Below are 57,671 nucleotides of genomic sequence, written 5' to 3' on the forward strand. Positions count from 1 at the left end.
CCGCTGCCGGACAAGTGGCATGGCCTGGCCGACGTGGAGCAGCGCTACCGCCAGCGCTACGTCGATCTGATTGTGACCCCGGAGTCGCGCGAGGTGTTCATCAAGCGCTCGCGGATCATCCGCGCCATGCGCGCCTGGCTGGACAACCGCGACTTCCTGGAAGTCGAAACGCCGATGATGCATTACATCCCCGGCGGCGCCACGGCCAAGCCGTTCACCACCCACCACAACGCGTTGGACCTGGACCTGTACCTGCGCGTGGCCCCGGAGCTGTACCTCAAGCGCCTGGTCGTGGGTGGGCTGGAGCGCGTGTACGAGATCAACCGCAACTTCCGCAATGAAGGCGTCAGCACCCGCCACAACCCGGAATTCACCATGATGGAGCTGTACGAGGCCTACGCCACGTACACCGAAGTGATGGACCTGACCGAAGGCGTCATCCGTGACGTGGCCAGCAAGGTGCTGGGCACCACCACGGTGGAATGGGACGGCGCCACGATCGATCTGGCCCCGGCCTTCCGCCGTTGGCGCATGGACGAGGCGGTGCGTCACCACAACCCGGAGATCAGTGCGGCCGACTGCACCGATCGCGATGCGCTGGTGGCCCATTGCGAGCGCCTGAAGATCCGCATCAAGCCGTCCTATGGCTGGGGCAAGCTGCTGCTGGAGATCTTTGAAGCCACGGTCGAACACACCTTGATCCAGCCGACCTTCATTACCGACCACCCGGTGGAAGTCTCGCCGCTGGCCCGTGCCAATGATGACCAGCCGGGCTATACCGACCGCTTCGAGCTGTTCATCAACGGCAAGGAGCTGGCCAACGGCTTCTCCGAGCTGAATGATCCGGAAGACCAGGCGGCCCGTTTCCAGGCCCAGGTCACGGCGAAGGAGGGCGGTGATGACGAGGCCATGCATTACGACGCCGATTACATCCGCGCGCTGGAGTACGGCATGGCGCCGACCGGCGGCCTGGGCATCGGTATCGACCGGCTGGTGATGCTGCTCACCGGCAGCAGCTCGATCCGTGACGTGTTGCTGTTCCCGTATATGCGTCCCGAAAACTGAGACGTACGTCCGGGCGTGCTTGGGGCACGTCCGGATGGGGGTTCCGCTCCCGTGGCCGCGCGAGTATGGTTTCTGCGTGGCCTTAGCCAGGTGCTATGGCGTGATGGCCACGGACCATGACGGGTTGCAGGAGGTGCCTACACTGGCATCACACTGTGACGACGATCATGAACTGGGGTGTTCATGACGGGAGGCGGACCCATGCAAGGTGCCAGTGTCCAGAGCGGCGGAGTATCCTCTCCGCAGCATGTTCCAGTGTGGTCAAGGAAGAAGGCAGAAGCAGCCTTGAATATTGTCATCGTTGACGATCAGACGTCCGCGCGTACCATGCTGCGCCATGTCATTGAGGACATTGCGCCGGAATTGTCCGTGCACGACTTCGGCGATCCACTGACGGCGCTCGCCTGGTGCGAGTCGCATGCCGTGGATCTGCTGTTGCTCGATTACCGCATGCCGGAGATGGATGGGCTGGAGTTTGCCCGCCGTTTCCGTCGCCTGCCCAAGCACCGTGACATCCCGGTGATCCTGATTACCGTGGTCGGCGACGAGCCGATCCGCCAAGCCGCGCTGGAAGCCGGCGTGATCGACTTCCTGGTCAAGCCGATCCGCCCGCGCGAACTGCGTGCGCGCTGCTACAACCTGTTGCAGCTGCGCCAGCAGTCGGAGAACGTCAAGCAACGCGCGCTGTCGCTGGAGCAGCGCCTGCTGGCCAGCATGCACGAGGTGGAAGAGCGCGAGCGCGAAACGCTCTCGCGGCTGGCGCGTGCGATCGAGTTCCGTGATGCCGGCACCAGCGCCTACCTGGAGCGCATGGCGCACGTGGCCGGCCTGATCGCCGAGCAGCTCGGGCTGCCGGAGGAAGAGGTCAAGCTGATCGAGATGGCCGCGCCGCTGCACGACATGGGCAAGATCGCCATTCCCGACGCCGTGCTGCTCAAGCAGGGCAAGTTGAACGATGAGGAGCAGGCGATCATGCGCCGGCACCCGCGCATCGGCTACGAACTGTTGAGTGGCAGCCAGAATCGTTTCATCCAGGTGGGCGCGCTGATCGCGCTGCGTCACCACGAGCGGTACGACGGCAGCGGTTACCCGGATGGGCTGGTCGGTGACGCCATTCCGCTGGAAGCGCGCATCGTGGCCGTGGCCGATGTCTTCGATGCACTTATCTCACCGCGTCCGTACAAGGAAGCATGGACCATGGAAGCCACGCTGGCCTATCTGTACGCCCAGCGTGGACGGTTGTTCGATCCGCGCTGCGTCGATGCCCTGATGCGCGGCCGTCTCCAGCTCGAGGACATCTGCGCACAGCACTCCACCGCGTCATCCCGCCCGGGGATGTGATATGCGCCGTCTGTACCCGCGCCTGAAGCAACGTCTGGCGCAACGCCCGGATTCCGAGCATGGCCAGGCGATCGTCCGGATCGCGCTGATCACGGTGATCCTGCTGTATGTCCTCATGCCCGGCCCGCGCCATGACCTGCCGTCGGCGCAGTACCACGGCGTGCTGGCGATCGTATTGACCGGGCTGACCCTGTCGCTGGGCCTGTTTGGTTGGCTGCTCTGGCGGCCGGGGCGCTCGGACCCACGGCGCGTGGCCGGCATGCTGGCTGATTACGGCCTGATCGCGGCAGGCATGGTGCAGATGGGCGAGCCGCTGGCCTGGGTCTACATCGTGGTGATGTGGGTGACCGTCGGCAACGGCATGCGGTTCGGCAACAACTATCTTTACGTGGCCGTGGCGATGGCCATGGTGAGTTTCGGCTGTACCGCGCTGCTGACGCCGTACTGGGGGCAGAACGCACGCCTGGCGTTCGGTCTGTGGCTGGGCCTGGCCGCGGTGCCACTGTATTTCTCCACGCTGCTGCGCCAGCTGACCCGGACCATGGCCGAGGCACGCCGTGCCAACGAGGCCAAGAGCCGCTTCCTGGCCAACATGAGCCACGAGTTCCGCACGCCGCTCAACGGCCTGTCCGGCATGACCGAAGTGTTGGCCACCACCAAGCTGGATGAAGAGCAGCGCGAGTGCGTCAACACCATCCAGGCCTCCTCACGCAGCCTGTTGGCGCTGGTGGAGGAGGTGCTGGACATCTCGGCCATCGAAGCCGGCAAGCTGCGCGTCAACGCCGAGGATTTCGCGCTGGCCGATGTGATCCAGGCCATCGGCCTGATCCTGCTGCCACAGGCGAAGGGCAAGCGGCTGGACTACCGGGTCAAGGTGGCCGAGACCGTGCCGCCGCTGCTGCGCGGTGACGTCGGGCACCTGCGCCAGGTCCTGCTCAACCTGGCCGGCAACGCGGTCAAGTTCACCGACCATGGTCGGGTCGAAATCCGGGTGAGCGTGCTCAACGCCGAATCCAACGGCGGCGTGCGGCTGCGCTTCGATATCCTGGATACCGGCATCGGCGTCGCCGCTGAAATGCGCCCGCGTCTGTTCGAAGCGTTCGAGCAGGCCGATGTCAGCATGGCCCGTCGCCACGAAGGCACCGGCCTGGGCACGACCATCGCCAAGGGCCTGGTCGAGGCCATGGGCGGAGAGATCGGCTACGAGGACCATCCACCGCAGGGCAGCCACTTCTGGTTCGAGGTGCCGTTCGCGCCGCCCCGCGTGCCGCTGGGCACGGTCACCCCCGCCCTGGTCGGCGATGGGCTGCCGGACAGCAGCGGTAATGTGATCGCGTTTGCCGACCCGTTCCTGCGCCATCGTGCCCGCGTGCGCAGCATGCAGATCCTCGTCGCTGATGATCACGAGGCCAACCGCATGGTGCTGCAGCGGCTGCTGCAGAAGGCCGGCCACAAGGTGTTGTGCGTCAATGGCGGCGAAGCGGTGCTCGATGCGATGGCCGAGAGCGACTTCGATGCGGCCATTGTGGACCTGCACATGCCCGGCATGAGCGGCCTGGACATGCTCAAGGAACTGCGGGTGATGCAGGCTGGCGGTGGGCCACGCACGCCGGTGCTGGTCCTCAGCGCCGACGTGACACCCGAAGCGATCCAGCGCTGCACCCAGGCCGGTGCGCACACCTTCCTGGCCAAGCCGGTGGTCGCGGTGCGGCTGCTGGACGTGCTGGCCGACATCGCCTCCAACGGCCAGCTCAAGGCCAGCGCACCGATCGTGCGCACCGCCACCGCCCTGGATGGCGTGCTCGATCCGGGCGTGCTGGACGAGCTTGCCTCGCTGGGCATGGGCGATGGCTTCGAGCGCGAGTTCATCCGCCAATGCCTGGCCGACGCCGAACAGTGCATCGGTGTGGCGCTGGCCGATGGCGAGCGCGGCGACTGGGTGCACTTCCGCGAGCAGGCGCATGCGATCAAGGGCGTGGCCAGCAACCTGGGCCTGGTCCGCGTGGCGAACCGTGCGGGCGATCTGATGCGCATGGCTGACTGGCAGCTCAAGAGCGAGTGGCGCCAGCGCATGACCCTGCTCCAGACAGGCATCAAGGAAGGTCGCCAGGCACTGGATGCACGCGCCCAGCGCAAGGCGCAGGGGCAGGCCGACGACGGCGGCGACATGCGCTGAAAAAAAGCCCGGCGGCAGCCGGGCTTGAACAACACAGGGGAGGGGAGGACTCAGGCGACGTCGAGGGTGGCGCGGCGGGTCTGGGCCTTGATCAGGCGGTCCATGGTGCGCAGCGATTTGTCGCCCAGGGCGAGTGCGGAATCGACCCACACCTTGGTGATCTCCAGCAGTTCATCATAGCGCACGGCCTGGGCCAGATTGCGCGCGGCATTCATCGCCAGGTACGAGTGCGGAATGCGCTGATGCTGACGGATCAGATCCTCGACCGCCTTGACGCCGTGGCCCTTGGGCACCAGCACGTCGACCACGCCCATCGCGTACATCTCTTCTGAGGAATACACGCGGCCGTCCAGGATGATCTTCTCGGCCAGCTGCGGGGCCACGCGCTTGCACAGGAACGAGTAGGCGCCCATGCCCGGGAACAGGCCGAACAGCACTTCCGGCAGGCCCATGCCGCAGCCTTCTTCGGCCACGATGGTGTGGCAGGCCAGCGCCATCTCCAAGCCGCCGCCGAGCGCGTCGCCCTGGATCAGCGCGATCGAGCGCACGTCGCCACCGAAGCCGGTGTGCAGGTGGTGCACGCCTTCCACGCAGCGCTGCGCGTAGGTCAGCAGGCGGTCGCGGTTGCCCTCGCGGATCAGCCGGGTGAACAGATCCAGATCGCCGCCCAGGTTGTAGGCGTTCGCATCGGAGGCCAGCACGAAGTGGCGCAGCTTGCCGCTGTTGCGTTCGGCGGGGGTGCGGGTGATCGCGCTCATGAAATTCCACATCTCATCGAGCATGTCCTTCCGGCAGCACGGGCGGATGCCGCTGGAGGCATCGGCATGCATGTACAGCCAATGGGCATCGTCGTTGCCGGTGGTCGCGGTGCGGATGGTGGCGTAGCGATGATTGACGGGCAGCTTTTCAATGGTGCTCATGGCGATTTCCTCGGAGGCTGGCCCGCTGGGAGGACGGTGGGCGGCGGGCCTGACGGGTCCACACGCCGCGATCCTACACCCCCGGCATCTCATGCAATGCAAAAGGCCCCCGCCGTTGCCGGCAGGGGCCCTGTGAAGATGCAGCCGTTGGGGAACCGTTACGGCGCGGGCGTATCGCGCAGTTCGCGGCGCAGGATCTTGCCCACGTTGGTCTTCGGCAGTTCCTTGCGGAACTCCACGATGCGCGGGTGCTTGTAGCCGGTCAGGTTGGCACGCGCGTGTTCCTTGACCATCTCGGCGGTGAGGTTGGGGTCCTTCTTGACGATGACCACCTTGACCACTTCGCCGGACTTCTCGTCGGGCACGCCGACTGCGGCGACTTCGAGCACACCGGGCATCATCGCGATGACGTCTTCAACCTCGTTGGGATACACATTGAAGCCGGACACCAGGATCATGTCCTTCTTGCGATCCACGATGTAGAAGAAGCCCTGTTCGTCCATCCGCGCCATGTCGCCGGTGTGCAGCCAGCCCTCGGCATCGACCGCCTGTGCAGTGTCCTCCGGGCGCTGCCAGTAACCCTTCATCACCTGCGGGCCCTTGATGCACAGCTCGCCGACTTCACCGGCCGCCAGGGTCTGACCGTTGTCATCCTTGACGCAGGCGTCGGTGGACGGAATCGGCAGACCGATCGCGCCGTTGTACTCGGCCAGGCTGAGCGGATTGATGCAGGCGGCCGGCGAGGTCTCGGTCAGGCCATAAGCCTCGACCAGGGTCACGCCGGTGACCTTCTTCCAGCGCTCGGCGACGGCGCGCTGCACCGCCATGCCGCCACCCAGGGTGACCTTCAGCGAGGAGAAGTCGATCTCGTCGAAGCCGGGGGTGTTGAGCAGGCCGTTGAACAGCGTGTTGACGCCGGTGATCGCGGTGAAGCGGGTCGCCTTGAGCTCCTTGACGAAGCCCTTCATGTCGCGCGGATTGGTGATCAGGTAGTTGCAGCCACCGAACTTCATGAAGACCAGGCCGTTCGCCGTCAACGCGAAGATGTGGTACAGCGGCAGGGCGGTGATGATCACCTCCTTGCCCATCTCGATCCCCGAGGCGGAAATCCACGCCGAGGCCTGCTGCATGTTGGCGACCAGGTTGCGGTTGGTCAGCATCGCGCCCTTGGCCACGCCGGTGGTGCCGCCGGTGTACTGCAGGAAGGCGACATCGTCGTGGTCGATCTCGACCTTGGGGAGGGTGTGGCGGCTGCCGAGCTTGAGTGCCTGGTTGAAGCGGATCGCGCCGCGCAGGCTGTAGTTGGGCACCATCTTCTTGATGTACTTCAGCACGAAGTTCACCACGATGCCCTTGGCGCCGAGCATGTCGCCCAGGCCGGTGGTCACCACCTGCTTGATCGGGGTATCGGCGATGACCTGCTGCACGGTGTCGCAGAAGTTGTCGACCACCACCAGCACGGCCGCGCCGGAATCCACCAGCTGATGCTTGAGCTCGCGGGCGGTGTACAGCGGGTTGACGTTGACCACGGTCAGGCCGGCACGCAGCACGCCGAAGGTCGCGATCGGGTACTGCAGGCAGTTGGGCATCATCAGGGCAACGCGGTCGCCCTTCTTGAGCTGCAGCTCACCGAGCAGGTAGGCGGCGAACTGTTCGACCAGTGCGTCCGTTTCCCCGTAGGTCAGAACCTTGCCGAAACTGGAGTAGGCGGGGCGGTCGCGGAACTTGGCCACCGAGGTGTCGAAGACGGCCGAGACCGAATGGAACTCGTTGACGTCGATCTCGGCGGGTACGCCTTTGGGATAACTCTGCAGCCAGGGTCGTTCCAGACTCATATTCCCCCTCCAGGAAACGTGGATGATGTAACGCGATGACGGAGAGTATCCGTCGTTTCATGCCTCGGCAGCATACCGTCCCGAATGGGAAACGCGAAGGGCCTGTGAAGAAAGGCCGCAGAGGGTCACCAGGACGCGTTGTTTGCGACATGCCCGGTCGATGCCCACGACCAACGGTCGTGGGCTACCGTGTGGACCACGACCGGTGGGCGTGACCCGACGCCACAGCAACGCGGCGGCTGGCTTACTTCTTCCCCGCCAGCTGGCGCAGCACGTACTGCAACAGGCCGCCGTGCTTGAAGTACTCCACCTCCTTCGGGGTCAGCAGCATCACATGCGCCTCGAACGTCTTCTTCGTGCCATCGCCCTTGGTGGCGGTGAGGGTGGCCGACTTGCTGGCGCCATCCTCCAGGCCGGTGATGTCCACCACTTCCGAGCCGTCCAGGCCCAGGCTCTGTGCGTTCTCGCCATTCTTGAACTGCAGCGGCAGCACGCCCATGCCGACCAGGTTGGAGCGGTGGATGCGCTCGAAGCTCTCGGCGATCACCGCCTTGACGCCCAGCAGGTTGGTGCCCTTGGCCGCCCAGTCGCGGGAGGAGCCGGTGCCGTATTCCTTGCCGGCGAACACCACCAGCGGGACGCCCTCGGCCTTGTACTTGACGGCCGCATCATAGATCGCCAGTTTCTGCGGCTCGCCGCCGTCCTTCGGGAAGTACAGCGTGTTGCCGCCTTCTTCGCCGCCGAACATCAGGTTCTTGATCCGGATGTTGGCGAAGGTGCCGCGCACCATGACGTCATCATTGCCGCGGCGGCTGCCGTAGCTGTTGAAGTCGGCCGGCTGCACGCCACGCTCCTGCAGGAAGCGGCCTGCAGGGGAATCCTTCTTGATGTTGCCGGCCGGGGAGATGTGATCGGTGGTGATCGAGTCGCCGAACAGGCCCATCACGCGCGCGCCGTGCACGTCATCGATGTGGCCGACGTCCATTGTCATGCCCTCGAAGTAGGGCGGGTTCTTGATGTAGGTCGAGCTGCCGTCCCACTCGTACAGATCGCCATCGGGCGACTTGATGGTGTTCCAGCGGGTGTCGCCCTTGAACACGTCGGCATAGTTCTTCTTGAACATCTCCGGCCCGATGGTCGCGGCGATCACGTCGCCGATTTCCTTGTTGCTCGGCCAGATATCGCGCAGGTACACCGGCTGGCCATCGCTGCCCGTGCCCAGCGGCTCGGTGGTCAGGTCGATATCGGTGGTGCCGGCGATGGCGTAGGCGACGACCAGCGGCGGGCTGGCCAGGTAATTCATCTTCACTTCCGGGTGCACGCGGCCTTCGAAGTTGCGGTTGCCCGACAACACCGAGGCCACCACCAGGTCACCGGCGGCGATGCCGGCACTGACTTCGGTGGGCAGGGGGCCGGAGTTGCCGATACAGGTGGTGCAGCCATAGCCGACCACATAGAACCCGACCTTCTCCAGCTCGGTGAGCACACCGGCTTTTTCCAGGTAATCGGTGACCACGCGCGAGCCTGGGCCGAGCGAGGTCTTGACCCACGGCTTGCGGTCCAGGCCCTTGGCTGCGGCGTTACGCGCGAGCAGTCCGGCACCGATCATCACCGCCGGATTGGAGGTGTTGGTGCACGAGGTAATCGCGGCGATCACCACCGCGCCATCCTTCAGACGGAATTTCTGGCCATCCAGCTCGACATCGCTGTAGCCCTTGGCCAGCTGTTCGTTGCCGACCGCCGCGCCGCCACCTTCGTTGACGAACGTGGAGACGTCATCGTTGCGCTTGTCGCGGTTGGTGGTCAGGCCGACCAGATTCTCGCGGTAGTTCTGCTTGACGTCTTCCAGCAGCACGCGGTCCTGCGGGCGCTTGGGACCCGCCAGCGACGGCTTGACCTCGCCCATGTCCAGTTCCAGCGTGGCGCTGTAGCTGGCGTGCGCGGTGTTGGCGTCGTGCCACAGGCCCTGGGCCTTGGCATAGGCCTCCACCAGCGCGATCTGTTCCTCGCTGCGGCCGGACAGGCGCAGGTAGGTCAGCGATTCCTCATCGATCGGGAAGATGCCGCAGGTCGCGCCGTACTCCGGCGCCATGTTGCCGATCGTGGCACGGTCGGCCAGCGGCAGATGCTGCAGACCTTCGCCGAAGAACTCCACGAACTTGCCGACCACGCCGTGCTTGCGCAGCATCTGGGTGACGGTCAGCACCAGATCGGTGGCGGTGGCGCCTTCGGGCATGCGGCCGGTCAGCTTGAAGCCGACCACCTGCGGGATCAGCATCGACGACGGCTGGCCGAGCATGGCGGCCTCGGCTTCGATACCGCCTACGCCCCAGCCGAGCACGCCGATGCCATTGATCATGGTGGTGTGGCTGTCGGTCCCGAACACGGTGTCCGGGTACGCCACCGCCTTGCCATCCTTGTCCGCAGTCATGACGACGCGGGCCAGGTTTTCCAGATTCACCTGGTGGACGATGCCGGTGTTCGGCGGCACTACCTTGAAGTTGTCGAAGGCCTTCTGGCCCCAGCGCAGGAAGCCGTAGCGTTCCTGATTACGCTGGAATTCGATCTTGCCGTTGAGGTCCAGCGCATCGGGCGTACCGAACACATCAACCTGCACCGAGTGATCGATCACCAGCTCGGAGGGGATCTGCGGATTGATCTGCTCCGGGCGTCCGCCGAGCTTGACCACCGCATCGCGCATCGCGGCCAGATCGACCACGCACGGCACGCCGGTGAAATCCTGCAGCACCACGCGGGCGGGCATGAAGGCAATCTCGATGTCGGGCTCGGCCTTGGGGTCCCACTGGGCTACGGCCTGGATGTGGTCCTTGCCGACGGTCACGCCGCCATCCTCGTGCCGGAGCAGATTCTCCAGCAGGATCTTCATCGAATAGGGCAGGTGGGAAATGTCGAACGTCTGTCCGAGCTTGGGCAGGCTGAAGTAGTCGTAGGTGGTGCCGCCGACGTCCAGCTGGCTGCGGGTGGAGAACGAATCGCTCATTGCAGAAACTCCTCTTGCGGATGGCTTGCAAGGGCTGCGCCGGAACGCGCCTGCTTGCGGCTGCCGTCGGGCTCGCTGCGCCCGCCGATGCGTCGCAGTATGCGACAGCGGCAGGGGCGTGCCAGCCCTTGGGCTCAGGACGGAAGGTTACACAGGCATGTGTAGTGCCGATGTCATCGCCCGGGGCCCGAATGCAGACGGGGCGCCATGAGCGCCCCGTCGGGAAGTAGCTGGTGGGCGGCCGCTTACTTGCCGTTGGCGGCATCGATCAGCGGATTGCCGGTCTTGCCCACGGCATTGGTCTTGGACTTGGCCGACAGCACGCCGGTCTTGCCGAACTCGAACACCGTGGCTTCCTGGACGTTCTTGCCGAACGACTTGATCTTGACGAAGTCGTAGTACCAGACCTGCGTGTCGCCAAGCTGTTCGCGGCGGCTGGGGGCACCGAAGGCGCCGCGGACATCCTCCTGGGTGGTCTTGCCCACTTCGGCGGCATCCAGCTGCTGCTGGGTGATCTCGGTGCCGGTGGTGTAGGCGCCAAACGGGTTGGCATGCGCCGGCGGGGCCGCGAGGGCCAGCGGGGCAGCAATCAGCAGGGCAAAGGCGAGGGTGGTGGCGCGCATCGTGGGATGTCCTTGTCTATCGATGGGTGTGCGGGTCGCCAGGGTGACGGGAAGTGTCCGCGTCCGGGCGGCAGCGGTGGCTGCCCGACCAGTCTAGCCTTCTTGCGCGGCCCACGGCGCCCGCAAGGCAGGCGGCGCCTGGATTTGCCCCTGAACGATAAAGTACGTACAATTCATACATACTTTTTGAGGCGTACCCCATGGAAGCCACCGTTGCAGAGCGCGGACAGATCACCCTGCCCAAGGCCGTGCGTGATGCGTTGGGGCTGACCAAGGGCACCCAGCTCACCGTCGAGCTGGAAGGCGGCCGCATCATCCTGCGCAAGAGCGTGGACGATGCGATCTCACGCGCCCGCGGCAAATTCGCGCTGGACGGCTTCGAGTCGTCCGAGGCTGCGGTGAAGGCCGTCCGTGACGAAGACTGAGCCTGCGATGATCGCCGTCGATTCGCCGGTGCTGATCGAACTGCTCAGCAACGGCCCGCAGGCTGACGCCGTGGAGGCCTGTCTGCGCCAGAACCTGGTCGGCGGCCGCGTGGTGGTCTGCGGGGCGACCCTGGCCGAACTGTGCGCCTCGCTGCGCGGCGGTGCCGAAGTGCTCGAGGCGCTGGAGGAAATGGGCGTCCATTTCAACGCGCTGGAAGCCAAATCGGCCCTGCGTGCAGGCGAGATGCAGCGCCGTCACCGGCAGCGCGGCGAAGGCCGCCGCAGCCTGGACGACTTCATGGTGGGTTCGCACGCACTGCTGCAGTGCGACGGCCTGATCACCTGGAACGACAAATTTTACCGCGACTACTTCAAGGGCCTGAAGCTGATCGTGCCGCACGCCTGAGCCCATACTTTTAAACCGCATTCTTTCAAAGAATCACCCGGGAGTTGTCATGTTGGAAGCCTACCGCCACCACGTAGCCGAGCGCGCCGCGCTTGGCATCCCGCCGCTGCCGCTGAGCGCCCAGCAGACGGCCGACGTCATCGAACTGCTGAAGAACCCGCCCGCTGGCGAAGCCGAGTTCCTGCTGGAACTGCTGACCCACCGCGTGCCGGCCGGCGTCGATGACGCTGCCAAGGTCAAGGCCTCGTACCTGGCCGCGATCGCCCTGGGCAGCGAAGTCAATCCGCTGATCACGCGCGAGCGCGCCACCGAACTGCTGGGCACCATGCTCGGCGGTTACAACGTCGCGCCGCTGGTCCAGCTGCTGGACGACAGCGCCGTGGGTGCCATCGCCGCCAATGCGCTGAAGAACACCCTGCTGGTGTTCGATGCCTTCCACGACGTGCAGGAAAAGGCCAAGGCCGGCAACGCGAACGCCCAGGGCGTGCTGCAGAGCTGGGCCGATGCCGAATGGTTCACCAGCCGTCCGCAGGTGCCGGAAAGCCTGACCATCACCGTGCTCAAGGTGACCGGCGAAACCAACACCGACGACCTGTCGCCGGCCCCGGATGCCACCACCCGCCCGGACATCCCGCTGCACGCCCTGGCGATGCTGAAGAACAAGCGTGATGGCATCGAGCCGGAAGAAGATGGCAAGCGCGGCCCGGTCAAGTTCCTGGAATCGCTGAAGGACAAGGGCCACCTGGTTGCCTATGTGGGCGACGTGGTCGGTACCGGTTCCAGCCGCAAGTCGGCCACCAACTCGGTGCTGTGGTTCACCGGCGAAGATATTCCCTTCATCCCGAACAAGCGCTTCGGCGGCGTGTGCCTGGGTTCGAAGATCGCCCCGATCTTCTACAACACGATGGAAGACGCCGGCGCGCTGCCGATCGAACTCGACGTGTCGCAGATGAACATGGGCGATGTGATCGAGCTGCGCCCGTACGACGGCAAGGCCCTGAAGGACGGCGCCGTCATCGCCGAGTTCAAGGTCAAGTCCGACGTGCTGTTCGACGAAGTGCGCGCCGGTGGCCGCATTCCGCTGATCATCGGCCGCGGGCTGACCGCCAAGGCGCGTGAAGCGCTGGGCCTGGCCCCGACCGATCTGTTCCGCCTGCCGATGGACCCGCCGGATACCGGCAAGGGCTTCTCGCTGGCGCAGAAGATGGTCGGCCGCGCCTGTGGCCTGCCGGAAGGCCAGGGCATGCGCCCGGGCACCTACTGCGAACCGAAGATGACCTCGGTGGGCTCGCAGGACACCACCGGCCCGATGACCCGTGACGAGCTGAAGGATCTGGCCTGCCTGGGCTTCTCGGCCGACCTGGTGATGCAGTCGTTCTGCCACACCGCGGCGTACCCGAAGCCGGTGGACGTCAAGACCCACCACACGCTGCCGGAGTTCATCTCCACCCGTGGCGGCATCTCGCTGCGCCCGGGCGACGGCGTCATCCACAGCTGGCTCAACCGCATGCTGCTGCCCGACACCGTCGGCACCGGTGGCGACTCGCACACCCGTTTCCCGGTGGGCATTTCGTTCCCGGCCGGCTCGGGCCTGGTCGCCTTCGCCGCTGCCACCGGCGTGATGCCGCTGGACATGCCCGAATCGGTGCTGGTCCGCTTCAAGGGCAAGATGCAGCCGGGCGTGACCCTGCGTGACCTGGTCAACGCGATCCCGCTGTACGCGATCAAGTCCGGTCTGCTGACCGTGGCCAAGGCGGGCAAGAAGAACATCTTCTCCGGCCGCATCCTGGAAATCGAAGGTCTGCCGGAGCTGAAGGTCGAGCAGGCGTTCGAACTGTCCGATGCCTCGGCCGAACGTTCGGCCGCCGGTTGCTCGGTGCACCTGAACAAGGAGCCGATCATTGAGTACCTCACCAGCAACATCACGCTGCTGAAGTGGATGATTGCCGAGGGTTACCAGGACGCCCGTTCGCTGGCGCGCCGCATCGAGAAGATGGAAGCCTGGCTGGCCAACCCGGAGCTGCTGGCCCCGGATGCCGACGCCGAATATGCCGCCGTCATCGAGATCGACCTGGCCGACATCCACGAGCCGATCGTGGCCTGCCCGAACGATCCGGACGACGTCAAGACGCTGTCCGACGTGGCCGGTGCGGCGATCGACGAAGTGTTCATCGGTTCGTGCATGACCAACATCGGTCACTTCCGTGCGGCGGCCAAGCTGCTGGAAGGCAAGCGCGACATCCCGACCAAGCTGTGGGTGGCCCCGCCGACCAAGATGGATGCTTCGGAGCTGACCAAGGAAGGCCATTACGGCACCTTCGGCACCGCCGGCGCCCGCATGGAAATGCCGGGCTGCTCGCTGTGCATGGGCAACCAGGCGCAGGTGCGTGAGGGCGCGACGGTGTTCTCGACCTCGACCCGCAACTTCCCGAACCGTCTGGGCCGCAACTCCAACGTGTACCTGGGGTCGGCCGAACTGGCCGCGATCTGTTCGCGTCTGGGTCGCATCCCGACCAAGGAAGAGTACATGGCCGACATCGGCGTGCTGGATGCAAGCAGCAAGGACATCTACCGCTACATGAACTTCGACCAGATCGAGGACTACCAGGACGTGGCGAAGACGGTCGCTGCCTGATGCGGTAGTGCCGGCCGCTGGCCGGCACCCCGTTGAAATGAAAACCCCCGGTGAGAATCGGGGGTTTTCGTTTGGTGGTCCTGGTCGAATTGTGACCTGGTTTAGGAGCTTCCTTTGGCCGAAAATTACGGAAATGACTTTGGTGGCAATGGTCGCGCTGCCTGGATGCTGGCAATTGGATCCATGGTCGCACTCATTCTGGTGCTGGCGCCTATTGCATTCTATTTTTACAATTTCTCTACAGCGCAGATATCCAAGGATCCCGCGGACTGGTCCAGTTTTGGTTCCTACGTGGCGGGGACTGTTGGAACAGTGTTGGCGATCGCGAGTGTCACCGCCCTGATCGTCACATTGCGCAGCACTTCATCTCAACATTCAAGGATGTACGCGCTAACGCTGAGAGCCTTGGAGAAGAGCGAGCGGCAGCTGCAATTGATGGAGAGACAGCATGGGGTTGAAGTGTTCCAAGGCTTTCTCGACGAGCTGAGGACATCAATCGAGAAGCCAGTTCGTGTCCGAAATTCCGATGTATCGCATGATCAGTTTTTCGCTGATGCGTACAAGCGTCTCTCCGTTTCGGTTTGGGCTCGGATGTCAAACAACAACCAAGAGGCGCGACGCGGTTTTGACCTTATGCTTTCCGGTGGAATTCTGCGAGAAATGGGGGTTTCATTCCATGCGCAGAGGACAAAGCTGTGGATCGTCATCAATTTTCTGGACAAATGCGAGAGTTTGGAGTTGAGGTCGGAATGCTTGCGGTTGGCTCGCAGCAAGTTGAACGAAGATATGATGTTCTGGCTATGCGGAGATATCTATCTCGAGATGCGCGAAGTATTCCTCAGGCGCAATGATCTACTCTTCTTTCCGAAACGAGCCGCACGTGCCATTGAGCGCGGCACAGAGAGCGCGCTCGCTCAGGGCCCTCCACCCAATGGACAGCTTGAGGATTTCTAGCACACCCAGTTCCCCTGGAGGCAGCTGCGCGCCAACGCCATCGAACGCTCCGCAATGGGGTCCAGCGGTAACCTGTCCTTCGCCGGGCGCGCTTGAATGTCGCGACCGGGGTGCCCCAGACCACGCTGCGGGCTGTGCCAAGGGCCGGCCGGAGATTCAAAATGCGACGAGTATCCGCGTTGACTTCAATTCGAGGGAAAAGTGATGATTTCGGCTCAAAGACGTGATGCGATCAGGGCTGCGAGGTCGAAGGCAGGGCTGGAGCGGGAGAACGTGGAGAAGCGCGAAACGCATGCAGGAGAGCTGGTTCAAGCGATGAACGAGAACCTGGGAACTCGCCTCAATGTGCCAGATTTTGGCCGCTTCCGGCCTGGTCGCAGCGTACGTTGATCGAGAGAGCGCCGGTAAAGTCATTGACCGCATCAGTCAGGTGCTGGGGCCTGTCGACGGTGTGTTCTGCTTTCACGAGAAAGCGTTTCTCGGTGGCGCTGCAGTGAGCGGGATCGACGTCAAGCGGCTGCTTTCGTTGGCGGATCGGACGGAAGACTCCGTCGTGCTGTCGTTGGGCTCTCCTCGCGAGGTAATGCTTGTGGACTGCTATCGAGTTGGTTCTTCGCGTGAATTCAGTGTGCTTGTGCAAGGTAGTGAACTGGTGCAGAAGCTTGGGACGTGCGTCCTGTCCAGATAACGTCGCTGCAATCGGTGCGTCGCTCGCGTCGCACCGATCCCCGGTGCCGGCGATCGGGGATCGGCCGACCCTGGCCGGCGGGCCGTTTCAGCGGTGATGCGAGCCTCAACCCCGCGCCAACGCCATCAACCGCTCCGCAATCCGCTCCAGCGGCACCATCTCCTCCGCTGCGCCCAGCTTGAACGCCGCACCGGGCATGCCCCAGACCACACTGGTCGCTTCGTCCTGCACCAAGGTGGGCGCGCCCGCGTTCTTCAGATCCAGCAGGCCACGGGCGCCATCGTCGCCCATGCCGGTAAGTATCGCGCCGATGGCATTGGCGCCGGCGCTTTCGGCCACCGAGCGGAACAGCACGTCCACGGCGGGCTTGTGCCGGTTGACCGGCGGGCCATCGTCGATCCGGCAGCGCCAGCGCGCACCGTCACGGATGATCCGCAGGTGCTTGCCGCCCGGGGGGAGATACGCATGGCCGGGCAGCACGGCTTCGCCGTCGGTGGCTTCGCGCACGGACATCGCCGAGTGGCGGTCCAGGCGTTCGGCGAACGGCGTGCTGAAGGTGGCCGGCAGGTGCTGGGTCATCACCACGGCCGGCGCATCGGCGGGCATGCCTTCCAGCACTACGCGCAGGGCTTCGGTGCCGCCGGCCGAGGCGCCGATGGCGATCAGACGGTCGGTGGTGCGGAACTGGATGGAGCGCGGCGCGACGGGAGCCACCGCGCCGAGGGTGATGCGCGGCGGATTCGGGCGCGCCAGCGGACGCACACGCGAGCGTGCGGCCATCTTGACCTTGGCGATGATCTCGTCTGCGTAGCCCTGCAGGCCACGCGCGACATCCAGCTTGGGTTTGGAGACGAAGTCCACCGCGCCCAGCGCCAATGCCTGCAGCGTGGTGTCAGCGCCACGCTCGGTCAACGAGGAAATCATCACCACCGGCAGCGGATGCAGGCGCATCAGGTTCTCAAGGAAGGCCAAGCCGTCCATGCGCGGCATTTCCACGTCCAGCGTGATCACGTCCGGTGCCAGGCGCTTGATCTTCTCGCGCGCCAGCAACGGGTCGGCGGCGGTGCCGACCACTTCGATACCGGGATCGCTGTCGAGGATTTCGCTGAGCATCTGACGCACGACCGCCGAGTCGTCGACGATCAGGACTTTGCAGGGTGCACCATGGGTCATTCGAACAGCTCCACGCCACCGGTGACCGGGGCTTTGGACAGGCGGGCGCGCACGGCCGATTCGGTCGCGGCGACTTCGGCTTCATGCGCGTGCGGCAGGCGCTGCACGACGACGCGGCCGGTGTCGGCGAAGAACCACACCTTGCGCGGGTGGATGCCACACAGGTCTTCGGCAATGATCGGGATGTGCTCGGCCTGCAGGTATTGGCGCACGAACTCGGCGTTGCGGGTGCCGACCGGGTTGCTGGTGAAGCCTTTGAGCACGTTGGCGCCACCGAACACCTTGGCCTCAAGGCGCTTGCGGTGCGCGCCGCGCTTGAGCAGGTCGTTGATCAGCAGTTCCATGGCGTAGCTGCCGTAGCGCGCGGGCGCACCATCACCGACATTGCCCTCGGGCAGCAGGAAGTGGTTCATGCCCCCGATCTTCAGTACCGGGTCGCGCAGGCAGGCGGCCACGCAGGAGCCCAGCGTGGTGGTCAGCGCGGTGTTGTCGTCCACCGCCAGATACTGGGTCGGCAACAGCTTGGCAGCGGTGACCTGGAAGCGGCTGTCGTAGTAACGCATCACCTCATCGTTGCGGATCGGCAGGCTCATACCGGCGCTCCGGGCGCGCGCTTGTACAGGGTGCGCCCGCACGGCTGGATCAGATCGGCGGCGTGCAGGTAGTTCTCGGAGTGGCCGGTATAGAGCAGGCCGTCGTCGCCCATGTGCTGGATCAGGCGCGAGAGGATGCCGCGCTGGGTGGGCTTGTCGAAATAGATCATCACGTTGCGGCAGAACAGCGCATCGAACGGGCCGCCGACGTCGTAGCGGTTGGCCAGCAGGTTGAGCGGGCGATAGTCGATCAGATCGCGCAGCGCCGGGTGAACCCGGCAGTGGCCTTCGTTGGGGCCGGTGCCGCGCTGGAAGTAGCGCTTGCGGATCGCCGGATCCAGGCCGGACACCCGGTCGATCGCATAGACGCCGCGGCTGGCGGTGGCCAGCACCTGGGTGTCCACGTCGGTGGCCAGGATGCGCACCGGCGGCTTGAGCGTGCCGAAGGTCTCGCAGGCGGTGATGGCCATCGAGTAGGGCTCTTCGCCGGTGGAAGCCGCGCACGACCACAGCTGGAGGGTCCCGCCACCGTTGCCGCGCAGGCGCAGTTCGTCGGTGAGCTTCTCGAAGTGATGCGGCTCGCGGAAAAACGCGGTGAGGTTGGTGGTCAGCGCGTTGGTGAACGCCTGCCATTCCTCGCCGCCATGGGATTCGAGCTGATCCAGGTAGTCGCTGAAACTGCGCATGCCGAGCGCACGCAGACGGCGCGACAGGCGGCCATAGACCATGTCGCGCTTTGCGGGTGCCAGCGAGATGCCGACCCGCTGGTAGATCAGCTCGCAGACACGGCGGAAATCACGGTCGGCGAACTCGAATTCGCGGCCATTGGAGGATGCGGCGGTGGCAGGAGGCGTGGACACGGGCAGGCTCGCAGTAAAAGGGGGGTGCGGCGGTCGTGCGACCGCCGCGCAGACTCAGAACTCTTGCCAGTTGCCGTCATCGGCCGGCAGGGCGCGCGAGGGCTTGGCGGCTGCGACAGGGCGGGGGGCGGCGGGCGCCGGGCGCGGGGCGCTGCGCACTGGCGGCAACGCTGCACCGGCACGCGCGGTGACCGCGCTGACGGCCGCGGCGACCTGGTTGTCCAGGCGGAAGATGGCGACGGCATCGGCCAGCTGTGTGGCCTGCTCCTCCATCGAGCGGGCGGCTGCCGTGGCTTCTTCCACCAGGGCGGCGTTCTGCTGGGTGGTTTCATCCATCTGCACCACGGTCTGGTTGACCTGGTCGATGCCGGCGGACTGCTCCTGCGAGGCGGCGGAAATCTCGGCCATGATGTCGGTCACGCGCTGCACCGAGGCGACGATTTCGCCCATGGTGGCGCCGGCCTGGTTGACCAGCTGCGAGCCCTCGGCGACCTTGCCGACCGAATCATCGATCAGGCCCTTGATCTCCTTGGCCGCACCGGCCGAACGCTGGGCCAGGGTGCGCACTTCGGAAGCAACGACGGCGAAGCCACGGCCCTGCTCACCGGCGCGGGCAGCTTCCACCGCCGCGTTCAGTGCCAGGATGTTGGTCTGGAAGGCGATGCCGTCGATGACCGAAATGATCTCGGCGATCTTCTTGGACGAGGTCTGGATCGCGGCCATGGTGGTCACGACTTCACCGACCACGCTGCCGCCCTGTGACGCAACGGAGTGCGCACCGATGGCCAGCTGATTGGCCTGGCGGGCATGTTCGGCGTTCTGCCGCACGGTGGAGGTCAGTTCCTCCATCGAGGCGGCGGTTTCTTCCAGGTTGGCGGCCTGCTGCTCGGTGCGGCGTGACAGATCGCTGTTGCCGGTGGCGATTTCGCCCGCGGACAGGTTGATGCTGCCAGCAGCCGTCTGGATCTGGCCGACGATCTGGGTCAGCTGTGCGACGGTGGCGTTGGCGTCGTCGCGCATCGTGGCGAACACGCCCTGGAAGTCGCCGTCCATGCGTGCGGTGAGGTCGCCTTCGGCAATGGCGGACAGCAGCTGGGAGAGTTTGCCCAGGTTCTCGTCGCTTACCTGCATCATCGCGTTGAGGTTGGCGATCATCAGGCGGAAATCGTGATTGAAGCGGGCGGTGTCGCCGCGCTGGCTGAAGTCGCCAGCCGCGGCGGCCGATGCCAGGCGCTGGATCTCGCCGTTGATGTTGCCCAGGTTCTGCTTGACCGCATCGACGGTGGCGGTGATCTGCGCCTTCTCGCCGGGGTAGCGGGTGAGATCCGCACTCAGATCACCCTGGGCGTAGCGCTGCACGACGGACAGCACTTCGCTCATGGTCTGCACGTGCGCGCCGACCAGGGTGTTGGTCTCATGCACCATCAGGCCGTACTCGCCCGGGAAGGCGCCCTCATCCATGCGGTAGCTGGTGTTGCCGGCGTCGTGATGGGTCGCCATCTCGCGCTGGCCGCTGATCACCGCGTGCAGCTGTTCCTGCATGCGGGCCATGCTTTCCAGCAGGCGGCCAGGCTCGTCATGGGCCTGCTCGCCGATGCGACTGTCCAGCTTCCCGCGGGCGATGCTCTCGGCCACGTTGGTGGCCTGGCGCAGGGGCAGGGTGATGCGGTTGCCGATCAACCAGCTCAGCGCCAGCACGATCAGCACCACGCCGCCACCGGTGGCGGTCATGATGCCGGTGAACACCAGCGCCTGCTGCTGCACGTCCTCCATGTAGACGCCGCTGCTGACGACCCACTGCCAAGGCTGGTACATGCCGGCGTAGGCCGATTTCACGAACAGGCCCTTTTCGCCGGCCTTCTCCCACTTGTAAGTGACCACGCCGCCGCCGATCCGGGCCATGCCGACCAGGTCGTAGAACAGGCGGACGCCGTCCTCGGAGCGGAAGTCCTTCATGTCCTGGCCGATCAGATCCTTGCGGAACGGATGCATGATCACGCGGTACCGGGTGTCGTAGACGCTGTAGTAAAAGGCGTTGTTGTCCGCACGCATGCGGGCCAGTGCTTCCAGCGCGCTCTGCTTGGCCTCCTGCTCGCTGAGCTCGCCGCTCTGCGCCAGGCCGTGGTAATGATCCAGGATGCCGTAGGTCAGCTCGACCTGGGTCTTGAGGCTGGTCTTGCGCGTTTCGGTCAGGTCCACGTACTGCATGCGCGCAGCGACCACCGACAGCGCGATCACGCCCAGGGCGATGAGCAGCGTCAGCAGGTTCAGCTTGCGCCGGACGGAGAGGTTGGCGAAGTACTGGTTCCAGCGGCGGAATAGAGTCATGGGCAGGGCATCTGATCGGCAGGGAAGCACGTGGCGATGCCAGGGAAATCGCGGTGACGTTCACCCACCTGGCCGGCCGCGACGAAGTGTCTGGCAATGCTGTTATCGGCCGATTCCGGCGAGTATTTAGCCGCTCGCCATTCAGGTAGGCAGTTGGGCATGAAAAAGGCCCCGGTGCCGAAGCGCCGGGGCCTTTGTGTGACACGGCTGTGCGTCAGGAAATCAGAATTCCTGCCAGTCGCCGTCGGCCAGTTCGGTGGCGACCGGGCGCGAGGCCGGGCGACGGGCCGGGGCGGCGGCGACCGGTGCGCGGGCGGTGCGCGGTGCGGCGGCAGCCACGACCGGTGCAGGCGCCAGCGCATGCTCGTCCAGCTTGAAAATGGACACGGCATCGGTGAGGTGGCCGGCCTGCTCTTCCATCGCGCGGGCAGCGGCGGTGGCTTCTTCCACCAGCGCCGCATTCTGCTGGGTGGTTTCGTCCATCTGCACCACGGTCTGGTTGACCTGTTCGATACCGGCCGACTGCTCCTGCGAGGCGGCGGAGATCTCGGCCATGATGTCGGTCACGCGCTGCACCGAGGCGACGATCTCGCCCATGGTGGCGCCAGCTTTCTGCACCAGTGCCGAACCGTCGTTGACCTTGCTGACGGAATCGTCGATCAGGCCCTTGATCTCCTTGGCGGCACCGGCCGAACGCTGGGCCAGGGTGCGCACTTCGGAGGCGACGACCGCGAAACCGCGGCCCTGCTCGCCGGCGCGGGCGGCTTCGACCGCAGCGTTGAGCGCCAGGATGTTGGTCTGGAAGGCGATGCCGTCGATGACCGAGATGATCTCGGCGATCTTCTTGGACGAGATCTGGATCGCGCTCATGGTGGTCACGACCTGGCCGACCACGTCACCGCCCTGCGAGGCAACGCTGTGTGCGCCAATGGCGAGCTGGTTGGCCTGGCGGGCGTGCTCGGCGTTCTGGCGCACGGTGGAGGTGAGTTCCTCCATCGAGGCGGCGGTCTCTTCCAGGTTCGCTGCCTGCTGCTCGGTACGACGCGACAGGTCGCTGTTGCCAGTAGCGATTTCGCTGGCGGCCGAGCTGATGGCCTGGCTGGAGTCCTTGATGCGGGTGACGATGCTGCTGAGCTGCTCGGCGGTCGCGTTGGCATCGTCGCGCATCCGGGCGAACACGCCCTGGAAGTCGCCGTGCATGCGCACGCTCAGGTCGCCCTGGGACAGCGCGGTCAGCAGGTTGGACACCTGCTCGATGCTCGCCGAGTTGGCGTCCAGCAGGCCGTTGATCTGCTGGGCCAGCTGCAGGAAGAAGCCGTCCTTGCCCTCGCTGACGATACGGCCGGACAGATCGCCTGCCGCTGCCTGCGCGATGACGCGGGCGACTTCGGCTTCGACCAGGGCTTCCGGGGTGCGGTCACGCCACTCGGCGACGTGGCCGACGGTCTCGCCCTGTTCGTTGAAGATGGAGGTCACCGACTGCGCGAACTGCGCCTGGCCGAACTGCAGCTGGCGATGCGCGACACCATGCTGTTCCAGCTGGCTCATGAAACGATCGTCGGCGCGGTTGTTCTTTTCCAGGACGAGGACGGACTTGCCGACCAGCACGGTGGCCGGGTCGAAGTCCGGCAGGTCTTTGTGCAGCTCGTCGGCGTGCTGGCTGAGCGTCTGCTGCAGGGCACGGTTGGTATAGACGATCTTCATCTCGCCGTCGGTCAGGCACACGCCGGTGGAGCTGTAGTCCAGCGCGGTCCGGATGCGCAGGTTCTCGCGCGCCACGGCCTGGTCGGTCTCGGTGCGCTCGCGCAGGTCGCGCTGCATGCGCTGCATGGCCTGCAGCAGGTCGCCCACTTCGTCCTTGCGGCTCACATCGATGTGGCCGTCCAGCTTGCCGCTGGCGACATCGTTGGCGACCGAGACGGCACCGCGCATGCTGCCCACCAGCGAACGGGCGAACAGATACACCAGCACCAGGCCCAGGGCGGCGCCGCCGAGCAGGGTGATGACGGTCAGCATGGCCGAGGCGGCGTAGGTGGATTCGGCTTCTTCGCGCGAGGCGCGCGAGAGGCGGTTGTCTTCGGCGATCAGTGCTTCGAGCGCGGAGGACGCCTTGCGGTGCTTGGCGCGGGTTTCACCGACAAAGGTGTCCACGGCATCGTCGGGCAGGTCCAGCTCGAGCATTTCGGTGACGGCGTCGTAGGACGCCAGCGAATCGGCCCAATCCTTGGCGAAGGTGTCGAACAGCTTCTTCTGCTGGGGATTGTCGATCAGCTCGGGGTATTTTTTGATCGAGGCGTCGATCTGGGTGCGCAGGTCCGCAGCGCGGCTCTTGGCTTCAGCCTTGACGTCATCGCTGGCGCGGATGAGGCCCTGGTACGCGGAGTTGCGGTACTCACCGACCATGCCGCGCATTTCACCGGCCATGCGGATGCTGTCCATCCGGTGTCCGGCCAGCTCGGTGGTGACGTTGTTGAGTGAGTGGAGGCCACGGTAGGCCACGATGCCCTGCAGCAGCATCACCAGCAGGAGGACGCCGAAAGTCAGCATCAACTTGGGCATCAGTTTGAGGTTGTTGATCCACGGCATGGCAGGTGCGGTCTCCAGTGGCAAACGCGTCCGGCCGACGTGACCGGTTGCAGCGACCACGCCGGCCAGTGCCGGCGTGGCAGGGCGTACGGGGGATTACTTGATGTTGGCCAGCTTCAGGCTGGACGGCGAGCTGACTTCGATTTCAGCGCGCGAGGCATCGCGGGCGATCTTGCCGATCACGCAGACGGTCTTGCCTTCCAGCGATTCCAGCGGGAAGCTGAACTTGTCACGGTTGGCGCCGGCGATGCGGGCCGAGAAGGTGTGGCGCGGGAAGGCGCCGCCCATGTACAGGAAGGTCGGCTGGCCTTCGGAGCCTTCGGCGTAGCGGGCCTTTTCGACCTTGCCGCAGACCATGCCGTCCTTGCCGACCGAGCGCGGGGCCATTTCCGGCGGGATCATCTCGTTGGACTGGGCAAACGCGGAGGACGCGGAGGTGGCGATCACAGCGACCGAGAACAGGGCAAGCAGGGACTTCATCGGGAAATTCTCCGGGGATATGGGCAAGTGGCCCGGCCGTGGGCAATCCAGTGCAGCCGGGTCCTGAATCCAGCTATCGGCCGGCTATCGTGGAACTGAAGCACTTTTTCTCCGTGACCCGCGTTGCGTTTGCAAACGCGGGTAGAAGCGCTCTTTTTTGTGACAGACGTCTCAGGCTGCGACGTCGTCAACGACCAGATGGGTCTGGCCCATGTCGGCGCTGTCGAGCAGGGTTTCGATGTCGAGCAGGATGAGCATGCGGTCGTCCTGGGTACCGATGCCCGAGATGAAGCGGGTATCGACAGCAGCGCCGAACTCGGGGGTCGGGCGGATCTGGTCGGCGGCCAGCGGGATGACGTCGGAGACGCTGTCCACGACGATGCCGACGACGCGGTCTTCGACGTTGAGGACGATCATGACGGTGAAGGCGTCGTAGGTGGCATTTTCCAGGCGCAGTTTCAGGCGCAGGTCGATGACCGGGACGATGGTGCCGCGCAGGTTGATCACGCCCTTGATGTAGTCGGGGGCATCGGGGACGCGGGTGACGGAGTCGTAGCCGCGGATTTCCTGGACTTTGAGGATGTCCACGCCGTAGTGCTCGGCGCCGAGGGTGAAGCTGAGGTATTCGCCGCCGTCGCTGGCAGCGGTGGTGTTCTTGTCGTTCATCGAGGGGTCCTGGGTCGGGCGTGGCGGTCAAAAAACCGGCTTCACGCTGGATATCGGCCTCGTTGCGGGCGACTTTAGGGGAGGAGATCTGTCTCCAGACTACGTTGAGTGGCTCAACGGCTGGGGCAACAGCAGAAGCAACAGCAGAAGCAACAGCAACTGGAGCTCAGCGGCCGTCAAATCTCCCCGTTTTTCCGGGCACTACGCTGTCGGTCGATGCGGAAGATATAGCGCTGGATCGCGCTGTCACCGCCGCGCGGAAGGTCATCGAAACGCATGCCGATGCGCTTCATCTCGATGCCATTGGGCAGCTTGACGGCCAGCTGATTGCACACGACCAGCGAGATCTGCAGTGGGCTGCTGTCCGGCAAGTCCAGCTGGGCGGCATACCGCTTCTGCAGCGAGAAGACGTTGCAGTCGACCGGCACCGTGACCGCCAGACCCCCGCCGCTGATGTCCACCACGCGCAGGTGGAGGGTCTCGCTGCGGTCTTCATTGATCGGGAACTTCAGGTGCGGCGAATCGGTGATCGGCGTCTCGAGACGGTACAGCTCGCGGCGCTGCAGGTGGACCAGCTCGTCCGGGAACGGCACGCGGAAGGCCACGTGGCCGTCGTTCTGGGTACGCTCCAGTCCATCGAGCCGGAAACGGACCATCACCCGGTCCAGCTGGGCGAAGCAGAGCAGGTGGCCGGCGTCTTCCGCGGCGCGGTTGGCCGGTTCGGACGGGCTGCCGTCGAGCAGCAGCCAGTCGTCGTCCTCGTCCAGCTCCAGAACGGCCGTCGGGAAGGATTGGTCGCGCCCTCCCAGATGGGCGTTGATCAACGAACGCTGGTCGATCAGCGCCTGCAGCAACTGCCGGATCTGGCGAGGGTTGCGGACCAGGTAGCGGTCGTCCGTACCGTCGTCGTGCGCGGCATGGGAGGGGTCGTGTGCGTCGAGGCTGCCTTCGGACATGGAATCTGCTGAGTTGGGCGGGTGACGACATCCGCAGATGCCAGGGCTCAGTCCGTTTATCGGCAGCGGGTCACAATTATGTAGGGTCAGATGCCCAGGAGACCGACGCACCGGCGCGTGGCCGGCGCGCCCGGGGCCATCAGTTGGCGCTGGCAATCTGGCGGATACGTTGCAGCACCGAGGTCTGGCCGTCGTCCAGGTGGAAGCGCGCCACCCCGTCGGCCAGCAGCCCGGCCTGATGCTCCATGCCGTGCGTGGCCGTCATGGACTCTTCCACCAGTGCGGCGTTCTGGCGGGTGTTGACGTCCATCTGCGCGATGCTCTGGTTGACCTGTTCGATGCCCATCGACTGTTCCTGCGAGGCGGCGGAGATCTCGCCCATGATGTCGTTGACCTGGCGCACGGCAGTGACGATATCGCCCATGGTGGCCCCGGCACGATCGACCAGCTGGCTGCCATGGGCCACCTTGCCGACCGAGTCGTCGATCAGCGTCTTGATCTCCTTGGCGGCGTCGGCCGAGCGCTGGGCCAGGGTGCGCACTTCGGTGGCGACGACGGCGAAGCCGCGGCCCTGCTCACCGGCGCGGGCAGCTTCCACTGCGGCGTTGAGGGCCAGGATGTTGGTCTGGAACGCGATGCCATCGATCACCGAGATGATGTCGGCGATGCGGCGGGAGGAGGCCTGGATGCCGCTCATGGTGCGGATGACTTCGCCGACCACCTCACCGCCCTGCGAAGCGACCTCCGACGCACCACTGGCCAGTCGATTGGCCTGGCGGGCATGCTCGGCATTCTGGCGCACGGTGGCGGTGAGTTCTTCCATCGTGGCGGCAGTTTCTTCCAGGCTGGCGGCCTGCTGCTCGGTGCGGCTGGAAAGACGGCCGTTGCCTTCGGACATGCCGCTCGCCGCCGCGCTGAGGCTGCTGGACGCCGACTGGATGCTGGACACGATGCCGGTCAGCTGGTCGATCGTGGCGTTGGCATCGTCCTGGATGCGTGCGAACACCCCGTGGAAGTCGCCCTCCATGCGCGTGGTGAGATCGCCCCGCGACAGCGCGGAGAGAAGCTGTGAGATCTGTTCGATGCTGCTCGCGTTGGCATCCAGCAGGCCGTTGAGGTGCTCGGCCAGCTGCAGGAAGAAGCCCTCCTTGCCGGCGGTCTCGACGCGGCTGGCGAAGTCGCCGTTGGCGGCGGCGTGCACGATGCGGCCCAGTTCCTCTTCCACCTGCAGTTCGGTGGTGCGGTCGGCCCATTCCACCACGAAGCCCTGGCGCTGGCCGCCGCTGCCGATGATCGGGTTGACGATCAGGCGCATCACGCGGCCGCCGATACGGATCTGGGCGCGGTAGGTGCCCTCCAGCGTATCGAGCAGCTTGGCCTGGTGGGCGGGGTGGCGGTGGAAGATATCGATGTTGCGCCCGATCAGATCGCGGGCGTTGAACTGCGGCAGGTCGCGGCGCAGATCCTGCTCGACACCGCTGAGCATGTGTTGCAGTGGGCGATTGACGAACACGATGTTGCGGTCGCGGTCGGCGATCATGACGTGGGTGGTGACGTCATCCAGCGCGGTGCGGATACGCAGGGTGTCGGCAAGGCTGGCCTGTTCGCGTTGGCGGCGATCCAGCAGTTGCTGGCTGGTCTGGACCAGGGTGTGCGCGAGCGAATCAGCGGGGAAGTCGTCGGGATGTACCCCGGCCGGCAGCGGCTGGTCATTGACCACCCCGCGTGCCATGGCGGCCAGCGCGCGCGGGTCGTGGCCGATCAGCAGCAGCTGGCGCCGCATCTGCACTGCCATGGCGCTGAGCAGGGCGGTTTCCACGATGACGTAGGTGGCGTGCAGCACGACCACGCCGAAGCCGCTGCCGGCAGCGAACACGGGCGTCGGCGTGCCCCGTGACTGCAGGTAGAAAAACAGCAGGTGATGCACGGCGATGGCGGCAGCCGCGACCACGATCGGCAGCCAATCGCGGTAATACAGCAGCAGGGCGATCAATACGATCACCGTGAAGTGCGTTTCCAGCATGCCGTGGGTCTGGTGGATCAAGGTGGCGGCCAGCACCATCCACGCCAGCGCGACGGTGCAGCGCGACAGGCGCGTACCCGGCAGCCAGCGGGTCTGCAGGGCGACCAGCACCAGGCTGGGCAGGGTGATGGCCAGGAAGGGCGTCCATAAGCCGCTGCGGAAGGCCAGCACCACGGAGGCGAGCGACAGCAGTGCGGTCACCATCAGGAACAGACGATCGGCCTCGGCCGCCATGACCTGCAGGTACGGGACCTTCTCGTGACCTACCATCGACGAGAGGGTAGTTGTGTGGGCGGACATGCGGGTCACTCCTGTGGGCATGAGCAGGGGGAGGGAATAATGAGAGGGGCCTGCGGATGGGCAAGCAACTGCTGGATAAGGGGCGCGGCCGAGGGCGAGCGACCGCCGCAGCCGAGATCGAGCTGCGCGGGCCCGGCATAGACAAGGCGACGGGAGGCATCCAGCACCACCCAGGCATAGGGCAGTGCGGCAGCGAGGTCACGACGGTCGATGACGTGCAGCGCCGGCTGGGCGACGGCCGCTGCTGCGCACGGACAGTGCCCGGCGGCCAGCAGGAGAATCGGCGTGCCGACAGCAGGGACCGGTCCACCGAGGCTGTCCAGGATCTGCTCGGCGGTCATCGCCTGTGGTGGCGTGGGCAGCGAGCGCAACAGCGCCGGCAGCACCCAGCCCAGCCAGAGTGAGAGCAGGAGCAGGCCCGCCACGGCGCGTGGGGTCGTGATCTGCGGGGGGTGAAATACCGGTGTCATCGCGGTGTTCATGCTGCTGGCATCCCTGCGCAACTCGATAGAGCCGATAGCGGCGCGAACCGCCGCGAACTTGATGGTTGGCCGCCATCATTGTGCTGAATTCGGTAAGGAAGATGACCGTATCGGTGGCCTGCCGGCGGCCAGAACGACGACACCCCGCCGGAGCGGGGTGTCGTCGTGTCATTGGTGGCGACCGCGGGGCAGGATCAGAATTCCTGCCACTCGCTGTCGTTGACCATCGCCGGTTCGCGGGTCATGGGCCGACGCGCGGCAGCGCTGCTCGGCTTGGCCGGAGCGGCGGCACGCGGTGCCGGTGCGGCGGAGGCGCGCGCAACGGCTGCACGCGCAGCTGGCACCGGTGTCACGCCCGCGCGGCTGTCGAGCTTGAACAGCGCGACGGCATCGGTGAGGTCGCCGGCCTGCTCTTCCATCGCGCGGGCAGCGGCGGTGGCTTCTTCCACCAGCGCGGCGTTCTGCTGGGTGGTTTCGTCCATCTGCACCACGGTCTGGTTGACCTGCTCGATACCGGCAGACTGTTCCTGCGAGGCGGCGGAGATCTCGGCCATGATGTCGGTCACGCGCTGCACCGAGGCGACGATCTCGCCCATGGTGGCACCGGCCTGGTTGACCAGCTGCGAGCCTTCGGCCACCTTGCCGACGGACTCATCGATCAGACCCTTGATCTCCTTGGCGGCACCGGCCGAACGCTGGGCCAGGGTGCGCACTTCGGAGGCGACGACCGCGAAACCACGGCCCTGCTCACCGGCGCGGGCGGCTTCGACCGCAGCGTTGAGCGCCAGGATGTTGGTCTGGAAGGCGATGCCGTCGATCACGGTGATGATGTCGGCGATACGACGCGAGGACGCGTCGATCTCGTGCATGGTGCTGACCACGCGACCGACCACATCACCGCCCTGCGAGGCGACCGAATGCGCACCGATGGCCAGCTGGTTGGCCTGGCGTGCGTGCTCGGCGTTCTGGCGCACGGTGGAGGTGAGTTCCTCCATCGAGGCAGCGGTCTCTTCCAGGTTGGCGGCCTGCTGCTCGGTACGGCGCGACAGGTCGTTGTTGCCCGAGGCGATCTCGCCGGCGGCGGTGCTGATGCTCGACGAGGCCTGCTGGATGCGACCGACGATCTGGGTCAGCTGGGCAACGGTGGAGTTGGCATCGTCACGCATGCTGGCGAAGACGCCGTGGAACTCGCCGTGCATGCGCGCGGTCAGGTCACCATTGGCGATCGACTGCAGCAGATGCGAAAGCTGGGACAGGTTGCCGTCGGCCACTTCCATCATCGTGTTGAGGTTTTCGATCATGACCCGGAAGTCATGCTCGAAGCGCATCGCGTCGCCACGCTGGGTGAAGTCGCCCGACGCAGCGGCCTGGGCCAGGGATTGGATCTGCGTGTTGATCGCCAGCAGGCTGGCCTTGGCGGCATCCATCGATTCATGCAGGATCGCGCGGCTGCCCGGCAGACGACGGGCGTTCTGCGAGAGATCACCGCTGGCGTACTGGTTGAGCACGGCGATGGCATCGGTGATCGCGTCCAGATGCTCGAAGATCATCGTGTTGATGCCCACGGCCAGTTCCCCGTACACCCCCGGGAAGTCCTGCGGAATGCGGTGGCTCATGTCCGGGCCGGCATGCATCTCGGCCATGCGCTGGGTTTCCACTGAGAAGCGGCGCAGCATCACGGTCATATCGCGGGTGGCGGCCAGCATCTTGCCGGCTTCGTCCTTGCTGGTGGACTGGATGTTGACCGACAGATCGCCACGCGACACCGACTGGATCGCGTGCACGGCCTGGGCCAGCGGGCGGGTGATGGCGCGGGCGATGACCACGCCCATGGCAGCGGCCAGCAATGCCAGCAGCACCATACAGGCGATGATCGCGTAGACGCTGTTCTGGTGGATGGTGTTGGCACGCTCCACGCGGCGTGCAATCACGCCGTTGCTGTACTCGCCCAGTTCCTTCATGGCAGCGAACAGTGCACGGCGAGCGGGACGCGACTGCTCATCGGAGATCTGCTGCGCACCAGCGTTGTCGCCGGCCGCGATGGCCTGCTTGATCGCTGCGTTCGCCTTGAAGTAGTCCGCATTGCGTGCGGCGACGACTTCGTAAAGCTCACGTTCCTTCGGCTCGGCCGGCAGGGCGGCGTAGGCAGCCATCTCGTCGTGGACCACTTTGCCCGTGGTTTCCATGCGCTTGTCGTAGTCGGCGACCGACTCCGGCTTGTCGAGCACGGTCAGCTGTGCCATTTCGTAGGTGCGGAATTCACCGAGCTGGGCGCGGATTTCGCCCAGGTGCTGCACCGACGGAATGTCGTTGGTGCTCATCGCACGCAGCTGTTCATTGGCCTCACCCAGGCGCACCAGGGCAAAGGTGCCCAGCGCCAGGGTCATCAGCGTGGTGAGGGCGAACCCCACGGTGAGCTTTCGGGCGATGGGTAGATCGTGGAACCACTTCATGATGGGAACTCCGGGCAGGGCGTAGGCGCGCAGCCGTGGGGAACTGGGCGAGATGGCGTGGTGGGGAAAGGTGAGGCGACCGCTGCGCGACATCTATCGGTGTCGCTATTGCCGATAACGGCGTTGCAGCGCGACAACTTAATAGCGCCCGTCACATTGAGTTCACATTTTTTCTGTGAGCTCGATCAAAAACGGGCGTTTCGCGGCGGTGCGTGCTGTCTGAGGCGGTCGCAGGCGGTCGCAGGGACGCCGGGTGCCGACGAAGTTCACAGTTGCGCCGGGATGCGTCCGGGATCGCGTAGGCGCGCAAAAACGCCGCCACTCCGGGGGAGCGGCGGCGTCAGGAGGCAGCGTATGGCAGGGGCGGTCAGGCCGCCTGTGGCACCTTCAGCGAGCGCACCAGACCGCCGATGTCAACGATCAACGCCACGCGGCCATCGCCGAGGATGGTGGCGCCGGAGACGCCGCTGATGCGGCGGTAGTTGTTCTCGATGTTCTTGACCACGACCTGCTGCTGGCCGACCAGCTCGTCCACTTCCAGCGCGATCTTCTGGCCATCGCCTTCGACGACCACCACCAGGGGTTCTACCTGGGAATGACCGCCGTAGCCGTAGTAATCGCTGAGCGAGAGGATCGGCAGATACTCGCCACGGACCCGCAGCACGCGACCTTCGCCGGCCATGGTGCGGATGTCGTCGCCCTTCGGCTGCAGGGCTTCCAGCACATAGGCCAGGGGCAGGATCAGGGTTTCACCGGCGACCGAGACGGTCATCCCGTCGAGGATGGCCAGGGTCAGCGGCAGGCGGATCAGCACGCGGGTGCCGTTGCCGGCCTGGCTTTCCAGCTGGACTTCACCACCCAGGGCCTGGATGTTGCGGCGGACCACGTCCATGCCCACGCCACGCCCCGACAGATCCGTGACGGCATCGGCGGTGGAGAAGCCCGGCTGGAAGATCAGGTCCCACACCTGCGAATCAGTGGGGTTGTCCGGCACGCTCAGGCCACGCTCAAGCGCCTTGGACAGGATCTTGTCGCGGTTCAGACCGCGGCCGTCGTCGCTGACTTCGATGACGATGTGACCGCCCTGGTGCGAGGCCGCCAGCGTGATCGTGCCGGTTTCGTCCTTGCCCGCCTCACGACGCACGTCCGGCATTTCCAGGCCGTGATCGATCGAGTTGCGGACCAGGTGCACCAGTGGATCGGCGATCTTTTCGATCAGGCCCTTGTCCAGCTCGGTGCCTTCGCCGATGGTGCGCAGACGCACGTGCTTGCCCAGGCGCGAGGACAGATCGCGGACCAGGCGCGGGAAGCGGCGGAACACCGCGTCCACTGGCAGCATGCGCACGCCAATGACTGCTTCCTGCAGATCGCGCGTGTTGCGCTCCAGCAGGTCCAGGCCGGTCAGCAACTGCTCGGCCTGCGCCGGATCCAGTGCATGCGAGACCTGCTTGAGCATGGCCTGGGTGATGACCAGTTCGCCGACCAGGTTGATCAGTGCATCGACCTTGTCCACGCTGACGCGGATCGAGGTTTCCGCTTCGTGGGCCGCGGCAGGCGCAGCGGCTGCGGCGGCCTGTGCTGCGGGTGCAGCAGGCTTGGCCTCGACCGGTGCGCTGGTGGCCAGGCTCGGCGGTGCGGCCGGACGGATGTCCAGTTCGCAATCGTCCACGACCCAGGCAAAGGTATCTTCGATCTTGCTGCGCGGGACCTTGCCGACCAGGCCCAGATCCCACGCGAGGTGGGCCTCGAGCGGGTCGAGCTGATCGAAGCCGGGCAGGCGCTCCATGCGGGCGGCGACCTGCAGCGAGCCCAGGTGTTCGAGCTCGCGGATGATGCGCAGCGGGTCGTTGCCGCTCATGAACAGCGACGGCGCCGGCACGAAACCGATCTGCCACGCTTCGGGCGTGTCATCGACCTTGGCCGCGGCCACCGGTGCGGCCGTGGCGGCCTGGCCGGTCAGTACCGCTTCCAGACGCGCCTTGATGTCGGCGACGGACTGCGGGTCGGCCGGTTGGCCGTGTTCGGCTTCACGCAGCAACGCGCGCAGGACATCCACGGAAGCCAGCATCGCGTCGACCGCGGCCGGCTCCAGCGCGCGCTTGCCGGCGCGCAGTTCGTCCAGCAGCGTTTCCAGCACATGCGTCAGCGAGGCGATCGCGTCGAAGCCGAAGGTGCCGGCACCGCCCTTGATCGAGTGCGCAGCGCGGAACACCGAGTTGATGATTTCCGGGTCCTGCTGGCCCGATTCAAGCGCCAGCAGGCCAGCTTCCATCGCGTCCAGCCCCTCGCGGCTCTCTTCGAAGAAAGTGGCGTGGAAACGTTGCAGATCCATGCTCATGGTGCGGGGTGTCCAGTTGCGAGGGGAGGGAAGGGTGGAGCGAGGCTCAGCCCAGGACTTTCTGGACGGTGGCGACCAGCTGTTCCGGGTTGAACGGCTTGACCAGCCAACCCGTTGCGCCGGCGGCCTTGCCTTCGGACTTCTTGTCGGCCGCCGATTCGGTGGTCAGCATCAGCATCGGGGTGAACTTGTAGTCCGGCAGCTGGCGCAGTTCGCGGATCAGCGAAATGCCATCCATGTTGGGCATGTTGACGTCGGTCACCACCGCGTTGAAGCGCTGGCCCTTCGCACGGCCCAGCGCGACGGCGCCGTCCTCGGCTTCTTCGACGGAAAAACCGGCCGAGGTGAGGGCGAAAGAGACCATCTGGCGCATCGACGCCGAATCGTCCACCACCAAGATACGTGCGCTCATGCAGCGTTCTCCACAGATTTCAGGTTGTCATGGGGTGCTTCCAGGCCGAGGGCCTGGGTGACGCCGAGCAGACGCGCGGCATCACGGAAGGTTGCGGTGCAACCGTGGAATCCGGTGGGATGCCCGGCCTTGCGGCGGGCCTCGACGAATGCGCACAGCACCTGCACCGAGGCGGTATGGATACGGCCGACCTGGCTGGCATCCAGCGTCAGATCGCCTTCCTGGTCCACCAGGGGGGCCAAACGTGTTTTGAGCTCGGTGCTGGTCTCGATACCGAGATCATCACCCAGTGCGACAGTGCTCATCTTTGCTCCGGACAAACGGTTCCGAGGTCTATAACGGCCTAAACCAACAAAGCTTTAGGGGAGGCGCCGGTTCCCGGTCAGTTCAACAGCTGCGTCGCATCCAGCAGGATCATCGGCTGGGCGCTGACCCGCGCGACGCCGCGGAACAGGTCGTTGGAAATCTGGCAGATGCGGGCGGTATCGGGCGGCTCGATCTGGGAGTCGGTGAGGTTGGCGACGTCTTCCACGGCCGAGACACGCAGACCCATGGTTTCACCGTTCTCTTCCAGCACGACGATGCGCGTGTTCGGATCGTTGTCGGCCGGCCCACTGCCCAGGTGGATGCCCAGGTCCATCACCGGCACGACCTGGCCGCGCAGATTCATGATGCCCAGCATTGCTGGCGACGTGCCGCGCAACGGCAGCAGCGGCACCGGGAGCACCACTTCCTGGACCTTGAGCAGCTCCAGCGCATACGCCTGGACACCGCAGCGCAGGCGCAGCCAGCGCGAGGTGCGCTCGCTGGCACGCCGGTTCTCGCGTGGGCTGGAGGCGGGATCGCGGGCCTGGCGCTGCAGTTCTTCCCAGCTGCCGGGCCGGCTCTGGGCCAACGTAGGTGTCTTGGCGCGGATGCTGGGGGCCAGTGGCATGGCGGGCATGGCGCGGGCGGCCGGAGCCGGTGGGGCGGCAGGGGCGGGCTCGGGCTCGGGTGCGGGAGCCGGCGGTGGTGCGGGCGCGGAGGGCACCACGTCCGCGTCGACGGTCATCAGGCCGCTCAATGACGGGTCGTTGCGGACTTCGTCCAGCAGGTCCTCGAAGCCAGGGGCGGGCACTGCAGCAGGTGCGATCACCGGCCCGGTTTCGTACACGACCTCCGCTGGCAGGTCGTCCCAACTGGGGCGCTGTTCATCTTCTGCCAGCGTCATCGCGCCGCTCAGTGAGGGGTCATTGCGGACCTCGTCGAGCAGGTCGTCGAGCACGGCAGCGGGCATCGTGTCGGTGACAACGGCATCGGCGTCGACGCCCGGCGTCGTGCCTGCATCGAGGGTCGCCACCGGGGCCGGTGCATCCGCCGGTGCCGGAACGGCGTCGCCGAGCAGTTGCTCCAGGTAATCATCCAGTACGCCGGCAGTGTTCATGCCGCGCGCTCCATCTGCTGCGCGTCGTCGGCCAGGATCCATTCCAGCGCGCGCCGATAGGCGGCCAGGCCGCGCCCCGGATAATCCTCGGACTGCGGCGGCACGGTCAGGCTGGCGGCATTGCAGATGCGGGTGTCGACCGGAATCGCATCTTCCCAGACACGCTGGCCGTGCTTGTCCTGCATCAGCTTGACGGTTTCGTTACCGGCGCGGGTGCGGCGGTCGAACAGGGTCGGCAGGATCGACATCGGCAGCGGACGGCGGCGCGAGCGCTCGACCATCTCGCCGGTTCGGACCATGCCGTCCAGGCCATGCAGCGCCAGCGGTTCGGCCTGGGTCGGGATGATCAGGCGGTCGGCCGCGGCCAGTGCGTTGATCATCAGCAGGCCCAGGGTGGGGGCGCAGTCGAGCAGGATGTAGTCGTGCTGGCCCTGGTGGCGGGCGAGTGCGTTCTGCAGCGCCAGGCCGAGGCCTGGCTGGTTCGCACTGCGGCGCTCCAGCGTGGCCAGTGCCGCCTGCGCGCACACGTAGTCCAAGCCGGGAATGCTGCTGTGATGGGCCAGGGTGATCAGCTCGGCCGGCGGGGCGCCGAACAGCTCCAGGACACCCTGCGGCGGTGGATCCAGCGGCACGCCGAAGGCCCGGGTGAGCGACGAATGCGGATCCAGATCGATCAGCAGCACGCGGTGGCCCTGCGTGGCCAGACCACGGCCGAGCGCGAGCGTCGTGGTGGTCTTGCCCACGCCGCCTTTCTGATTGGCAACAGCCCAGATACGCATGCGGTTCACTCCTTCATTGCAGACGGAACGGCGGCGCCAACACGGCTGCCGGCCGGCACCGGTGGCAACTGCACCGGTGCGATGGGGGTAACAGGGGCGGTACGGGTGGCGCTGGGTGCTGCGGCGGTGTCGACCGCCTCGGCATCGGCACTGAGCCGGTCGGTGATCGGATCGACGCTCGCGGCGGTGTCGGCGAGGATGATCACCATCACCCGCCGATTGCGGTTGCGGCCTTCGGCGCTGGCATTGCTTTCGCGCGGGCGGAACTGGCCGTACCCGACCATCGCCAGCCGCGCCGGCTGCAGGCCCTGGTCGGCGAACAGATGCACCACGCTGGCCGCACGCGCGGCGGACAGTTCCCAGTTGGAGGGGAACAGCGAGGTGGCGATCGGAATGTTGTCGGTGTGGCCTTCCACGCGCACGCCGTTGGGCGCATCGCGCAGCACCTGGGCGAGCGTGGAGAGGGTGTCGCGTGCGTGCACGTCCAGCGTCGCCGAGGCGGTCGGGAACAGGATGTCGCTGTTGATCTCCACCTCGATCCACAGCTCGGTACGGCGCACGGTGATCATGCCGCGCTCGATCAGCGGGGCCAGGGTGGCGGTGAGCTTGTCGGCGATGCCGTTGAGCTGGCGCTCGGCGCGCTGCAGCTGTTCCTGGTTGCGCATGGAGACGGGCATGCGCATCTGCGAGGCCATCGCCGGCAGCAGGGTGGGGTCGTTGCTCGGCGCCGGCGCGGACGGGCCGACCTTGGTGCCGGCCTTGATCACCGAGGGGCTGTCCCAGCCGCCGCCCTGGACCTGCTGGTTGCCGACCTGCACCGGGTTGATGGTGCGCGGCGCGCCACCGAAGGCGGTGGTCAACGCATCGGCCATGATCCGGTACTTGCCCTCGTTGAGCGAGGAGATGGCGTACATCACCACGAAGAAGGCGAGCAGCAGCGTCATGAGGTCGGCGTAGGGGATCGCCCAGGCCTCATGGTTGGCATGTTCTTCGTGGTGCTTGCGGCGGGCCATGTCAGTGCAGGAACCCGGACAGGTTGGTTTCGATGTTGCGCGGGTTTTCACCCTGGGCGATGGAGATCAGCCCTTCGATGATCATCTCGCGGTCGCGGCTGTTGTGGTGGATCACACTCTTGAGCTTGGCCGAGACCGGCAGGAACAGCAGGTTGGCCGAGGCGATGCCGTAGATGGTGGCGGTGAACGCCGCCGCGATGCCGTGGCCGAGCTTGCTCGGGTCGGCGAGGTTCTTCATCACCGCGATCAGGCCGAGCACGGCGCCGATGATGCCCAGCGTCGGCGCATAGATGCCCATGCCCTCGAACACCTTGGAGGCGGCCAGGTCCTGGCTCTCCTGGCTGCTCAGCTCGATTTCCATCATGTGCCGGATGGTCTCCGGCTCCACGCCATCCACGAGCAGCTGCAGGCCCTTGCGCAGGAACGGATCGTCCTGGGCGTCGACCTGGGCCTCCAGGCCCAGCAGGCCCTGGCGGCGGGCGATGTTGCTCCACTCCACGATCTGCTGGATCAGGTGGCGGCGGTCGCTGCTCGGCGGCAGGATCACCCACTTCACGATCTTGAAGGCGTGTTTGAACACCGCCGGCGAGGTGTGCAGCAGGATCGAGGCGATGGTGCCGACGATGACGATCACGAAGGCGGCCGGCGACCACAGCGACGCCAGACCGGCTCCCTTGAGGATGCTGCCGCCGACCAGTGAGGCCAGCGCGAGGAAAAGTCCAATGAGGCTGAGTCTGTCCATGGGTCCGTTATCGGCTTGTGTGAATGGGACTTGAGACGCCGAAGGAATCCAGTGATGCGGCGGTCACACGTTCACGCGGTCAATCGTGGTGGGTGCGCAGCCCGTCCACGTCCAGGATCAGCGCCATGCGGCCATCACCGATGAGGGTTGCACCGGCATAGCCACGCAGTCCGCGCAGGGCCTTGGGCAGTGGCTTGATCACCACTTCCTCGCGGCCGCGGACCTGGTCGACCACCAGGCCGAAGCGGGCTTCACCGGCCTGCAGCACCACGATGGTCAGCAGCGAGGACGGCATCGGCTCCACATCCAGCCAGTGACGCAGATCCACCAGGGCCAGCGTGTGCGATTTGCGGTCCAGCACGGCGCGGCCGTCGAACCAGCCCAAGGAGGTGTTGGGGGCATGCAGCACCTCCATCACGCGCGCCAGGGGCAGGGCGTAGACGTCCTCGCCGGCCTGCACCAGCAGGGTCGGCAGGATCGCCAGGGTGAGCGGCACGCGGATCATGAAGCGGCTGCCACGGCCCAGTTCGGACTGGATCTGGATCTGGCCGCTGAGCTCGCGGATGCGCGACTGGACCACGTCCATGCCCACGCCGCGGCCGGAGATGTCGGTCACCTGCTGCTTGGTCGAGAAACCCGGCAGGAACACCAGGTGCAGGCATTCCTCGCTGCTCAGGCGGGCCGCGGCTTCCGGATCGATCAGGCCCTTCTCGCGCGCCTTCTGGCGCAGACGTTCCGGGTCGATACCCGCGCCGTCGTCCTGCACTTCGATGCTGACGTAGTCGCCTTCCTGCTGCGCGGACAGGCGCACGTGGCCGCTGCGCGGCTTGCCCTGTGCTTCACGCAGCTCCGGCATCTCCACGCCGTGATCGATGGCGTTGCGGACCAGGTGGACCAGCGGATCGGCCAGCGCTTCGACCAGGTTGCGGTCCAGCTCGGTTTCCGCGCCGATCAGTTCCAGCTCCACTTCCTTCTTCAGCGAGCGCGCAACATCGCGGGCCACCTTGGGGAAGCGGGAGAACACCTTGCCGACTGGTTGCATGCGGGTGCGCATGACCGCCGACTGCAGGCGTGCGGTGGCGATGTCCAGCGTGGAGACGGCCCGGTCCAGTTCTTCATCGTGCAGGCGCGCACGCAGCGTCTTGAGCCGGTTGCGCGAGAGCACCAGCTCGCCGATCAGATTGACGATCGCATCCAGGCGCTTGGTGTCCACGCGCACGGTGTGCTCGGCCTCGGCGACCGGCTTGTTGGGCGCGGGCTTGCTGGCCGCCGATGCGGCCGGTGCGGCCACGGCACGCGGCGCCGGGGCCGGGGCCGATGCGACGGCCACGGCCTTGGCACCGGGTGCCGCGCCGCCGTGCAGCTGGTCGAGCAGCGATTCGAACTCGTCTTCGCTGATCATGCCGTCGTCTTTCTTGACGGCGACCACGGTCGGTGCGGCACCGCCATGCAACTGGTCGAGCAGCGCTTCGAATTCATCGTCGGTGATCAGCTCACCACTGCTGGCGCCGGCCGCGGCGCTGGTGGCAGCCGCCGGGGTCGCCGGCCCGTTCACGTCGAACTGTGCGATCAGCTCGGGCGGGGCATAGCCCGGCTCGGTGCCGGCCGAGACCGAATCCAGCATCGATTGCAGGTAGTCCAGCGACTGCTGGGCGGCATCGAAGTGATGGGCCTGCAGCGTGGCCTGGCCCGAGCGGGCCATGCCGAGGGTTTCCTCGGCGGCGTGGCACAGCTCGACCATCGCCTGGATGCCGAGGAAGCCCGCGCCGCCCTTGAGCGTGTGGAACCCGCGGAACACGGCGTTGAGCTGGTCACCGTCCTGGGGCGCCTGCTCCAGCGACACCAGCTGTTCGCCGAGGCGATCCAGGATCTCCTGGGCCTCGAGGATGAAGTCGGCAGCGATATCCTCTGGAACAGCACTCATGATCGTTAAAGTCCCAAATCGGAGAGCAGGTCGTCAGCGTCGACCTGTGAAACCTGGTGGCGGTCCAGACCGGTCACGGCCGGGCCGGCCAGGCCGTTGTCGCGCTTGTGCGCGGTGTCGTCCTGCGGCGGCAGGCCCAGGGCACTGAAGCCCTCATGCACGCGACGCACGATGCCCACCACGCGGCGGATGATCTGCCCGGTGAGATCCTGATAGCTCTGGGTGAGCGCGATCTCGGTCAGGTTGTGGCGGATGCGGTCCAGCTGCTGGTCCTGGTCGGCCGTCAAGCCATTGGCGCGCAGCTGCTCGGTGAGCGTGCGGCATTCTTCGGCCAGGTCCAGGGTGCGGTGGGTGGCCTGTTCGGTCATCGCCACCACGTGATCCAGACGCGCGCAGGCGTCGTCCAGTTCGCCGGCCTCGCTGGGCAGGCTGGGCAGCTCGCCCAGTGCCTGGCCCAGTTCGCGGGCGAGCCGGTTCAACCCGACCATCATCGGCTGGGTGCGCAGCGCAGCGAGTGCGTCGATTTCCCGACGCCATTCGGCTTCGTTGCCCGATTCCAGCGCGGCCAGCGCATCCTGCAGGCGCTGCACCAGCGCTGATTTGTCGCTCAGGGTTTCCATCAGGCGCTCGCCGCCAGACGCTCGAAGATCTTGCCGAGCTTTTCTTCCAGGGTCTGGGCGGTGAACGGCTTGATGATGTAGCCGTTGACGCCGTTCTGGGCGGCTTCGATGATCTGCTCGCGCTTGGCTTCGGCGGTCACCATCAACACCGGCAGCGTCTTGAGCTTGGCGTCGGCGCGGATGGCCTTGAGCAGGTCGATGCCCGTCATCACCGGCATGTTCCAGTCGGTGACCACGAAATCGAACGGCTGGCTCTGCAACAGCATCAGCGCGGCATGCCCGTCCTCGGCTTCGGCCGTGTTGGTGAAGCCCAGATCGCCCAGCAGGTTCTTGACGATACGACGCATGGTCGAAAAATCGTCGACGATCAGGATACGCATGTTCTTGTCCAAAGCTCTTTCCTCGGTCTTAATGGTTCTCGAGGCCGGCGTCGGCCGCCTCGAAGATTTTCAGTCGGCCACGCAGGCGCAGCACGGCCTGGCCATGGATCTGGCACACGCGCGATTCGCTGACGCCCAACACGGCGCCGATCTCTTTCAGGTTCAGTTCCTGCTCGTAATACAGCGACAGGACCAGCTGTTCGCGCTCGGGCAGCAGCCCGATCGCGTTGCCCAGCTCGCGCCCGAACTCGCCACGCTCCAGCACCTGCTGCGGGGTCGGGCCGCCCTGGGCGACGGTGTCCAGTTCGCCCTGGTCTTCGATCCGTGATTCCAGGCTCAGCACCTGGCCGCGCGAGGCATCTTCCATCAGGCGCAGATAGTCCGGCAGCGGCATGTCCATCGCGGCCGCCACTTCAGTGGCGCTGGCGGCACGGCCGGTGCTCTGTTCGAGCCGGCGGATGGTGGCGGCGGCGTCGCGGGCCCGGCGGTGCACCGAGCGCGGTACCCAGTCGCCGCGGCGGATCTCATCGATCATCGAGCCACGGATGCGGATCGAGGCATAGGTCTCGAACGAGGCGCCCTGGTCGGCGTCATAGCTGCGCGACGCTTCGATCAGGCCCATCATGCCGGCCTGGATCAGGTCGTCGACCTCCACGCTGGCGGGCAGACGTGCCGCCAGATGGTGGGCGATGCGGCGGACCAGGTCCGAGTGCTGGGCAATGCACTCGTTGGCTGCGACCCGCTGGACCTCTTTGTATTGTGCGGCGCCTTTCATGCGGTCACCCCGCGTTGCTTGAGGATGCGTTCCAGGAAGAACTCGACACCACCCCGCGGCTCGGTCGGGGCCTGCCAGCGTGCGGTACGGCGTGCGATCTCGGTCAATGCCAGCGCCGACGGGCTGGACGGGTAGGCCTTCACCACCGGCTGCTGGCGCTGGACCGACAGGCGGAGCCAGTCGTCCTGTGGCACACAGCCCAGGTAGTTGAGCGACACATCGGCCAGGAACTTCTCGCAGACGCGGGTCAGCTTCTCGTAGAGCACCCGGCCTTCATTCGGGTCGCGCACCATGTTGGCGACCACCTGGATACGGTCCACGCCGCGTTCGCGCGAGAGGACCTTGATCAGGGCGTAGGCATCGGTGATCGAGGCCGGCTCGTCGCAGACCACCACCACGGTGTCCTGTGCGGCCTGGCAGAAGGTCAGCACGCCGTCGGTGATGCCGGCGGCCGTGTCCACGACCATGATGTCCAGTTCGCGCTCCAGCTCGGAGAACACGTTGACCAGGCCGATGTGCTCGGCCTGCTGCAGCTCGGCCATGTTGCGGCGGCCCGAGGCCGCCGGCACCACCAGCACGCCGCCGGGGCCTTCGATGATGACCTCCTCCAGCGTGCAGCGCCCGGCGACCAGGTCGGCCAGGGTCACGGTCGGCTTCAAGCCCAGGATCACATCGACGTTGGCCAGGGCCAGGTCGGCATCCAGCAGCAGGGTACGTTTGCCCATGCTGGCAAGCGCCACGGCCAGATTGGCCGAAACGTTCGTTTTGCCCACGCCGCCCTTGCCGCCGGTGACGGCGATGGTGCGGACCGGGCCCAGCGGCTGGCTTCGGGTAGCCGACAACGGGAAGGTCTGGGTCAGCTTGGCGTACTCACGCGACGGCATGGTTCAACTCCGGGTTGCAGGGCATATCGGCCGCGCGGCGCAAATCTTCAAGGCGAAGTACAAGATTGGCCGCGCTGGCACGGTGCAGGTCTTCAGGAACGTCCTGGCCATCGGTGATCCAGGTGATCGGCAGGCGGTGGTCGACGGCCACCGACAGGGCGGTACCGAAGCGGCCGGTCTCATCCAGCTTGCTGAGCACCACGCCCTGGGGGTTGGCGGCGCTGAAGCGGCGGACCACCTCGTCCATGTCGCCGAAACTGGTGTTGGCCGGCAGCACCAGCAGGGTGCGGATCTGCTCGGCGGCCCGCAGCCACTGCAGCTGGGCGGCCAGTGCACGGTCGCGCGGGCCCAGACCGGCGGTGTCGATCAGGACCAGCTTGTAGTCCTTCAGGCGCTCCAGCAGCTGGTTGAGGTCGCTGCCGCTGCTGGCTTCGTGAACCGCGATGCCAAGCTGGCGGCCGAAACCGTACAGCTGTTCGCGGGCGCCGATGCGGCCGGTATCGGTGGTGACCAGGGCGACATCGCGGGCGGCATGGGCTTCGGCGAAACGCGAGGCCAGCTTGGCGATGGTGGTGGTCTTGCCGGCACCGGTGGGGCCGACCAGGGCGATCACACCGCCGGCTTCCAGCGGATCGACCGGCGCGATCGGCAGCTTCCTGGAGAGCAGGCCGAGCATCAGGCCGCGGCCGCGGTGGGCTTCGGTGTCCAGCGGAATCTGCATGGCCACGTCGCGGCTGATGCCGGCGTCGAAGCCGTATTCGTCCATCAGGTCCAACGCGGCCGCACGGACCGGCGAGCCGCGCAGGCGTTCGTCGGTGAAGCGGTGCATCTCGCGCTCGATGACGTGGCGCATGCCAGCCACTTCGTGACGCAACTGGCGGAGTTCTTCGTCGTCGCGCGGGATCAGGCTCAGCTCCGGCACGCTGGCCACGACCGGTGCCGGTTCGTTGGCGGCGGCCGCGGTGGTCACCGGAAGCGGCAGTGCCGGCGGTACCGCGCTGGCCACGATCGCGGCCGGGGCGAGCACCGCGGCGGCCGGCAGTGCCGGTTCGTCGGCGTCGTCCAGCGGCGGATCGATCACGAAACGGGCGCGGTTGATCGGGGCCGGGGCCGCGACAGCCTCCACCGGTGCGGCGGGCGAGGCCGCAGCAGCCTGCTCGACATTGAACGGCGCGAAGATCTGCTCCGGCAGCGACGGTTCGTTGACGGCGGCGCTGACGCTGGCGCGGGCCAGGGTAGCGGCAAAGCCATCGCTGCCGCGCTGGGGCACGCTTTCGTTGGCGGTATCGAGCGTGCGACCGGTCGCGCCGACAGCGGCGCGGGCCAGGGCGGCAACGGCCGAGGTGGTGGCGGCCACCGGCTCGGGCGTGACCACCGGGGTCTTGCGGCGGGTCACGGCGGCGATCACGGCATCGGCGGCGCTGCGCGGACGCGGGGCCGGCGGCGGGGCGACATCCTTGCGGGCCGCTTCCAGAGCGCGCTGCACCGCGCCCTCGTCGTAGTTCGCCGCCGCCACGATCTCGACACCTTCGGCGATCCGGCGGTTGGACAGGATCACTGCGTCAGGACCGTGTTCCTTGCGCACCAGGTTCATGGCCGAGCGCATATCGGAGGCGACGAAGCGTTTGATTTTCATGCTGTGGTACCGGGACTGGGGCGGCGGAGTGGTGGAAGGGAAACGCTGGTTGTCGGTGGTCTGCACGGTCAGGGATTCCCTTTATTTCCTGCTGCGGTGAATTCGAGTGGGGTGTCTGTTTTCTGTCGCGGTGCCGTCGGGCGCTTGGCTCAACTGATCGTGCCGACCAGCTTCAACCGTTTGTCCTCGGGCACCTCGCTGTAGGCGAGTACGGACAGCGAGGGGACGCTGTGGCGTACCAGCCGTGCCAGCGCGGCACGTACCGGGCCAGGCACCAGCACGACCGCCGGCTCGTTCTTCGCTTCCTGCTTGCCGACACATTCGGCCAGGCTTTGATGCAGTCGCTCGGCGAGTCCGGGTTCCAGCGCGGCGCCGTTGCCCTGAGTGGACTCCTGCAAGACGCGTTCCAGTTGCGGGTTGAGGGTGAACACCGGCAGCTCCGCCGACATTCCGGCGATCTCCTGCACGATGAAACGGCCCAGCGCATTGCGCACGGCAGCGGTCAGCACCGCCGGGTCCTGGCTGGTCGGGGCGCTTTCGACCAGCGACTCGACGATCTTGCGCAGCTGGCGGATCGGAATGCGTTCGATCAGCAGGTTCTGCAGCACGCGCACCACGGCCGAGAGCGGCAGCGACTTGGGTGTCAGATCCTCGACCAGCTTCGGTGCGCTCTTGGCCAGGTTGGCCAGCAGCTGCTGCACTTCTTCATGGCCGAGCAGTTCCGGGGCGTGCTCGCGGATCAGGTGCGACAGATGCGTGGCGACCACCGTGGCCGGATCGACCACCGTGTAGCCCATCGTTTCGGCGTTGGCGCGCTGGTGCGGTTGGATCCAGGTGGCGTCCAGGCCGAAGGCGGGATCCTTGCCGGCAATGCCCTCCAGCGTGCCCAGCGCGCTGCCCGGGTCCAGCGCGAGTTCGCGGTCCGGGTGGATCTCGGCCGTGGCTACCGGGACGCCGTGGATCAGCAGGCGGTAGGCGGTGGCGGGCAGTTCGAGGTTGTCGCGGATGTGGACGGAGGGAATCAGGAAGCCGATGTCGTGGGTGAGTTTGCGGCGCACGCCCTTGATCCGCGCCATCAGCTCGCCACCCTGGTTCTTGTCGACCAGTGGGATCAGCCGATAGCCGACCTCCAGGCCGAGCGGATCGACCGGGCGCAGTTCGTCCCAGGTCAGTTCGGCGGTGGACGAGGGAGTGGCGCCGGGCAGGCCGAGTGTTTCGGGACGATTGGCAGCGGGAGATTCGGCGGCGCGCGCAGCGGCCACGCTCTTCTTCCAGGCTTTCCAGGCAACGACGCCGAGGATCGCCGACAGCGTCAAGAAGGCGACGTTGGGCATACCCGGCACCAGGCCGACCACGCCCATGATCGCCGCGGCGATGGTGAGTGCGCGGTACTGGCCGAACACCTGTCCCATCATGGCCTGGGCCATGTCCTGCGAGCGCGAGGCACGGGTCACCAGCATGGCCACCGCCGAGGACACCAGCAGCGCCGGCAGCTGCGCCACCAGGCCGTCACCGATGGAGAGCAGGGTGTAGGTGGCCGCGGCATCGCCGAAGGGCATGCCGTGCTGGAGTACGCCGACGGCCAGGCCGCCGATCAAGTTGATGAACAGGATCAGGATGCCGGCGATCGCATCGCCGCGGATGAACTTGCTCGCGCCGTCCATGGCGCCGTAGAAGTCGGCTTCCTCGCGGACTTCTTCGCGGCGGGCCTTGGCCTCTTCACGCGTCAGCAAACCGGCGTTGAGGTCGGCATCGATGGCCATCTGCTTGCCGGGCATGGCGTCCAGGATGAAGCGCGCGGTCACTTCGGACACGCGGCCGGCACCCTTGGTGATCACCACGAAGTTGATGATGGTCAGGATCGCGAACACCACGATGCCGACCGCGTAGTTGCCGCCGATGACGAACTCACCGAACGCGGCGATCACCTTGCCGGCGGCCTCGTGGCCGTTCTGGCCATGCAGCAGGATCACGCGGGTGGAGGCCACGTTCAGCGCCAGCCGCAGCATGGTGGTGATCAGCAGCACGATCGGGAAGATGGTGAAGTCCAGCGGGCGCTTCACGTAGACCACCGCCAGCAGCACCATCAGCGAGATGGCGATGTTGAAGGTGAACAGTGCATCGAGCACCGGCGGGGCCAGCGGGACGACCACCATGGCCAGCAGCGCCAGCACGATCAGCGGGGCGCCGAGGCCGTTGCGGATCATGTCCAGGGCGCGGCGGACGTTCATGCCGCCTGCAGCGGGCTGTGCGCTCATGAGCGGGCTCCCTTGCCGAATTCATCGATGTCGATGCTGGGGCTGGCCGGCATCGGGCCGGTGTGCCAGCTGCGCAGCTGGTAGACGTAGGAGAGGACCTGGGCCACGGCCGAATACAGTCTCACGGGAATTTCCTTTCCAAGTTGACCTTCCCGATACAAGGCGCGTGCCAAAGGCGGGGCGGAGACGATGGCGACCTTGTTGCCGTCGGCCACTTCACGGATGCGCAGGGCGGTTTCATCCACGCCCAACGCCACCACGGTGGGCGCGCCCATCTTTCCGCCCTCGTATTTCAGGGCGACCGCGTAGTGGGTCGGGTTGACCACCACCACGTCGGCGGTGGGCACCGCTTCCATCATCCGGCGGTTGGCCAGCTGCTGCTGGAGCTGGCGGATGCGGCCCTTGACCTCCGGGCTGCCCTCGCTCTCCTTCATTTCCCGGCGCAGCTCTTCACGGGTCATCTTCAGCTTGCGCATCCAGTTCCAGCGCTGGTACGGCGCATCGATGAAGGCCAGCAGCATCATCGCGCCGCCGGTGGCCAGCATCAGCTTCAGGGTGAAGCCCAGGCCGTGGACCATGGCGGTTTCCAGCGGCTGGTTGAGCAGATCGCGCAGGGGCCGGATGCCGTGCCAGACCACCAGCCCGGCCGCGGTACCGACGAAAGCGATGCGCAGCAGGGATTTGGTGAACTCGGCGATCGCTTCCGGGCCGTACAGGCGCTTCATGCCGGCCATCGGGCTCATGCGCTTGAAGTCGGGCATCATCGATTTGTTCGACCAGCGCAGCCCGCCCATCACCACCGGTGACAGGAAACTGGCCAGCAGGCAGATCACGATCAGCGGCCACATCGCCAGCATCAGGCGCAGCAGCAGCTCGCCGAAATGCCCGAACAGCGCCTTGGGGTGCAGCCACAGGGCCGGCTCGGGGCTCAGCGCGAACTGCATCCAGGTTTTGGTGTTGCGGGCGATGGTGCCGGAAAACGCCATCAGCGCCAGAACACCGGCACCGAACACGGCCGCCGTGGCCAGTTCACGCGAACGCGGGATATTGCCCTGTTCCCGGGCATCGCGCAGACGCTTTTCGGTGGGTAATTCGGTTTTTTCGCCGGCTTGTTCGTTCTCGGACATCAGGGGCACGACACGGGAGGAGATACCCGGGTCGTGCAAGAACCGTTCCGCGGGCTACGAGAAGGTAGTGCCGGCCGCTGGCCGGCTCCAGGCGATGCCTGCTGGGTTCTGAGGAGCCGGCCAGCGGCCGGCACTACCGGGTATCCAGCATCACCCCGCCGAGGCCCCTGGCCGCGGCTGGGCCTTCCAGCCTGCCGAGACCTCCACTCTGGGGCGGGGCAGGTCATGCAGCTGCATGAAGCGCTCCGGGTCCACTGGCCGGCCGAGCAGATACCCCTGCAGGTAGTCGCAGCCCAGCCGCTCCAGGTAAGCCCGTTGGCCGGCGGTCTCGACGCCTTCGGCGACGATGTCCATGTCCAGGGCATGCCCCAGCGCCACGATCGCCGAGACGATCACCACGTCCTCGGAGCTGTTTTCCAGATCGCGCACGAACGCATGGTCGATCTTGATCTCGGTGGCCGGCAGCCGCTTGAGGTACAGCAGGCTGGAATACCCGGTGCCGAAATCATCGATGGAGATGCCCACGCCCAGCGCGGCCATGGCCTGCAACAGGGTCAGGCTGGCCTCGGTGTCACGCATCACGGTGCTTTCCGTGATTTCCAGGATCAGCCGGCGTGGCTGGAGGTGATGGGTCTTGAGCGCCTCGCGCACTTCCTGCAGCAGATTGGGCGAGGCGAACTGGATCGGTGAGAGATTCACCGAGACCGTCCAGCCGTCATGCCCGGCGTCGTGCCACACACGCAGCTGCCGGCAGGCCTCGTTGAGCGCCCAGCGGCCGATGTCGTTGATCACGCCGCTGCGCTCGGCCAGGCGGATGAAGCGGTCCGGCGGGATCAGGCCCTGCTGCGGGTGACGCCAGCGGATCAGCGCTTCGGCCCCGCTGACCGACTGGCCGGCCACGCGGGTCTTGGGCTGGTAGTGCAGGAACAGCTGCTCGGTACCGATCGCCCGACGCAGGTCGGCGAGGAGCTGGAACTGCTGCTCGGCGCTGTCGTTCATCCAGTCGGCGAAGCGCACATAGGCATTGCGGCCGGCTTCCTTGGCCTGGTACATCGCCGCATCGGCGAAGGCCATGAGCTGACGCTCACTGACGGCGTGGTCGGGGCAGATGGCGATGCCGATGCTGGCGGTCACCTGCAGGTCCTGGTGCGGCAGCAATGGTTCGCGGCCCACGGTCTGGATGATGCGGCTGGCCAGCGCGGCGACATCCTCGTCGTTCTCGATCGGCACCACCAGCACGAATTCGTCGCCGCCGAGCCGCGCGATCATGTCCGCCGGCCGCAGCAGCTTGCGGGTGCGATCGGCGACAGCGACCAGCAGCGCATCGCCGGTCTGGTGTCCGTAGGCATCATTGACCTGTTTGAAGCCATCCAGATCCATGAACATCACCGCGAACCGGCTGCCGCGCTGCTCGGCCTCGGCCAGCGCCTGTTCGATGCGCTGCTGCAGCAGCCGGCGATTGGGTAGACGGGTCAGGGGGTCGTGCAGGGCTGCCTGGGTCAACTCGGCCTGCGCATCATCCAGTGAGCTGGTCAGGTGCGTATTGCGCAGACGCAGCAGCTGCGCCTCCATGCGCTGGTCCAGCCAGGAGACGATCAGCACGATGGCCAGGATCGCGATGGTGAGCACCAGCACCACCAGCGCCAGCCACTGTGCCTGAAGGCCGTCACCCGCGGCGGCACCGCAGAGGCTGCCGGCGGGGAAACGTGCTGCGGCCATGCCGGTGTAGTGCATGCCTACGATGGCCGCGCCGAGCACCAGCGCCGGGGCGATGCGATCACGAAGACGCCGGTGGCTGCTGCGCAGGCGGAAGGCGATGTACAGCGCGGCCCAGGAGGCGGCCACTGCGATGAGCAGCGACAGTGCCACCCAGCCGGCGTGATAGTCGATCCCGGGCTGCATGTACAGCGCGGCCATGCCCAGGTAGTGCATCGATGCGATGCCGCTGCCCATCAATACCGCGCCGAGCACGAGGCGGCCGTTCGGCAGGGTCGGGCGTGAGACCAGCCACAGCGCGAAGATGGAGGAGGCCACGGCGGCCAACAGCGAGACGGTGGTCAGGCCCAGCGCATAGCCGAGCGGGATCGGGAGCTGGAAAGCGAGCATGCCGATGAAGTGCATCGACCAGATGCCCAGCCCCATCGCGCCTCCGCCCCCGATCAGCCACAACCAGGTGGAGCGGCGTGTGGCCGCCGTGGTGACCCGGCTGGCCATGTCCAGCGCAGTGAAGGAGGCCAGCACGGCCACGAGAAACGAGACAACGACCAACCACGGGGTGTAGCTGCCGATCAGCATGGATGACTCTCTCCCTGGTCAACACCTGAGCGATACGACAGAACGCCACGCCATCACCGCAGACAGCGGGTGAAGGTTTCGTCATCGCCGTGCGACGGCGCAGCGGAACGCAGGGCCAGACTAACAACCCGACCGGGGGGCGCCGCAAGTGACGAATGGCCCGCTTTCGGCCACCTTCCGCGCTGTCCCGGGTGTGTCCCGGGTCAGCGGCTGACGCTGTCGGCCGCGTCGAAGGCGGCATCGAACAGACGCTGTACCGGCGGCCCCATCTCGCCGGCCAGCACAGTCAGCAGGAACAGACCCAGCAGCAGGGCCACCGGCAGGCCCAGCTGGATCGGGTTGAGCGCGGGCGCGGCACGTGCCAGCACGCCGAAGGCCAGATTGATGGCCAGCATCGCGACGGTGAGCGGCAGCGCCAGCGTGAGCGCGCCACGGAATACCTGCAGCAGGAACGTGGGGGCGATGGCGAAGAACGCATGCGGATCGGGCAGGGCGGTGCCGATCGGCAATGCCTTGTAGCTGTCCATCAACAATGAAATCAGCGCCAGGTGACCGTTGGACGCGAAGAACAGCAGTCCGAACAGCAGATAGAACCACTGCCCGATCACGCCGGAGCTGCCACCGCGCATCGGATCACTCATCTGCGCGAAGGCCAGGCCGGTACCCTGTGCGACCAGTTCACCGGCCATCGCACCGGCTTCGAATACCAGCCGCAGCAGGAAACCGATCGAGATGCCGATGGCCAGCTCGCGGGCGATGGTCAGCACGGTGGCTGCATCGAAGCCGGTCCATTCCGGTACCGGCGGCAGCATCGGCGAGAGCGCGATCGCCAGTGCACCGGCAAGCATCACGCGTACCCGCGAAGGCACCGCGCGGGTGCCGATCAGCGGCATCGCCATGATCATGGCGCCGATGCGCAGCATGGTCCACAGGATCGTGCCGATCATGCCGAAGGCCTGCAGGCCGTCGGCGGCCATCTGGGTCGCGGAATCCACGGCGGCTGCCTCAGCCGATCAGATGTGGAATGCGCTGGAACAGCAGCGTGGTGTATTCGACCAGATGGCCGATCAACAGGCTGCCGAGCGCGAACAACACCACCGTCAAGGCCGCGGCCTTGGCCACGAAAGCGATGGTCGGCTCGTTGAGCTGGGTGGCCGCCTGGACCACGCCGACCACCACGCCGACGATCAGCACGGTGAGCAGCAGCGGGCCGGCGACCCACAACACGGTGATCAGGCCACCACGCAGTTCGGTCAGGGCAAGTTCGGGCGTCATGTCAGTCTCGGTCCGTATCGATCAACAGGGCGGGGCGGTCAGACCGCATTGAAACTGGCAGCCAAGGTGCCAACCACGAGAACCCAGCCATCCACCAGCACGAACAAGAGGATCTTGAAGGGGGCGGAGACCAGCATCGGCGAGAGCATCATCATGCCCATCGACATCAGTACGCTGGCCACGACCAGATCGATGATCACGAACGGGATGAAGATCAGGAAGCCGATCTCGAAGGCGGTCTTCAGCTCGCTGGTGACGAACGAGGCGACCAGGATCGGGAACGGAATGGCATCCGGGCTGTCGTAGGTACCGTGACCGGCCATGCCGGCGAAGGTCATCAGATCGGTCTCGCGGATCTGCGCCAGCATGAAGGCGCGCAGCGGCTGGGTGGTCAGGGTCCAGGCGGTCTGGAAGTCGATCTCGCCGTTGAGGTAGGGCGCCATGCCGCTGCCCCACGCCTTCTGCCACACCGGCAGCATCACCATCGCGGTGAGGAACAGGGCCAGGCCGAGCAGCACCTGGTTGGACGGCGTCTGGCCGGTACCCAGCGCCTGGCGCAGCAGGCCCAGCACGATGATGATGCGGGTGAAGGCGGTCAGCACCAGCAGCATCGAGGGGATCAGGGTGATCGCCGTCATCAGCAGCAGCGTCTGCAGCGGCAGGCTGACCGGCTGGCCGCCGATCTTGCCGACGTTCACGTCAGGCAGCGCCGGCACACCCGGCACGCCGGGCGCGGCCCAGGCCAGGGCCGGCAGCGCGCACAGCAGGGCAGTCAACAACAGCGGCAGGTAACGGGTCCAGGAGGTACGGGGGCCACGCATGTTCAGGATTCCTTGCGCAGCCGCTGTTGCAGCAGCTGGGCGAAATTCGGCAGGTGTTTGAAATCGGGAAGGCGCGCCGGCGGCGGGGTCGGCAGCGGCTCGGGCAGCTGATGCAGGGTGTTGATGCCACCGGCGGTGACACCCAGCAGCAGCTGGGTGCCATTGACCTCGACCACCACCACGCGCTCTTTCGCGCCGACGGTAAGGCTGGCAACCACCCGCAGGCCTTCGGCCGGGCGGAAGCCGCTGCCGGGCATGCGCTTGAGCAGCCAGCCCAGGCCGACGATCAACGCCAGCACGCCCAGCAGTGCCAGTACCGCACCGAACATGCCCGGTGCAGCGGCGGCATGCTGGCCGACCTTGACGGTCGACGCGCCGGCTGCGATCAGCAGCCCGGTGCTCAACGCAGTCTCCGGATCCGTTCGCTCGGGCTGACCACATCGGTCAAGCGCACGCCGAAGCGGTCGTTGATCACCACCACCTCGCCATGGGCGATCAGGGTGCCGTTGACGAACACGTCCAGCGATTCGCCGGCGCCGCGTTCCAGTTCCACCACCGAGCCCTGGTTGAGCTGCAGCAGGTTGCGGATCGGCAGGCGTGCACGGCCCACTTCCAGCGACAGGGTCACCGGTACGTCCAGGATCACATCCAGGTTCAGCTCGGGACCGAGGTTCTCATCGGACTGCAGCGTGGTGAACTGCGCCGGTGCCGGTTCCGCCGGGGACAGCGGTTCGTTGGATTCGATATCGTTCATTTCGAGACTTCCTGGAGTACGGGAACGCGTGGGCGGGTGCCCGGGGGATGGGTGGCGGTGATCTTGATGGCGTTGCAACCGTTGGCGATGCCGAACTCGCCGGTGAACACCGGGATGTTCTCCACGCACAACGGCACCTGCGCCGGCATGTCGATCGAGAGGATGTCGCCGACCTTCAGGCCGGTCAGTTCACGCAGGGTCATGCGCTTGCTGGCCAACACGCTGGACAGCGTGACTTCGGCGATGTTGAGCTGTTCGCGCAGCATCACGCCCCAGCTGGCATCGCGGTCGTTGCGGTCGCTCTGGATGCCGGCGTCGAGCAGCTCGCGGATCGGCTCGAGCATCGAGTAGGGCAGGGTGACGTGGATGTCGCCGCCACCGCCGTCAAGTTCGACATGCAGGCGGCAGACCACCACGTACTCGCGCGGCGTCACGATGTTGGCGAAGTGGGGATTGATTTCGGAGTTGATGTACTCCAGCTCCACATCCATCACCGGCGCCCAGGCTTCCTGCAGATCGGCGAAGGTCTGCTTGAGCAGCAGGTGGATGACGCGCATTTCGGTCGCGGTGAACTCGCGGCCTTCGATACGGGTCGGGTAGCGGCCGTCGCCGCCGAAGAAGTTGTCCACGATCGCGAACACCAGCGTCGGCTCGAACACGATCAGCCCGGTGCCGCGCAGCGGCTTGAAGCGGATCAGGTTGAGGTTGGTCGGCACGTACAGCGAGTGCATGTAGTCATTGAACTTGATCAGTTCGATGCCGCGCACGGACAGCTCTGCCGAGCGCCGGATCAGGTTGAACAGGCCGATGCGCCACAGGCGCGCGAAGCGCTCGTTGACCATTTCCAGGGTCGGCATGCGGCCGCGGATGATGCGGTCCTGACTGGCAAAGTCATACGAGCGCGCCTCGCCGGGCGTGGCAGCATCGATGTCGGTCTCGACCGCACCGGAGTCCACGCCGTGTAACAGCGCATCGATCTCATCCTGGGAAAGCAGGTCATTCATGGTCGGCCCTTACTGGGTGACGAAACTGGTGAACAGCAATTCGTCGGCACCCGGCTTGCCGGTCTCGGCCTTGAGCAGCTTCTGCACTTCGGCCAGCGAGGTGGCCTGCAGGCGTTCCTTGCCCGCGCGGTCGGCGATGTCGGTCGGCTCGACCTGCGAGAACAGCATGAGCAGCTTGGCGCGGATCGCCGGGGCATGGAGCTTGATCGCTTCCATGGCGGCCGGATCGCGGCTCATCAACTGCACTTCGACCTGCAGGTAGCGCGGGCCGTCGAAGCTGCTGTTGAGGTTGACCACGAACGGCGGCTCCAGACCGAAGTACTGGGCCGGTGCAGGCACCGCGGCTTTGGCGGCCGGCTTGGCGGCCTTGTCATCGTGCTGGGACTGGGTGAAATACCAGACGCCGCCACCGGCGGCACCGGCAGCGAGCACCGCGACCAGGGCGGTGATCAGGATCGGACGACGCGGCTTGGCCGTGGCGTCCTTGTCGGCGGATTTCTTGGTTTTGTCGGCGGCTGCGGCCACGAGGAAGCTCCAGAGGATTGCTTCCTGACTACATGCAAAGGCTGTGCCTGAATGCCGAAGAGGGCGGGTGTCGGGTTTCTGGCGGCGCCGCCGAAGCGGCGTCGCACCCGCGGATCACGCGTAGGCGTCGACCAGCCCGCGCTGACGGATCAACTGCGAGGGCGACAGCGTGGTCTCGGCCATCAACGCCTCGCCGTCATCGCCCGCGCCGCTCCGGGCACCATCGCCACGGCCGCCATCCTGCGCGGTGTGCTGCTGGCCGACATCGGCCTGGCCGAGCTGGAAGCCCTGTTCGCCAAGCATGTCGCGCAGGCGCGGCAGACTGCTTTCCAGTGCATGACGCACGTCGGCATGGGCGCTGGTGAAGGTCGCATGGACCTTGTCACCGTCCAGATGCAGTCGCACGTCGATCGGGCCCAGGTCGTTCGGGGTGATCTTGATATGGGCGTGGCCGATCTTCTGGTCCGCCAACCAACTGACGCGGGCGCCGACGGCATCATCGAAATCACCAGCGCCCAGCTGCGGGGTGGCGGTCGGCGAGCCGGTGAAGGGCGTGGCCGCTGCCGGTTTGGCGTCGACGATGCTCTGCAGGGCGTGCAGCACCGGTGTGGCCGGTGCGTCCGGGCCATCGCTGGAGGCAGCGCTCAGCGCCTCGGTAAAGGCCTTCAACAGCGGCACGGCGTCGGCTGGGGCGGCGTCGGCCGCCAGGGCGGGCAGGGCGATGCCGCTTGTCGCAGGTGCCGCCGGCGCCAGCGGGCCCGCTGCCGGCGCGGTGGTGTCCGCAGTGGCGGTGGCCAGCGTCGGCAGCGCCGCCGTCGTGGGCGCAGCACCGGCGGCGGTCCCGGCAGGCGCGGGCGCGACCGGCACGGGCACCGCAACCGGCAGCCCGTTCAACGCCAAGCCGGCCAGGCCGAACGGCGGCCACGCTGCATCGTCGTCCGCCGCCTCGGCCACCGGCTTGTCGGCGGTGGCGGGCGGCGCGGTGCTGGTATCGGTCGTGGCAGGCGTCTCGGCGGTGTCTTTGCTGCTGGCGCTGCCGGGGCGTGATGCGGTGTCCTTGCCGGTATCCGGCGTGGCGGCGTCCTTGCCCGCAGGCGCCTCGCGGCGGCCGGCGGGTTTGCTTGATGCCTCCGGGCCAGCCGCATCGCGGCCGGGCTTGAGCATCGCGTCAAACTCCCGACGGTCGCTGCCGCCGGATGCATCGGGACGGCTGCCGGAGGCGCCGGCAGTGCTGGACTGTGCCGGCGCGGTGCCGCCGAGCAGGGCTGACGGCGTCATGGCGTGCCTCCGTTTTCGCTGTCTTCGCGTTGCGCCTGGCGCGACCGGCGTGCACCTAGATCATCCATTTCGCGCTGGTCGCGGCGATCGGTGACCACCTTCTCCTGCGCGCGGTAACTGGCGGCCAGCTGTTCAAGGACCTGCTTGTCACGGCTGGCCAGGATCAGACGCGCGCGCTCGGCCTCGACCTTCTCGCGGTTGTTGTCCACGGTCTGGCGCTGCTGGGCCACCGCGCTGTCCAGGCGATCCAGGAACGCGCGCCGGTTCATCAGCTGCGCCGGACTGGTCGCGGCCATCTGCGCGCCAGCATATTCGTCGGCATAGCGGCGCAGCTCATCCAGCCGCGACACATGCGTGTCGAGGGAGCGCTGGCGCTCGGCGAGGTCGCGGGCGACCTCGTCCTCGTGGTCCTGGGCGCGCTTCAGCAATGGGTCGAATCGCTTGGATTGCATCATGGCTTAACTCTCTGGTTCCACCAGCCGCTTGAGGGCGGCCTGACTGTGCGGCAGGTCGGCGGCTTTGCCGACGTCCTGGCCGAGGAATTCAACGATGTCCGACCAGCGCTCCAGCGCCTCGTCGGTCGCCGGGTCATTGCCGCGCTGATAGGCGCCGATCGCGATCAGATCTCGGTTGGCCGAGTACGCCGAGACCAGCCGCTTGAGCTTGCGGATGCGCAGGCGCCACGGCTCGTCGGCGATTTCCGTGACCACGCGGCTGACCGACGATTCCACGTCGATCGCCGGGTACAGGCCGCTGTCGGCGACGCGCCGCGAGAGCAGGATGTGGCCGTCGAGAATCGCGCGGGCGGCATCGGCGATCGGATCCTGCGGATCATCGCCTTCGGTCAGCACGGTGTAGAACGCGGTGATCGAACCGCGGCCTTTGGCCCCATTGCCGGCGCGCTCGACCAGGGCCGGCAGCTTGGCGAACACGGACGGCGGATAGCCGCGCGTGGTCGGCGGCTCACCGACGGACAGGCCGATCTCGCGCTGGGCCTGTGCGAAGCGGGTCAGCGAGTCCATCAGCAGCAGGACATTCAAGCCCTGGTCGCGGAACCACTCGGCGATCGCGGTCGCACGGTAGGCGCCGTGCAGGCGCGCCAGCGGCGGTCGGTCGGCCGGGCTGGCCACCACCACCGCGCGGCGCAGGCCTTCTTCGCCCAGCGTGCTTTCCACGAAGTCGCGGACTTCGCGGCCACGTTCGCCGATCAGGCCGACCACGATCACGTCGGCGGCGGTGTAGCGCGTCATCATGCCCAGCAGGGTCGATTTACCGACACCGGAACCGGCAAACAGGCCGACACGCTGGCCGCGGCCGATCGGCAGCAGCGCGTTGATCGCGCGTACGCCCACGTCCAGCGGCTGGGTGATGGGCTCACGGGCCAGCGGATTGATCGACACGCCGGCCATGCCGACGGTGCCTTCAGCGCGGATCGGGCCCTTGCCATCCAGCGGCACGCCGTCGCTGTCGATGACGCGGCCGAGCAGGCCTTCGCCCACTTCCACACCGCCGCGTCCCAGGGCGGGCACGACCCGCGCATTGGGCAGCAGGCCATGCAGTTCTGCGCTGGGCATCAGATAGGTGCGTTCACCGGCAAAGCCGACCACTTCGGCATCCACCCAGCCACCGTCGGCGACTTCGACCTTGCAGCTGGCGCCCATCGGCGCTTCGCAGCCGACCGCTTCCAGGGTCAGGCCAACCGCGCGGCGCAGCACGCCTTCGCGGATCAGGCCACGGCCATGCGCGGTATCCGGGCGGATGTTGTCCAGGCGCGAGGCCAGCCGCAGGTTGCGGACGGCGGTCCAATCGGCCGGCGGGGGCAGGGTATCGGTGTTCATGGCGTGGTTCCTGCCTTGCGGATGACCGCATCGAGCGCGCCGCGCAGGCGGGCGTCCAGGGTGCCGTCAATGCGCACGGTCTCGGCGTGGACCCGCAGGTCGCCGCGGCTCAGGCTGAGATCCGGGGTGAGGCGCTGGTTCGGGGACAGGTTCAATACCGGGGTCAACGCAGCGATGTCGTCCGGGTGCAGACGCACTTCGACCTCGCGGGCAGCACCGCCGACGGCGTCGACGGCTTCGTTGACCAGCTGCGCCAGCAGTTCGGGCTCGGCTTCATACGCGCGGCCGACCAGATTGCCCGCAATGCGCACGGCCAGTTCGCCGAGCGCAGCGACCACTTCGTTTTCCAACCGCACCAGCGGCCGGCTGAAGTTGTCCAAGATGCCTTCGATCTGTGCGATCAGGCGGCGCACCTCGGCCTGGCCCTGGGCAAGGCCATCGGCGTGACCCTGGTCAAAGCCATCCTTCTCGGCGTTGTCCTGGATCGCCTGGATTTCTTCCAGGGTCGGCAGCTGCAGCAACGGCTCCGGTTCCAGCTCCGGATCCGGCTCGGTGAGGTCGACGTTCTCTTCTTCCGGCGCCGGCTCGGGCACCGCCAGCA

The 57,671-nt window shown here is 66.4% G+C and carries 50 protein-coding genes (2 of these 50 only partly in view); 8 read left to right on the plus strand and 42 right to left on the minus strand.

Annotation, left to right across the window (positions count from 1 at the left end):
* From lysS to EDF74_RS05710, 3 genes are all read left to right on the plus strand, one after another.
* Positions 1-1,065, plus strand: partial view of a lysine--tRNA ligase gene (gene lysS, locus EDF74_RS05700; protein WP_123729160.1) — the 3' portion only. It extends 453 nt beyond the left edge of the window; the window shows 1,065 of its 1,518 coding nt (coding positions 454-1,518); its start codon lies beyond the left edge, outside the window; its stop codon occupies positions 1,063-1,065.
* Positions 1,066-1,266: 201 nt separating this feature from the next.
* Positions 1,267-2,406: a response regulator gene (locus tag EDF74_RS05705; RefSeq protein WP_123729161.1), complete on the plus strand. Its 1,140-nt coding sequence runs from the start codon at positions 1,267-1,269 to the stop codon at positions 2,404-2,406.
* Position 2,407: 1 nt separating this feature from the next.
* Positions 2,408-4,582, plus strand: coding sequence for an ATP-binding protein (locus EDF74_RS05710; protein ID WP_123729162.1), 2,175 nt, complete (start codon positions 2,408-2,410; stop codon positions 4,580-4,582).
* A gap of 50 nt (positions 4,583-4,632) precedes the next feature.
* Here EDF74_RS05710 and EDF74_RS05715 read toward each other — a convergent pair whose 3' ends face one another.
* The 4 genes from EDF74_RS05715 to bamE form a co-directional block, all read right to left on the minus strand.
* Entirely contained in the window at positions 4,633-5,502 is an 870-nt protein-coding gene (locus EDF74_RS05715) for a crotonase/enoyl-CoA hydratase family protein (RefSeq protein ID WP_123729163.1), read from the minus strand.
* A gap of 158 nt (positions 5,503-5,660) precedes the next feature.
* Positions 5,661-7,337 carry a long-chain fatty acid--CoA ligase gene (locus tag EDF74_RS05720; protein ID WP_123729164.1) on the minus strand — a complete coding sequence of 559 codons (1,677 nt, stop codon included), beginning with the start codon at positions 7,335-7,337 and terminating at the stop codon, positions 5,661-5,663.
* 244 nt (positions 7,338-7,581) lie between these two features.
* The gene (gene acnA / locus EDF74_RS05725) at positions 7,582-10,338 is read right to left on the minus strand and encodes an aconitate hydratase AcnA (protein WP_123729165.1); all 2,757 of its coding nucleotides are present in this window, start codon (positions 10,336-10,338) and stop codon (positions 7,582-7,584) included.
* A 245-nt stretch (positions 10,339-10,583) separates the two neighbouring features.
* Entirely contained in the window at positions 10,584-10,961 is a 378-nt protein-coding gene (gene bamE / locus EDF74_RS05730) for an outer membrane protein assembly factor BamE domain-containing protein (RefSeq protein ID WP_123729166.1), read from the minus strand.
* Between the two features lie 200 nt (positions 10,962-11,161).
* Here bamE and EDF74_RS05735 point away from each other — a divergent pair, with 200 nt between their 5' ends.
* The 5 genes from EDF74_RS05735 to EDF74_RS05755 all read left to right on the plus strand — a co-directional run bounded on the left by EDF74_RS05735 (position 11,162) and on the right by EDF74_RS05755 (position 16,069).
* Complete coding sequence (locus EDF74_RS05735; RefSeq protein ID WP_123729167.1) at positions 11,162-11,386, plus strand: AbrB/MazE/SpoVT family DNA-binding domain-containing protein; 225 nt, start codon at positions 11,162-11,164, stop codon at positions 11,384-11,386.
* A gap of 7 nt (positions 11,387-11,393) precedes the next feature.
* Positions 11,394-11,792 (plus strand): type II toxin-antitoxin system VapC family toxin, encoded by a 399-nt coding sequence (locus tag EDF74_RS05740; protein ID WP_123729168.1) that lies wholly within the window; start codon positions 11,394-11,396, stop codon positions 11,790-11,792.
* A gap of 49 nt (positions 11,793-11,841) precedes the next feature.
* The gene (acnB, locus tag EDF74_RS05745; protein WP_123729169.1) at positions 11,842-14,427 is read left to right on the plus strand and encodes a bifunctional aconitate hydratase 2/2-methylisocitrate dehydratase; all 2,586 of its coding nucleotides are present in this window, start codon (positions 11,842-11,844) and stop codon (positions 14,425-14,427) included.
* A gap of 114 nt (positions 14,428-14,541) precedes the next feature.
* A complete protein-coding gene (locus EDF74_RS05750; protein ID WP_148045912.1) occupies positions 14,542-15,381 on the plus strand; it encodes a hypothetical protein in 840 nt (279 codons plus the stop codon).
* Between the two features lie 343 nt (positions 15,382-15,724).
* Positions 15,725-16,069, plus strand: a complete 345-nt coding sequence (locus EDF74_RS05755) for a hypothetical protein (RefSeq protein WP_123729171.1) — start codon at positions 15,725-15,727, stop codon at positions 16,067-16,069.
* Between the two features lie 105 nt (positions 16,070-16,174).
* Here the strand turns inward: EDF74_RS05755 and EDF74_RS05760 are convergent, their stop codons facing one another.
* The 38 genes from EDF74_RS05760 to EDF74_RS05945 all read right to left on the minus strand — a co-directional run.
* Complete coding sequence (locus EDF74_RS05760) at positions 16,175-17,242, minus strand: protein-glutamate methylesterase/protein-glutamine glutaminase (protein ID WP_123729172.1); 1,068 nt, start codon at positions 17,240-17,242, stop codon at positions 16,175-16,177.
* Positions 17,239-17,835 (minus strand): chemoreceptor glutamine deamidase CheD, encoded by a 597-nt coding sequence (gene cheD / locus EDF74_RS05765; protein ID WP_123729173.1) that lies wholly within the window; start codon positions 17,833-17,835, stop codon positions 17,239-17,241. Before cheD ends, EDF74_RS05760 begins: the two co-directional genes overlap by 4 nt.
* Entirely contained in the window at positions 17,832-18,695 is an 864-nt protein-coding gene (locus EDF74_RS05770; RefSeq protein ID WP_123729174.1) for a CheR family methyltransferase, read from the minus strand. The genes cheD and EDF74_RS05770 overlap by 4 nt, the downstream gene beginning before the upstream one ends.
* 54 nt (positions 18,696-18,749) lie before the next feature.
* Complete coding sequence (locus tag EDF74_RS05775) at positions 18,750-21,023, minus strand: methyl-accepting chemotaxis protein (RefSeq protein ID WP_123729175.1); 2,274 nt, start codon at positions 21,021-21,023, stop codon at positions 18,750-18,752.
* A 222-nt stretch (positions 21,024-21,245) separates the two neighbouring features.
* Positions 21,246-23,609, minus strand: a complete 2,364-nt coding sequence (locus tag EDF74_RS05780) for a methyl-accepting chemotaxis protein (RefSeq protein WP_123729176.1) — start codon at positions 23,607-23,609, stop codon at positions 21,246-21,248.
* A gap of 96 nt (positions 23,610-23,705) precedes the next feature.
* Entirely contained in the window at positions 23,706-24,089 is a 384-nt protein-coding gene (locus EDF74_RS05785; protein WP_123729177.1) for a hypothetical protein, read from the minus strand.
* Between the two features lie 171 nt (positions 24,090-24,260).
* The gene (locus EDF74_RS05790) at positions 24,261-24,755 is read right to left on the minus strand and encodes a chemotaxis protein CheW (protein WP_123729178.1); all 495 of its coding nucleotides are present in this window, start codon (positions 24,753-24,755) and stop codon (positions 24,261-24,263) included.
* A gap of 176 nt (positions 24,756-24,931) precedes the next feature.
* Complete coding sequence (locus EDF74_RS05795) at positions 24,932-25,711, minus strand: flagellar brake protein (protein WP_123729179.1); 780 nt, start codon at positions 25,709-25,711, stop codon at positions 24,932-24,934.
* A gap of 139 nt (positions 25,712-25,850) precedes the next feature.
* Entirely contained in the window at positions 25,851-28,034 is a 2,184-nt protein-coding gene (locus EDF74_RS05800) for a methyl-accepting chemotaxis protein (protein WP_123729180.1), read from the minus strand.
* 5 nt (positions 28,035-28,039) lie between these two features.
* Positions 28,040-28,516, minus strand: a complete 477-nt coding sequence (locus tag EDF74_RS05805) for a hypothetical protein (protein WP_260232187.1) — start codon at positions 28,514-28,516, stop codon at positions 28,040-28,042.
* Between the two features lie 194 nt (positions 28,517-28,710).
* Positions 28,711-30,969 (minus strand): methyl-accepting chemotaxis protein, encoded by a 2,259-nt coding sequence (locus EDF74_RS05810; RefSeq protein WP_123729181.1) that lies wholly within the window; start codon positions 30,967-30,969, stop codon positions 28,711-28,713.
* A gap of 367 nt (positions 30,970-31,336) precedes the next feature.
* Positions 31,337-33,307, minus strand: a complete 1,971-nt coding sequence (locus EDF74_RS05815; protein WP_123729182.1) for a chemotaxis protein CheA — start codon at positions 33,305-33,307, stop codon at positions 31,337-31,339.
* Between the two features lie 46 nt (positions 33,308-33,353).
* The gene (locus EDF74_RS05820) at positions 33,354-33,719 is read right to left on the minus strand and encodes a response regulator (protein ID WP_038688521.1); all 366 of its coding nucleotides are present in this window, start codon (positions 33,717-33,719) and stop codon (positions 33,354-33,356) included.
* The gene (locus EDF74_RS05825) at positions 33,716-34,024 is read right to left on the minus strand and encodes an STAS domain-containing protein (protein ID WP_123729183.1); all 309 of its coding nucleotides are present in this window, start codon (positions 34,022-34,024) and stop codon (positions 33,716-33,718) included. Before EDF74_RS05825 ends, EDF74_RS05820 begins: the two co-directional genes overlap by 4 nt.
* A 77-nt stretch (positions 34,025-34,101) precedes the next feature.
* Positions 34,102-35,142 (minus strand): chemotaxis protein CheW, encoded by a 1,041-nt coding sequence (locus EDF74_RS05830; RefSeq protein WP_123729184.1) that lies wholly within the window; start codon positions 35,140-35,142, stop codon positions 34,102-34,104.
* Positions 35,139-35,921: a ParA family protein gene (locus tag EDF74_RS05835; protein WP_123729724.1), complete on the minus strand. Its 783-nt coding sequence runs from the start codon at positions 35,919-35,921 to the stop codon at positions 35,139-35,141. Before EDF74_RS05835 ends, EDF74_RS05830 begins: the two co-directional genes overlap by 4 nt.
* A 5-nt stretch (positions 35,922-35,926) precedes the next feature.
* Complete coding sequence (motD, locus tag EDF74_RS05840) at positions 35,927-36,934, minus strand: flagellar motor protein MotD (protein ID WP_123729185.1); 1,008 nt, start codon at positions 36,932-36,934, stop codon at positions 35,927-35,929.
* A gap of 1 nt (position 36,935) precedes the next feature.
* Positions 36,936-37,676, minus strand: a complete 741-nt coding sequence (locus EDF74_RS05845) for a flagellar motor protein (RefSeq protein WP_121036725.1) — start codon at positions 37,674-37,676, stop codon at positions 36,936-36,938.
* A 79-nt stretch (positions 37,677-37,755) separates the two neighbouring features.
* Positions 37,756-39,600 carry a chemotaxis protein CheA gene (locus EDF74_RS05850; protein ID WP_123729186.1) on the minus strand — a complete coding sequence of 615 codons (1,845 nt, stop codon included), beginning with the start codon at positions 39,598-39,600 and terminating at the stop codon, positions 37,756-37,758.
* A 5-nt stretch (positions 39,601-39,605) separates the two neighbouring features.
* Positions 39,606-40,220 (minus strand): protein phosphatase CheZ, encoded by a 615-nt coding sequence (locus EDF74_RS05855; protein ID WP_123729187.1) that lies wholly within the window; start codon positions 40,218-40,220, stop codon positions 39,606-39,608.
* Entirely contained in the window at positions 40,220-40,612 is a 393-nt protein-coding gene (gene cheY, locus EDF74_RS05860) for a chemotaxis response regulator CheY (RefSeq protein WP_184997074.1), read from the minus strand. The genes EDF74_RS05855 and cheY overlap by 1 nt, the downstream gene beginning before the upstream one ends.
* A gap of 16 nt (positions 40,613-40,628) precedes the next feature.
* Positions 40,629-41,375, minus strand: coding sequence for an RNA polymerase sigma factor FliA (locus EDF74_RS05865; RefSeq protein WP_123729188.1), 747 nt, complete (start codon positions 41,373-41,375; stop codon positions 40,629-40,631).
* Positions 41,372-42,259, minus strand: coding sequence for a MinD/ParA family ATP-binding protein (locus EDF74_RS05870; protein ID WP_123729189.1), 888 nt, complete (start codon positions 42,257-42,259; stop codon positions 41,372-41,374). The genes EDF74_RS05865 and EDF74_RS05870 overlap by 4 nt, the downstream gene beginning before the upstream one ends.
* Entirely contained in the window at positions 42,246-43,895 is a 1,650-nt protein-coding gene (flhF, locus tag EDF74_RS05875) for a flagellar biosynthesis protein FlhF (protein ID WP_123729726.1), read from the minus strand. Before flhF ends, EDF74_RS05870 begins: the two co-directional genes overlap by 14 nt.
* A 149-nt stretch (positions 43,896-44,044) precedes the next feature.
* Positions 44,045-46,153, minus strand: coding sequence for a flagellar biosynthesis protein FlhA (gene flhA, locus EDF74_RS05880; RefSeq protein WP_123729190.1), 2,109 nt, complete (start codon positions 46,151-46,153; stop codon positions 44,045-44,047).
* Positions 46,150-47,280 carry a flagellar biosynthesis protein FlhB gene (gene flhB / locus EDF74_RS05885; RefSeq protein ID WP_123729191.1) on the minus strand — a complete coding sequence of 377 codons (1,131 nt, stop codon included), beginning with the start codon at positions 47,278-47,280 and terminating at the stop codon, positions 46,150-46,152. The genes flhA and flhB overlap by 4 nt, the downstream gene beginning before the upstream one ends.
* Positions 47,281-47,430: 150 nt before the next feature.
* The gene (locus EDF74_RS05890) at positions 47,431-49,575 is read right to left on the minus strand and encodes a putative bifunctional diguanylate cyclase/phosphodiesterase (protein WP_123729192.1); all 2,145 of its coding nucleotides are present in this window, start codon (positions 49,573-49,575) and stop codon (positions 47,431-47,433) included.
* Positions 49,576-49,778: 203 nt separating this feature from the next.
* A complete protein-coding gene (gene fliR / locus EDF74_RS05895) occupies positions 49,779-50,570 on the minus strand; it encodes a flagellar biosynthetic protein FliR (RefSeq protein WP_123729193.1) in 792 nt (263 codons plus the stop codon).
* A 10-nt stretch (positions 50,571-50,580) separates the two neighbouring features.
* Positions 50,581-50,850 (minus strand): flagellar biosynthetic protein FliQ, encoded by a 270-nt coding sequence (locus EDF74_RS05900; protein WP_019184809.1) that lies wholly within the window; start codon positions 50,848-50,850, stop codon positions 50,581-50,583.
* A 38-nt stretch (positions 50,851-50,888) separates the two neighbouring features.
* Entirely contained in the window at positions 50,889-51,671 is a 783-nt protein-coding gene (gene fliP / locus EDF74_RS05905; protein WP_121036736.1) for a flagellar type III secretion system pore protein FliP, read from the minus strand.
* 2 nt (positions 51,672-51,673) lie between these two features.
* Entirely contained in the window at positions 51,674-52,075 is a 402-nt protein-coding gene (fliO, locus tag EDF74_RS05910; RefSeq protein ID WP_123729194.1) for a flagellar biosynthetic protein FliO, read from the minus strand.
* Entirely contained in the window at positions 52,072-52,425 is a 354-nt protein-coding gene (gene fliN, locus EDF74_RS05915; protein WP_123729195.1) for a flagellar motor switch protein FliN, read from the minus strand. Before fliN ends, fliO begins: the two co-directional genes overlap by 4 nt.
* Positions 52,422-53,429, minus strand: a complete 1,008-nt coding sequence (gene fliM, locus EDF74_RS05920) for a flagellar motor switch protein FliM (RefSeq protein WP_123729196.1) — start codon at positions 53,427-53,429, stop codon at positions 52,422-52,424. Before fliM ends, fliN begins: the two co-directional genes overlap by 4 nt.
* A gap of 9 nt (positions 53,430-53,438) precedes the next feature.
* Positions 53,439-53,954, minus strand: a complete 516-nt coding sequence (locus EDF74_RS05925; RefSeq protein ID WP_123729197.1) for a flagellar basal body-associated FliL family protein — start codon at positions 53,952-53,954, stop codon at positions 53,439-53,441.
* A gap of 114 nt (positions 53,955-54,068) precedes the next feature.
* Positions 54,069-55,232, minus strand: coding sequence for a flagellar hook-length control protein FliK (locus EDF74_RS05930; RefSeq protein WP_123729198.1), 1,164 nt, complete (start codon positions 55,230-55,232; stop codon positions 54,069-54,071).
* Positions 55,229-55,687, minus strand: coding sequence for a flagellar export protein FliJ (gene fliJ, locus EDF74_RS05935; protein WP_123729199.1), 459 nt, complete (start codon positions 55,685-55,687; stop codon positions 55,229-55,231). Before fliJ ends, EDF74_RS05930 begins: the two co-directional genes overlap by 4 nt.
* Before the next feature lie 3 nt (positions 55,688-55,690).
* Positions 55,691-57,070, minus strand: a complete 1,380-nt coding sequence (locus EDF74_RS05940; RefSeq protein ID WP_123729200.1) for a FliI/YscN family ATPase — start codon at positions 57,068-57,070, stop codon at positions 55,691-55,693.
* A protein-coding gene (locus EDF74_RS05945) for a FliH/SctL family protein (protein WP_123729201.1) crosses the window boundary here: on the minus strand, positions 57,067-57,671 show its 3' portion. It continues 34 nt past the right edge of the window; the window shows 605 of its 639 coding nt (coding positions 35-639); its start codon lies beyond the right edge, outside the window — the gene reads right to left on this strand; it ends in the stop codon at positions 57,067-57,069. Before EDF74_RS05945 ends, EDF74_RS05940 begins: the two co-directional genes overlap by 4 nt.

It is taken from the genome of Stenotrophomonas rhizophila (assembly GCF_003751305.1).
Lineage (GTDB): Bacteria > Pseudomonadota > Gammaproteobacteria > Xanthomonadales > Xanthomonadaceae > Stenotrophomonas > Stenotrophomonas rhizophila_B.

Coding starts and splice junctions, on each gene's coding strand:
- EDF74_RS05705 (WP_123729161.1), top strand. CDS start 1,267: ATGCAAGGTGCCAGTGTCCAGAGCGGCGGAGTATCCTCTCCGCAGCAT.
- EDF74_RS05710 (WP_123729162.1), top strand. CDS start 2,408: ATGCGCCGTCTGTACCCGCGCCTGAAGCAACGTCTGGCGCAACGCCCG.
- EDF74_RS05715 (WP_123729163.1), bottom strand. CDS start 5,502: ATGAGCACCATTGAAAAGCTGCCCGTCAATCATCGCTACGCCACCATC.
- EDF74_RS05720 (WP_123729164.1), bottom strand. CDS start 7,337: ATGAGTCTGGAACGACCCTGGCTGCAGAGTTATCCCAAAGGCGTACCC.
- acnA (WP_123729165.1), bottom strand. CDS start 10,338: ATGAGCGATTCGTTCTCCACCCGCAGCCAGCTGGACGTCGGCGGCACC.
- bamE (WP_123729166.1), bottom strand. CDS start 10,961: ATGCGCGCCACCACCCTCGCCTTTGCCCTGCTGATTGCTGCCCCGCTG.
- EDF74_RS05735 (WP_123729167.1), top strand. CDS start 11,162: ATGGAAGCCACCGTTGCAGAGCGCGGACAGATCACCCTGCCCAAGGCC.
- EDF74_RS05740 (WP_123729168.1), top strand. CDS start 11,394: ATGATCGCCGTCGATTCGCCGGTGCTGATCGAACTGCTCAGCAACGGC.
- acnB (WP_123729169.1), top strand. CDS start 11,842: ATGTTGGAAGCCTACCGCCACCACGTAGCCGAGCGCGCCGCGCTTGGC.
- EDF74_RS05755 (WP_123729171.1), top strand. CDS start 15,725: ATGTGCCAGATTTTGGCCGCTTCCGGCCTGGTCGCAGCGTACGTTGAT.
- EDF74_RS05760 (WP_123729172.1), bottom strand. CDS start 17,242: ATGACCCATGGTGCACCCTGCAAAGTCCTGATCGTCGACGACTCGGCG.
- cheD (WP_123729173.1), bottom strand. CDS start 17,835: ATGAGCCTGCCGATCCGCAACGATGAGGTGATGCGTTACTACGACAGC.
- EDF74_RS05775 (WP_123729175.1), bottom strand. CDS start 21,023: ATGACTCTATTCCGCCGCTGGAACCAGTACTTCGCCAACCTCTCCGTC.
- EDF74_RS05780 (WP_123729176.1), bottom strand. CDS start 23,609: ATGCCGTGGATCAACAACCTCAAACTGATGCCCAAGTTGATGCTGACT.
- EDF74_RS05785 (WP_123729177.1), bottom strand. CDS start 24,089: ATGAAGTCCCTGCTTGCCCTGTTCTCGGTCGCTGTGATCGCCACCTCC.
- EDF74_RS05790 (WP_123729178.1), bottom strand. CDS start 24,755: ATGAACGACAAGAACACCACCGCTGCCAGCGACGGCGGCGAATACCTC.
- EDF74_RS05795 (WP_123729179.1), bottom strand. CDS start 25,711: ATGTCCGAAGGCAGCCTCGACGCACACGACCCCTCCCATGCCGCGCAC.
- EDF74_RS05800 (WP_123729180.1), bottom strand. CDS start 28,034: ATGTCCGCCCACACAACTACCCTCTCGTCGATGGTAGGTCACGAGAAG.
- EDF74_RS05805 (WP_260232187.1), bottom strand. CDS start 28,516: ATGAACACCGCGATGACACCGGTATTTCACCCCCCGCAGATCACGACC.
- EDF74_RS05810 (WP_123729181.1), bottom strand. CDS start 30,969: ATGAAGTGGTTCCACGATCTACCCATCGCCCGAAAGCTCACCGTGGGG.
- EDF74_RS05815 (WP_123729182.1), bottom strand. CDS start 33,307: ATGAGCATGGATCTGCAACGTTTCCACGCCACTTTCTTCGAAGAGAGC.
- EDF74_RS05820 (WP_038688521.1), bottom strand. CDS start 33,719: ATGAGCGCACGTATCTTGGTGGTGGACGATTCGGCGTCGATGCGCCAG.
- EDF74_RS05825 (WP_123729183.1), bottom strand. CDS start 34,024: ATGAGCACTGTCGCACTGGGTGATGATCTCGGTATCGAGACCAGCACC.
- EDF74_RS05830 (WP_123729184.1), bottom strand. CDS start 35,142: ATGAACACTGCCGGCGTACTGGATGATTACCTGGAGCAACTGCTCGGC.
- EDF74_RS05835 (WP_123729724.1), bottom strand. CDS start 35,921: ATGCGTATCTGGGCTGTTGCCAATCAGAAAGGCGGCGTGGGCAAGACC.
- motD (WP_123729185.1), bottom strand. CDS start 36,934: ATGGCCCGCCGCAAGCACCACGAAGAACATGCCAACCATGAGGCCTGG.
- EDF74_RS05845 (WP_121036725.1), bottom strand. CDS start 37,676: ATGGACAGACTCAGCCTCATTGGACTTTTCCTCGCGCTGGCCTCACTG.
- EDF74_RS05850 (WP_123729186.1), bottom strand. CDS start 39,600: ATGAGTGCTGTTCCAGAGGATATCGCTGCCGACTTCATCCTCGAGGCC.
- EDF74_RS05855 (WP_123729187.1), bottom strand. CDS start 40,220: ATGGAAACCCTGAGCGACAAATCAGCGCTGGTGCAGCGCCTGCAGGAT.
- EDF74_RS05865 (WP_123729188.1), bottom strand. CDS start 41,375: ATGAAAGGCGCCGCACAATACAAAGAGGTCCAGCGGGTCGCAGCCAAC.
- EDF74_RS05870 (WP_123729189.1), bottom strand. CDS start 42,259: ATGCCGTCGCGTGAGTACGCCAAGCTGACCCAGACCTTCCCGTTGTCG.
- flhF (WP_123729726.1), bottom strand. CDS start 43,895: ATGAAAATCAAACGCTTCGTCGCCTCCGATATGCGCTCGGCCATGAAC.
- flhA (WP_123729190.1), bottom strand. CDS start 46,153: ATGAGCGCACAGCCCGCTGCAGGCGGCATGAACGTCCGCCGCGCCCTG.
- flhB (WP_123729191.1), bottom strand. CDS start 47,280: ATGTCCGAGAACGAACAAGCCGGCGAAAAAACCGAATTACCCACCGAA.
- EDF74_RS05890 (WP_123729192.1), bottom strand. CDS start 49,575: ATGCTGATCGGCAGCTACACCCCGTGGTTGGTCGTTGTCTCGTTTCTC.
- EDF74_RS05900 (WP_019184809.1), bottom strand. CDS start 50,850: ATGACGCCCGAACTTGCCCTGACCGAACTGCGTGGTGGCCTGATCACC.
- fliP (WP_121036736.1), bottom strand. CDS start 51,671: ATGCGTGGCCCCCGTACCTCCTGGACCCGTTACCTGCCGCTGTTGTTG.
- fliN (WP_123729195.1), bottom strand. CDS start 52,425: ATGAACGATATCGAATCCAACGAACCGCTGTCCCCGGCGGAACCGGCA.
- fliM (WP_123729196.1), bottom strand. CDS start 53,429: ATGAATGACCTGCTTTCCCAGGATGAGATCGATGCGCTGTTACACGGC.
- EDF74_RS05930 (WP_123729198.1), bottom strand. CDS start 55,232: ATGACGCCGTCAGCCCTGCTCGGCGGCACCGCGCCGGCACAGTCCAGC.
- fliJ (WP_123729199.1), bottom strand. CDS start 55,687: ATGATGCAATCCAAGCGATTCGACCCATTGCTGAAGCGCGCCCAGGAC.
- EDF74_RS05940 (WP_123729200.1), bottom strand. CDS start 57,070: ATGAACACCGATACCCTGCCCCCGCCGGCCGATTGGACCGCCGTCCGC.